Source organism: Ornithinibacillus contaminans (assembly GCF_001038425.2).
Lineage (GTDB): Bacteria > Bacillota > Bacilli > Bacillales > Amphibacillaceae > Ornithinibacillus > Ornithinibacillus contaminans.
Window position 1 is genome coordinate 1 of the sequence record NZ_LDPV02000017.1, and the last position, 57671, is coordinate 57671.

Genomic DNA, 57671 nt, shown 5'->3' on the forward strand with positions numbered 1-57671 from the left:
TAAAATGGTACCTGTAGTTAGGACACTTGAAAAAGAGTGTTTTATCTACAGGTATTTTTATATATAATTAAATTTCACAATACGGGGACTAGGAGATATCATGAGTAAAATAATATTTTCAGATAAAGAGATAAAAGCACTTCAAAAGAATCCAAATGTACAACGCGTTAGTGAGAAATCCATCACTTACACGGATGCTTTCAAGAATAGGTTTATGGATGAGTATCTAACTGGTAAACTCCCACGACAAATCTTTATGGAGAGTGGATTTGATGAAGAAGTAATTGGGATAAAACGCATTGAACAATCCGCATGCCGGTGGAAGAAAGCTTATGAAACGAAAGGGTTAATAGGGCTTACTGATACAAGGAAAACAGAATCTGGCAGAACCCTGAAACGGGAGCTTACACCTTCTGAAGTGATCGAGAGGCAAAATGCACGAATCAAGCTTTTGGAAGGACAGGTGGAGCTGTTAAAAAAGCTAGAAGTGATAGAAAGGAGGCTGCTAAACACAAGAGAAAATCTAAGCCCAAGTAAAGCATATCAATTGATTCAAGAGACAATTGAACAAAATGGTTTTAAAAGGATGACTAGATACTTTTGTGATCTTTTAGGTGTTTCACGTTCTGGATATTATAGTTGCTTGAAGGCATCTGTCGTTCGGGAGGCTAGAGAGCAGCTAGATTTAGAAGTGAAGGAAATCATCCTAGAAGCTTTTAACCGCAGAGGTTATAAGAAAGGTTCACGTTCCATTAAAATGATCCTAGAGAATGAGTATGATCTTATTCTTAGTCGTAAAAAGATACAGAGAATCATGAAGAAATACGGAATTGTCTGCCCTCACAGGAAAGCGAATCCTTATAAACAAATCGCAAAGGCGACAAAGGAGCACCAGGTTGTACCAAACAAATTAAACAGGGAATTTAAGCAAGGAGTCCCAGGAAAAGTATTATTGACGGATATCACCTACTTGCCATATAACGGTAATTGTATGGCTTATTTGTCAACCATAAAAGATGGTTCTACCAATGAACTCCTGGCTTACCATGTGTCTGACCGAATCACTTTGGATATCGCAATCCAGACGGTCCATAAATTGATGAACAATAAGAAGGTCCCTCTTGATTCAGATGCCTTCATTCACTCGGATCAGGGAAGCCATTACACAAGCCCACGATACCAAAAACTTTTAAAGAAGTATGGCTTAGGCCAGTCTATGTCACGAAGGGGTAACTGTTGGGACAACGCTCCTCAAGAATCATTTTTTGGTCACCTAAAGGATGAAGTAGATTATAAATCAGCCAAAACATTAAAGGAATTAAAATTGAAAATCAATCATTACATGACTTACTATAACAATTACCGTTATCAGTGGAATCTAAAAAAGATGACCCCTATTCAATATAGGAATCATCTATTATCTGCATAACCTCTTTTTTTATAAGTGTCCTTGACACGGGTGCCAGTGTATTTTAGGGGCTACTCTTATTTTACTTTCACCTATTTTTGCTTCAGCTGCTCAAGGTACATGGAGTTCTAGTTGGGGTTATGATGTGAATGGGGCCTCAAAAATTGGTGCAACAAGCGCGATGGAAGCTCCATATTACTTTCAATTTCAAGTATGGGGCGCAGGAAGTAAAATTTTGAGCAGTAGTTCTAAACAAATTGGTGCTCATCAAGAATACAGCACTACTCATTGGTCTGCACCTTTAAAGGATAAGCAAGGTCGTATTTCAGCATCACCTCAAGTATGGTTCACACCGTACTTCAACCATTAAGAAAAGAGGATACTATGTTAGATTTAAGAAATTTAACAAAATCTTTTGGTGATAAAATTGTTTTAAATGATATTAACCTACAATTAACTAATCCTTCTAGTCTTTATGTCTTAACTGGGGAAAGTGGTAGTGGCAAAACCACCTTATTTAATATACTATTCGGTTTAGATAATGACTATCAAGGTTCTTATAAATTATTTGAAAAAGATAGCAAAGCATACAAAAAGCAAGACTGGGATCATCTAAGGACCAATGAAATAAAAATGGTTTTTCAAGATTTTAAATTATTTGAACAATTAACCGTTTATGAAAATCTTTATCTATCAGGTGAGTATAAAGGGGATGAAATTTATTCTGTTCTAGAAAGTATGGACTTACTTGAGTTAAAAGATGAAGTTGTAAAAAATATTAGTGGGGGGCAAAAACAAAGAGTAGCAATCGGGCGTGCAGTCTTAGGTTCTCCAAGGATTATCTTACTTGATGAACCTACAGGAAATTTAGACGGAATGACAACCGAAAAAATCATGAGTTATATCAGTAAATTAAAAAATAAAGGAATATCATTCTTTGTCATTACACACGATGATTCAATTCTTGAGTATGCAGATATAGTTTTTAAGTTAGAAAATGGGAAAATTAATCAAACTTATTCAAAAAACGAACATGAATATAGTGAACCAAAACAAAAATCATATCAATTAGAAAAAACTAAACAAAAAAAACATGTTTTTCTCTATACATTTTTAAGTGTGTTTCGTAAAATGAAACGAATTTCTTTATTAGGAGTACCAATTGTAATTATTCTAATGCTGTTCATTTTAAGTTTTACTGCTTTTCAAGCGGCTTCATTAGAATCATTTACTAACTTTTTTTCAGGAGTGGATAATAAATCCATTGTCTTTAGTACTCAGAAATTAACCTCTGAAGCAGCAGAGGAATTAAAAGAGAATAATATTCTAGCAAGTCATAATGGGAAACGAATTGGGTTCTCAAATGAAGATATTAAAAAGGTCGAAAACATTCAACATATCGATAAAATTGAACTTACAATGGAAGGTATACAATCTTTTTATGATCATGAAGGAAATCGATTTGAATATAGATTAGACTATGAAAAGATACCTGCATTTTTAAGAAAAGATCTTGCCCAGATTCGAAATGGAGAATCCATAACCTTTACATTAACAGCACAGAGCGTTCCTTTTTCAGTCATTCATAATTACAACGTTAATAATATAAATATAATTTCAGGAGAGTTTCCTAAGGATGATTCAAAAGAAATATTAATTCCAGATCTATATGCTTTTATGATATCGGAATCAGAAAATTATAAAGATATAATTAATAGTACAATTGAATTAGATGTTACTTCTGCTAAAAATGACATGATTACCGAGGAATATAAAATTGTCGGTATTTATGATACGGGATATAGATATAATTTATCGCCATCTTATCCAATCTATGTGGGTTACTTTCATCAAAATGATATCCAAGATAAATTGAACGAAGAGGCTTATCAATTTCATGTACAAGCTTATAAAATAAATAAAGCAACAGAAGAATATTCCGAAAATATTATTAAAGATATCCAACATTTTAAACAAGCTATGGGAATAGGTTTTGATCAAATGATAATTGTGGTTGACAATGAAGAAAACTTTGGTAGTGTCTATAATGAATTAAAGAATGTTTTCCCTAAATATCAATTCATTTCACAATATGATTTAAAGAATGGAGATTTATCTTTTGTATACCACTCGTTAGTTCGGAATTTAGTTGTAGGTTCTATCATAATTGCTGTAATTATTGGTTTAGTTGTAATCTTCCTTAATAAAGGCTATATTTACGACCGCACCAAAGAATTCGCTATTTTATTTTGTCAAGGATATTCCAAAAAAGATATAATCAAAATAATATCTTTGGAAAATGGCGTAATTTTCACTGTTTATTTCTTAATTGCTTATTTATTAGCTTTCTTATCTGACTTTGTATTTTTAAATACTAGTAAGTATGGTCATCTTTTTGTAAATTTACTAGCATTTGAAAATATTGTTTCCTTATCTCTACTTGTTATTCTTATCGTATCACTTTCTATCATTTGGGGAGTTAAAGGAATTAAAAATAATAACTTAATAAAATTATTAAAAGATTAATTTAACTTTCGCAGAGTATTATCCTTTGTATAACTAGGTCCTTCTTATAAAAAATGAACAACAAAACAAAAACCTTGCATCAGCAAGGTTTTTGTTTTGTTAAGTAAAAGGTGAATATAGAAAACGATATTTTTAATCAACTATCTATTCAACCGGAAGAGGAAAGTTTTATCCAATATATTGATAATAGAGAAGTTGATAGAGGAAACTATGAAAAAGTTGAAAATGGTAAATATGTACTGGCTAGCGACAAACAACCTTTTACTATCAGCTTAGAAGAGGATAATTTGTTTTATTTGAAGCTAGAAAAACTAAATGATGGTAACCCATTCGTAATGGTAAACATCAGTGATACTCCTGGAGGTTTCCCTCAAAATTTTGATGATGTAGATGAATATAAAACATTATTAGATGATAGTAAATAAACAAAAGAAGGCTAATCTATTAATAGATAACCTTCTTATTTATTTGCTTTATACCATATTCTTCTTTAAAAACTACGTTCCTCTGGCCAAGCTCCTTGCAGTTTGCTTATAAGTACAATTTGCCCAATATGATATGCGTCGTGCATTGCTAGGCTCTTCAGTTCAAGAACTAATGAATTATCTTCTCCCGGAACCTCTCTATACAAATCTTCCTGATCTGCTGTTGCTAGAATTTGTCCAAGCTTTCGATGAACAGAAAAGTATTCTTGCTTTGTTTTCTCCCAATTTTCTATCGTCTCTGTTGGTAATCGAAATGTATCCGTATTATTTTTTGCCTGTGGTTCATTCGCTGTTTCACCAAGAAATCGCATCAGATATCTTTTTTCAAAGAACAGTAAATGACAAACTATTTCCCAAATGGAATTCATTGCCCCCTCATCTGGTTTCCAAAGTGCCTGTTCAAACGTAATTTTCTCTAGCACCCATTCAAGTGGTGGAAACCAATCTTCTTTATCTAAGCAGCTTGCCCATTGTTGTGACAAAAGTGTCCTTGCATCCATTTTCATTTCCCTCCAATGTAATCCTTTTGACTTCTGTTAGTACCGAAAATTCTGATAACATAATTTTATCATAAGTAGAGTTTACCGTGAAAGAATTAATGGCTATTGCTAGAATAGTAATCACCGACTTTCTTAACACATAACCCGCCAATTGTTGTATACTAAAATCACTGGATAGACTTTAGACGTCTAATTCGGTGTTTTTATTTTTGGGAAATTTGAGGTGAAAAAATGGTTGTAGCTATTATTTTATTAGTTGTTTTTGCCGTGCTAGTATTTCTAGTGTCTTTTCGAGTTCGAAAGTTTGATGCAGAGACAAGCTATGAGGAATTAAGTACCAGACAAACTGTGGAATATTATAATTTGAATAAGCGAATAAAAGTGTTAGAAGAAGAATTGATGGTGGAATACGAAGAATGAGAGATTTATTACGCGGAATATCATTAGGTGTTATATTAGCTACTGGACTACTAGCCTATGTCCACTACACGAATCCGGAAGAAGCCGTAACAAAGGAAAAGGAATACACCATAGACGGAGCAATTGCTTTCTTAGAAAAGCAAGAATACGAGATTACTAAAAAAGAAGCGGACAAGCCTAAGTCTTCAGCAGAGAAGCAACCGGAAGAAAACATGGATGATGTAGAGGAAAAAGAAGAAACCGTTGAAGAACCAGAAGAATCTACTGAAGCGAGCATAAAAGAATACGAGCTCGTGATTCAAAGTGGAATGTCCTCCATCGATGTATCCGATCTCCTATATGAAAACGGAATTGTCGATGACGCGACGGAGTTTAATCAATATTTAGAAACACAAGGGTATCAATCCATAATTGGCGTCGGTACATATCAAGTAACAGACCAAATGAGTTATGAACAGATCGCAACGATCATTACGAATTAAGGTATGTAATAGTAAGTAAATAACTATTATTCATAGAAAATCCGAACTAAAAATGGGAATTATTCTCATAAAGTTAGTTCGGTTTTTTTGAGAAGCAATATAGTTGCTAATTAAAACAGAATGATGCGGTATCTTAGCGGAGTATCTTTCCGAAGCGGACAATACGCAGAACAGGGTTAAACAGTACAAAAATTCCATTAATTTGTGATAAACCCTTTAAAAAAATCATAAAATGGTCTAGAATATAAACTAATTAAAAGTTTTAACATTTCACAATTTATGAAATGTAATCGGTTTCAAATATTTCAAATGAGGTGATTAGATGGACATGCAACGAATCCCGGCAAGAGAAGGTAACCACAACTTAAGCAACTATCAAGAACTAAGGGAAACCTTCCAATGGGAGGATTTAAATCAAGTCTTTACATGGAATGAAACAGGTAAAGTAAATATTGCATACGAAGCAATTGATCGTCATGCGGAAAATCCGGCTAAAAAAGATCAAATTGCACTACTCTATTCAGCACCTGGAAAAGAAGAATCCTTAACCTTTGAACAGCTAAGTAAGCGAAGTAATCAGTTCGCCAATGTCTTGAAGAAACATGACATTCAAAAGGGCGATCGTGTGTTTTTGTTCATGCCTAGAAGCCCAGAATTCTATGTTAGCTTTTTTGGAATATTAAAGGTTGGCGCAATTGCTGGACCATTATTTGAAGCATTTATGGAACAGGCAGTACGAGATCGCCTGCAGGATAGTGAAGCAACCATGCTGATCACAACACCAGAATTATTAGGACGTGTTCCACAAGAAGATTTACCTAAGTTAGAAAAAATTATCTTAATAGGCGATTTTGACGAAGAATCGGATAAATATATTGATTTTAACCATGAAATGGAAGCGGCAAGTGATTCCTTTGCAATCGAATGGGTTGATTTAGAGGACGGCATGCTCATCCATTATACATCTGGCTCAACAGGCAAACCAAAAGGTGTCTATCATGTGCATAATGCGATGATTCAGCATTATGCTACAGGGAAATGGGTATTGGATTTAAAAGAAGATGACGTGTATTGGTGTACGGCAGACCCGGGCTGGGTTACCGGAACAAGCTACGGAATATTTGCCCCTTGGCTAAATGGGGTTACCAATGTTATTCGTGGCGGACGCTTTAGCCCAGAGGATTGGTACCAAACACTAGAAAAGAATAAGGTTACCGTCTGGTATACGGCACCAACGGCGCTTAGAATGCTAGTGAGTGCTGGAGAAGAGCTGGTGAAACAGCATGATTTAAGCACGCTCCGCCATATTTTAAGTGTTGGGGAGCCATTAAATCCTGAGGTAATTACTTGGGGCGTGAAAGCATTTGATTTACGGATCCATGATACATGGTGGATGACCGAAACTGGCGCGCAGCTGATTGTAAACCTGCCATCGGAAGAAATTCGTCCTGGCTCCATGGGTAAACCAATTCCAGGAATTGAAGCATCGATTGTTGACCATGAAGGAAATGAAATACCACCAAATCAAATGGGTAATTTGGCAATAAAGGCTGGTTGGCCATCGATGATGCGTGCAATTTGGAAAAATCCAAGTAAGTATGACAGTTATTTTGTAAACGGCTGGTATGTATCTGGCGATAGTGCGTATCGCGATGAAGATGGTTACTTCTGGTTCCAAGGTCGTCTTGATGATGTGATCAATACATCGGGTGAACGTGTTGGACCGTTTGAGGTGGAAAGTAAGCTAATCGAACACCCTGCAGTTGCAGAAGCTGGTGTAATCGGAAAACCAGATCCAGAACGAGGCGAAATCATCAAAGCCTTTATTACCTTGAATCCAGGTGTTGAGGAAACGGATGAACTATTAGCGGATATCCGTCAATTTGTGAAAACGGGATTAAGTGCACATGCTGCACCAAGGGAAATCGAAGTACGTGAAACCATTCCAAAGACCCGAAGCGGTAAAATAATGCGTCGATTACTGAAGTCTTGGGAGCTTGGTCTTCCAACAGGGGATACGTCGACATTAGAGGAATAAGATAAATCCTCCAGCACGCATAAATTAAACGGTTCTGTTATAGCGTGCAAAATCGCAATAGCAAGGATTAATTAAAGATACTTATATAAGAGGTTTCGTCATAGAATTTGGCGGAGCCTTTTATTGTACTATTTGTTTAAAGATCCCTAACAAATAGTCTGAATACGATAAATATTATGGTAAGATGAATGTAGATTGTGAAGAGAAATTCTTAAACTAAAGGGGCGGTCACTAAAAAGAGGGGGGAAATCATTGAAACCAAAAAAAGCAAAAGTTCTTGTACTTGGAACATTTCACATGTCTGAGCATGAGGATTTATATTCTGAAAAAAGACAAGCTGAAATGGAGGAACTAGTATCAAAGTTAGCGGAATTTAAACCAACAAAGATTGCAGTTGAAATGGAACCAGAAGATAGTGAATTTGTTAATGAGAAATTCAATCAATTTAAATTGGGTACATACGAATTAGGGATGAATGAAATATTTCAAGTAGGCTTTCGGTTGGGTTTAAAGCTGGAGCACGAACAGATTTACCCGACTGATTGGATGGGCGATGCAGATATGGGTTATGGGGAAGTTGAGAGTTGGGCAGAGGAAAATCAACCAGAAATTTTAGATGAAATATACGAGGAGCTAGAGTTCCCTGTATTGTCTGAAGGCAAAAGCGTAATAGACTACTACAAAGAAATAAACGCTCCCACCATAGTTAACAAGTTGCATAAAATTCATTTGAATATTGCACGCATTGGTGATTTTAATAATTATGTTGCTATGAACTGGTTAAGTTGGTGGTATAAAAGGAATCTAATAATGTTTGCTAATTTAACCCGTCTTATTGATTCTGAAGATGAGCGTATTTTATTCATTGTAGGTGTGGGGCACTCTTCTATTGTTACAAAGTTTATTGAAGAGAGTGAAATTTGTGAGGTCGTTGAACCTCTTAGTTGTCTGTCCTAAAAATAGAACTTTTTAGACGGATATACCCAAATTGAGCACGATTGTTTAAAAGGCCTATTCAACTAACGGAGCAGGGTTGTGGAAAAAGGATTTACTGTATTTGTTCAAAGGTGGTGACAAAGAATGGAAAAAAGTAATACAAAAGAATTATTTAAAATAGCTGTTTTCACATTTATTATAAGTATTTTATTACTTTTTACCTTTATCTTGTTAAGTACAAATGGAATAAATGTACAAATAGGAACCCCACCAACTGGAATTAGTCATAATACAATTTCAAATTTGCTAATAATTTCGGCGATAGCGTCTTTGACTTATCTGTTTAAAGATAGAGTCATAAAAGCGGTCATAATTGTGGTAGGGATGTTTTCTATAATAATACCATCACTTCCGAATTTATTATCAGAGGCAGAATACACAACGTTTTCTTCTCCAGATAACCAAGAGGAATTTGTAGTGATCGAAAGAGGTTATGGTCGTCTGTACCAATTATCGAATTTAGGCTTCTATATGACTTATTTAACCGACATTAAAACAGACGATGGATATAAGCCTTTTTCGGAAGGTGCATATAAATTGGAATGGGAAGAACCAAATCTAATTATACATTATAGGTTTGATTATATGTCAGATTCTTTGAGTAAAGAAATCTCAATCAAATATAAAGCGAAATAAAGTGGCACGAACAGATGCGTTAGTACAATAACAACTATAAAACAAGCATGATGTTGCTTAAGGAATCCTTCCTCACGTGTTTTCCATTTTAAAAATCGTAATTTTCAATGTAAAAAGTGTAAAAACGTTGCTATAGCAAAAAGAGCAAGTGAATTAATTTGCTAATCCACTTGCTAAATTATGATGTTATTTTGTATTTCGCAGAACTGTTTACGCTTAAATGCTGGAGGATTTCTTTGTCTAGTTATGAACTTGACTTCGTAATATTAAAATTATCACGCAACAGCAACCAATTTTGCGGAAACGATAATCCAAGCTTCCAATAACTAATCCCACGTAAGCCTAATTCCTTAATCATGTCGTACTTTGCTTGGATGGAACGGGCATCCTCAAACCATACCTCATGCTGATTCCCTTCTGCATCCCAATAAGTAAAGAATGGAGCTTGTGCCGTAGTATCGTATTGAATTGGAACATTATGTTCGCGTGCTAAGGCAATTGCTTGTTGTGGGCTTACTGCTCGCGCATATTCCCCGCCAGCAACATATGGCAATGTCCAATCATAGCCATATAAATTTTGCCCTAATAAAATTTTATCAGCCGGTATTTCGGTTAAGGCATAGTCCACTACTCGGCGTACTTGATCAATAGGGGATACCGCCATCGCTGGTCCACCACTATAGCCCCATTCATACGTCATAAGCACAACAAAATCGGCAACGGTACCATGGGCACCATAATCATGTGCCTCGTACCAATCGCCTTCTTGTGTCGCACTTGTTTTTGGAGCAAGCGCGGTTGACATTAATAATCCTTCCTGTGATAAGCGATCCTTTGCTTTCCGTAAAAATGTGCTATATGCATCCCGGTCCTCTGGCGGTAAGAATTCAAAATCAAAATGCACATCGGTAAATCCTACTTGATGGGCCGTATTGACGATATTATCAAGCAAGGTGTTTTGGACGGCTTGCACCGTAACAATAATATGCCCCAGATCGGCACTAAATGCGCCCTCTTCTAAATTCGTCACTACCATCATCAGTGATGCATTATTGGCATCGGCAATGGCCTTGAAATCATTTAATGGTGGTGCAGTTAAGCTACCATCCCGATTAACCCGATAGTTAAAAGGTGCTAGGTAGGATAAATATGGTGCATTTCTTCTTGCGGAATTTTCTAATGCCTGTGATACAGTTCCACCCGTTGGTTCCACATAGGCATTGGCGGTAATATCTGGCTTGGGAAGCTCCGGTATATAAAGGCGTAGCCCGACATTGAGCGCAGCGTTTACGGGGATGTTATTAATACGTGCCAGTTCTTGATACGACATGCCAAAACGCTGGGCGATGCTATAGAGGCTGTCACCCGGCTGTACGAAATAAAATTGCCCAACAATCGGGATAACTAACGATTGCCCAATAACCAAATTGGCTGGTGCATCCAATTCATTTGCATTAATTAATGCCTCTATCGTAGTGCCATAGGTACTGGCAATCGAATATAGCGAATCTCCACCTGAAACTACATGAATTTGCATAAACTCCCTCCTCGATGTCTTGTGCTCATAAAAAAATGAACACACGTGATGTATCTATATAAAACTGTATGTAGGGAGTTAGCTGGTTATGTCTATTAGATTGGATCAATCGCTGCTTTCATAACAGAGTGCATGAGGTAAAGTGCATAATCATTTCCTTCCTTCTCCTCTGATGCCATACAATTTTTCGGAATATGCATCGTAAAGTGATACATGTAGGCATCCTTTGCCGTAAAAAGAATACAAATATCTCCAGCAATGCCCGCGAGTATTATATGCGTTTTTCCTAAGTCGGTTAAAAGTGAGTGGAGTGGTGTTTGGAAAAAAGCGGAATGCTGTGGTTTAATGAGAAAGAAATCATTTTCTTTGGGTTTTAAGGCTTCAATAATTGGCTCACTTGCTTCATTGGAGCAATAATCAATAATAAGCTCTGGTTCAGACTGCCAGAGACCATAGTGATCATTTACAAAGATGATTGGCACGTGATGCTTCTCTGCAAATTGCCGAAGCTTTAGTAAGTTTGGCAAAATCTCTTTTGTATGCGCAAGTAATTTATCACCGCCATGAAACTTAAAATCATTGATAATATCAATAAATAAAACAGCTGTTTTAGCTAATGAAAACGTCACGAGTGAACAACCTCCCAAGAAAGCGTGTGAATCATTAGTATTGATAATCTGAAAATAGATTATTCAGTTGTAAGAAGAGAGCTGACACTAGAATGAATGATGAATTCTATATGCAGCTTGCCATCGAGCAAGCGAAAAAAGCAGAGGAACAAAATGAAGTACCAATTGGCGCTATTATCGTGTACCAGGACAAAGTGGTTGGCACTGGGTATAATGTTCGGGAGTTAACCCAACAAACATTATCCCACGCGGAACTGGTTGCGATTCAAGAAGCTAATCAAACAATCGGTAGCTGGCGCTTAGAAGACTGTACATTATATGTCACACTGGAGCCTTGCCCAATGTGTGCAGGAGCGATTGTGCAGTCCCGAATTAAACGGGTCGTATTTGGTGCGTTTGATCCGAAAGCTGGATGTGCTGGCACCTTAATGAATTTACTTGATGAAAAACGGTTTAATCATCAAGTAGACGTGACAGCGGGTGTATTAGAAACGGAATGTAGTGACTTGTTAACATCGTTTTTTAAAGCATTACGAAAGCAGCGCAAATCATAAGATTACCAAATTATCTCACCGTGATCGTCATTGCAATTTCAACGCAACATGTTATAATGGATATTACCGTGCTAAGCGGGGAGGTAGCGGTGCCCTGTACTCGCAATCCGCTATAGCGAGGCCGAATTCCCATCACGAGGTGGGTGACCGTGTGGTCTGCCTTAAGGAATTGGTGTTGACGTTTAGGTCCTGCGCAACAGAAACCTACGAACCCTGTCAGGTCCGGAAGGAAGCAGCAGTAAGTAGTCATTTCTGTGTGCCGCAGGGTCACCTAGACTGAGCCATGAACTTAAGTAACGCATGTGGTCATTTCATCGACGGTGGGTGCACGGCATACATATGGACTAACAGCCTCTTGTTTATACAGGAGGCTTTGTCGTACCTCACCTTATTTATCGAATTTTTGAACCCCAAAGTGGCAACACTTATCTATTTTCCTTACAATAAATCTTCATTTCCAAATTCTTTTTCAAATTATGCTATCCTGGTTCACATTCAACCTTAAAATCGGTATAATTAGGTAGAAATCATAGAGGGGAATTAATTATGAGCTATCAAGCATTGTATCGCGTATGGCGCCCACGGACGTTTCAGGACGTTGTAGGCCAGAGCCATATCACCCGAACATTACAAAATGCCATTGTACAAGAGAAATTCTCGCATGCTTATTTGTTCTCAGGCCCACGTGGAACGGGAAAGACAAGTGCTGCGAAAATTTTTGCTAAAACAATCAATTGTGAGCATGCCCCAGTGAAAGAGCCGTGTAATGAATGTGCCGCATGTCGTGGTATTCAGGATGGTTCCATTTCGGACGTTATTGAAATTGATGCTGCATCCAATACAAGTGTTGATGATATTCGCGAAATTCGTGATAAAGTAAAATATGCGTCTAGTGTGGTGCCATATAAGGTATACATCATTGATGAGGTGCACATGATTTCGGTTAATGCGTTCAATGCGTTGTTAAAAACATTGGAAGAGCCACCGAAGCATGTTGTATTTATCTTGGCAACAACAGAACCGCATAAAATTCCATTGACGATTATTTCAAGATGTCAGCGGTTTGATTTTAAACCGATTACCAACCAAGCGATTGTGGAGCGGATGCAAACGATTTTGGATGCCGAAGAAGTTACCGTTGCCAAAGAAGCATTAGATGCTGTAGCACTAGCTGCTGATGGCGGAATGCGAGATGCGCTGAGTATTTTAGACCAATCCATTTCGTATAGCGAAGACCGGGTAGAGTTAGACGATGTTTTGGCTGTAACAGGCGGAGTATCGCAGAAAATCTTAACTGATATTGTATCGGCAATGCATCAGCAAGACATTCAGTCCGCCTTGAATATGGTCGATGAACTTATTCAGAATGGTAAGGATCCAGCGAGATTTGTGTATGACATTATTTACTTCTTGCGTGATCTCTTATTGTATAAAAGCGCTCCTAATTTAGAGGGCATTTTAGAAAGAGCAATCATTGATGAGGCGTTTCAAACGTTAGCAACGGCGGTTTCTGAAGCGTGGATCCAGCAAGCGATTATGCAATTAAATCAATGCCAGCAAGAAATGAAGTGGACGAATAATCCAAAGGTATTTATTGAAATTGCGGTCATTACGATTACGAATCGCTACCAGGAAAAAACAGAATCGTCCGATGTCGCGTCATCTGATGCGGTCATGCAATTAACATCGAAGCTGGCTCAGCTAGAAAAAGAAATAGCTACTTTAAAAGAGGCTCCTCCTGTACAAGGAACGGCCGCAACACCACAGCCAGAACGAAAACGGCAGCAGCGACAATCGAAAAACAGCTATAAGGTTCCGTTTGAACGAATTCGGAACGTATTAAAAGAAGCGGAAAAACCAGCATTAAAAGAAGTGCAATCACAATGGGCTGCGTTTTTAAATAAACTAAAGGCAGCAAGTGCTCCGGCACATGCGACGATTCAGGATTCAAAACCAGCGGCAGCATCGGATACCTCACTAGTAGTAGCCTTTAAATATGAAATTCACTGTGCACTTTTCTTGGATAACCGCGAGCTGGTCGAGTCTGTACTTGCAAGCGTACTGAATAAACAACTTACCATCATTCCAATTCCAGCGAATGATTGGCAAGAACTAAGAAATGATTATGTAAAGAGTCAAGAACAAGCGAATCCAGACCAACAAGCGGCTGAGGACCCAGTAGTGGAGGAAGCGAAAAAGCTATTTGGCGATGATTTAATCGAAATACATGACTAACATTTAAATTTAAAGGAGGCGTTTTTCCATGAAAGGTATGGGAAATATGGGCAATATGATGAAACAAATGCAGAAGATGCAAAAGAAAATGATGCAGGCACAGGACGAATTATACGAAATGACGTTTGAAGCGGCTGCTGGTGGTGGAATGGTTACCGTTAAAGCAAATGGTAAAAAAGAAATTACCGATGTCGTTATTAAAGAAGAAGTAGTTGATCCAGATGATATCGAAATGCTTCAAGATTTAATTATTGCGGCAACAAATGATGTGTTGAAACAAATCGATGACAAGACCAATGATACCATGGGTCAGTTTACGAAAGGGCTAAACATGCCAGGAATGTTCTAGGGGGAGACTCATGTATTATCCAGAACCGATTTCAAAGCTGATTGACAGCTTTACAAAATTGCCAGGTATTGGGCCGAAGACGGCAGTCCGTCTGGCTTTTTTTGTGTTAAATATGAAGGATGACGATGTCCTTGAATTTGCGAATTCCTTAGTCAATGCCAAGCGTGAGCTAACACATTGCTCGGTTTGCGGACATATTACCGATCAGGATCCGTGTGTCATTTGCTCGGATACATCACGGGATAATTCCATCATTTGTGTCGTTCAAGATCCAAAAGATGTGATAGCGATGGAAAAAATGAAGGAATTCCGCGGTAAGTATCATGTGCTTCATGGTGCCATATCACCAATGGATGGAATTGGTCCGGAAGACATAAATGTTCCAGATTTGTTAAATCGTTTAAAGGATGAAGAAGTGAATGAAATCATTTTGGCGACGAATCCTAACATTGAGGGAGAAGCAACCGCAATGTACATTTCACGATTGGTAAAACCATCTGGCATTCGCACGACGAGAATTGCCCATGGTTTACCGGTTGGCGGCGATTTGGAATATGCCGATGAAGTGACATTATCAAAAGCATTAGAGGGTAGGAGAGACTTATAGAAGTAAGGTGAAAACTTGTGGGAAGAAAGAAAAAGAGACGTAGGAAACGAGAGGTTGACGAGCTGTTATTAGATTCCATTTTCTCGATTGAACACGAATGGAAGCAAATTAAATCAATCGTCAGTAAAAGCATTGACTCATCAATCAATGGTAGAAGCACAGAAAAAATCGCACAAGCAAAGTATTTATTTTTATTGCGCGAAGCAAAGCACCGCAAGATAAGTGCAGTAAGGTATAGTAAATAAAAAAATAAATTCTACTCCAATCATAGGGGTAGAATTTTTTTTATGAAAAACTAGGTTAAAGTTTAATGTTGGTATTGACTACGACTAACATCATCTTACCGTCTGGTAAATGAGACCTATGGCTCCGGAATCAAAGGTCTTGTTTTCCATTAGTTTAAGATTAATCTTCTCCTTGAGACCTTGGAATAACGGCAATCCGCTGCCAATCAGGACTGGAGAAACCGTAATTTTATACGCATCTATTAAATCAAGCTGCATAAGGTAGTGTGCCAACCTAGGACTGCCGAGGATGACCATATCCTTGCCAGGCTGCTGTTTAAGGTTCTTGAGCTCTTCCTCGACATCTTCTTTCACCAATTTGGAATTGTTCCATTCAACTTTCTCTAGCGTTGTGGAAAAAACGATTTTGGTTGTCTTTTCGATCCACTCGGCATGATTCAGTTCATGCTGCGATGCTGATGGGTTTGATGGCACAGATGGCCAGTAGCTGTGCATCATCTGATAAGTCCCACGTCCCCAAATGACAGTGTCAACAGTACTCAGAATTTCTTTCGCGTGTTTCTCCAAATCTGCATCGTAGGAAACCCAGCCAATGTCCATTTCACCTTTTGGCCCTTCTACAAAACCGTCAAGCGATGCGTGCAGAAATAGAATCAGTTTTCTCATTTTCAAATCTCCTTTGTTCAAACCTTTCCACCAGAGCGTTAGTACTATTAGTCGAATATCAATAACTAACGTAACAAAGCCTTATGAAAAAGGGCCAATTGAATTATGGTTATTGATGTTTTCCCGTACTTGATTATTGTGTGCTTCCTTATATATCCGCTGAGAAGTAGTTTCGAATTTCTGCGCTTCATCTGGTTTAAAGCGAACATTTTTCTTTTTCGTGAAATAGTCGTAAATAAAAGCAAATAAAAACAGCACGGCTATAATGCTGAGTATTATTCCCAAGAATAACACGGGTAGTCACCCCCTTATATTTATTGTATACTAAATGTAAAAACTTTACACTGATTATTTAGAATTTTTGTTAAATATATAAAAAAACGGGAATTTTACAAGGGGGTATTAGCTATGAGTAAAAGCATTTTTCTAACGATTTTTCGAACATTATACTTCGTTATTACTGGAATAATCATAATCCCCCTTACCATTTTTTTCGCATCTGGGGGTATAGCGGAAAGATATGGTGGAGAAGAATTCCCAACTCCTCAATTTTTCTGGTTAATTGCGATCTGGGTAATAGGGTTAGTGCTCCACTTTAAGAAGTTATGGTTAGGAATTATAATAGCGATAATACCGGTGATATATTTTGGGGGACTAGTTATCAATGCAGCTTTACGTTAATTCCTGCATTGATGACTAACATATTCAACTTTTCTTTATAAGGAAACTAATGTATGGTTCCGAAAATCAAAAATTGATGATCGGATGTATTAGTCTCCTATTTTCCGCCGGCAGCTAAGGTCATCACTTTGGACATATCTGCTATGTTTTCGTGAGCCTGCAGGAATAGGTCCATCGCTTTTTCGAAATCGGAATCCGTTAATATTTGCGCTTCTTCCAGGAGTGCATAGCTTTCTTTCGCCCAGTCTTGAATTACCGGATAGTTTTCGGCGTACAAGAATATATCGTATAGCGTAAATAAGTCTTTTTCTATGATTGTAGGTAGATCGTTTTCTGAGATGAGTGTAGGTTCATAATCAATATCCTCAATTAATCCTATTACGACCCCTAAACGTTGTCCTTCTGTCGGTTCTTTGGGTCCATCTTCTTTATCCCATGTTCTACTTATTACTCTTTTGCTGTTCAGACTGAAATGGTATCCATTTTCATACTCTACTGTATTCAAATCGTCATTCGTTCTTGTAACTCCTGTTTTCGGCAGCTCGTATTCCTGGATGTAATTCACAACTTCCGAATACTTTTCCAATAACCTCTTGTTTTCTACTTGAATTTCGAAATCCTTTTTGTCATTTTCTACTAATAGGTTCTCTATTATTTCATCGGATTTTGTTTTAGCTTTTTCCGTTTCAGTATCCTGGTGCGGTTCAGTATATGCTTTTGGCTTCTCTTCTTTTGCGTTGTGAATTATTACAAAAACTGAAAGAGCCATTACTATAACGAATGCTGCCAATCCATAGCGTTTATTCATATATTTCTCCCTTCCCCCGAATATTCTACTTTTAGAATAACAATGTAAATTTCTGAATACAACCTATTAATCAGATTACTCCTTGTGTCACATCTATTTTTGTTCTTCCTCTGGATTAAAAGTAACAGTTGTAAGTTCAACGCTATTGGTACGGGTGCTTTTCCGTAAGATTTACATGGAAACGATAGTATTTTATAAAACCAATCAGTTCTATTTCCCACTCCCTCATCATATTTACTTATAAGGGACAAGTTAAAGGGAGTTGATGTCGGTTGAATTCTACTATTGTTATTTCAATCATGGTTGCTGTGATTGTATTATTACTTTTTGTTGGGTCGTCATTTAAGCCAATGCGTTTTCTGGTGAGTGGTGTGGTTAAACTAGGAATCGGTATTTTATTTTTGTTCTTTTTTAATGTAATTGGTGGCTCGTTTGGATTGCATATCCCCATCAATTTATTTACGGCTGTTATTTCAGGCTTCTTAGGGTTATTCGGTGTTGCTTCCCTTGCAGCTATCCATATGATTATTCTTTCGTAATGACCTATAAGTTTCAAAGTTTCAAAGTTTCAAAGTTTCAAAGTATAGCTTCCGTTAATGTTGGACAAACTAGTTATTAGTTTAACGGAGGTGGGGAAAATGGAAGAAAGAATAGTAGAATTAGAGTATTGTGGTATTTGTGAGGAAAAGAAGCATCGGGGTATACATGTATACAACATGTTTATTTGTACAGAATGTGAGTACAATATGATCCATACAGAACCTCGTGAGGAAAAGTATAACTATTATCTGCAAAAATTAAAAAATATTAATCAACCAACCTTATTTTTATGAAACTAAAAACATCCTAAGCTAAGTAGGCGATGCAATATGCAGGTAATGTCGCCCCACTAGCTTAGGATTATTTATTTTTTGGGCCGTTCTATAAATCTAGGTTCATAATTCGTTATTACTTCGAGAATTTCATCTCCAGTTGCATATAGATGGTGTTCAACGTTTGGGAATAATGTTTGGTTCGCGATAGGATTGTTGTCAAAAGCCTTAATGTAGTTCGAATTCAATACCTTAGCAAAATAAATTGCATTTTCATCTTTACGATTATTAGTGTTTATCATTTTACGATTATGCTTCCCAAGTGCACCTAATTCTGTACCGTACCGGAAACTCCACACAACATATTCTAATGAACAAACCTTTTGTGGATCGTCATATATAATATCCACTAAATTCCCTTCTAAATCCTGAAGTGTAATCTGGAAAAAATCGTTATGTCTCATTACCTCTACAAAATGAAGAGAATCTAGATGCTTTCCTTTTAGGCTTGTTACAGGCTGCCAAATTTCAACGATTTCATTTTCCTTTTGCTCCGTCAATATCGTTCACCACCTATCCCTAGTTTTAGTCGAGCGGTCCAGTGCTATCTGGACACCTTCTTTTTTTCTTATGATACTATTAAGGTATTAGTCATGGAAGGGAATTTTGTCATGAATCGTAATCAGCAGCAGATGCCATTAATGGAGCAATTAATCAGCTTTGCCAAAAAAGAACCACTTTCTTTTCATGTGCCGGGTCATAAGAATGGAGCGGTTTTTCCGGATGATATAAAGGCATATTTTGAATCGATATTGCCACTGGATGTAACCGAGCTAACGGGGCTTGATGATTTGCATGCACCACAGGGTGTTATTTCGGAAGCAGCGCAATTAGCGGCCGATTTTTTCGGTGCGGAGCATACGTTTTTCTTAGTTGGCGGTAGCACAGTAGGAAATTTGGCAATGATTTTAGCTGCTTGTGCACCAGGGGATAAAATCATTGTGCAACGGAATTGCCATAAGTCGGTCATGAATGGATTGGAACTAAGCGGGGCGAATCCGATCTTTATTAGTCCAGAATATGATCCATCCGTACAGCGCTATACGGCACCAAGCTATTCAACGGTTGAACAAGCAATTACAGAGCATCCAGATGCTAAGGCATTGGTGCTCACGTATCCTGATTATTTTGGCCAAACCTATCCTATTAAAGAAATGATTGAATTGGCACATCATCATCAAATTCCTGTTCTAGTTGATGAAGCGCATGGTGTACATTTTGCATTGGGTGAGCCATTTCCAACGTCAGCACTAGCGCTTGGAGCAGATATCGTCGTGCAATCGGCTCATAAGATGGCACCGGCCCTAACGATGGCGTCTTATTTGCATATAAAGTCTAACTTTTTATCAAAGGAGCTCGTCGGCCATTATTTGCAAATGCTCCAATCCAGTAGTCCGTCCTATTTAGTAATGGCTTCCTTGGATAGTGCAAGAGCCTATCTAGCAACACGAACAGAAAATGATAGAGAGAACATACTTACAAGTGCCCACCAAGTGAAGCGTATGTTTCAACATGGCGAACATTGGGAAGTGGTTACTAGTAACGATCCATTAAAAATCACGTTACAAATGAAAGATGGTCTATCTGGTTTCGCGGTAGCGGATGCGTTTGAAGCACATGGGATCTATCCGGAGCTGGCAACAGATAGGCAAGTGTTGTTCATTCATGGTCTAAAAGGCTTTGAGAAGTCCGAAAAACTACAAAAAACCATAAAAAGCCTAAATGAACAATTAAAAAAACAGCCAAACCATGCTACAATAGATACAAGCGATTTATTTACAGAAACGATTCAACAACTAGCCGTAACCTATCAACAAATGCATAGGCTACGAACAAAGACTGTTTTGATAGAGCATGCGAAGGACCAAGTAGCGGCAGAAGCGATTATTCCATATCCACCAGGAATACCTGTTATTTTAAAAGGTGAGCGGATTACCGAAGAACAAATCCGCCTAATCCAGCATTTAATACAACAAGGGGCTACCTTTCAGCATCATGCTATTGAACAAGGGATTCAAGTTTTTGAACGGTAACCGAAGGAGAAGAATTACGTGAGTGGTTATTTTATAACATTTGAAGGTGGCGAAGGAGCAGGTAAGACTTCTATTCTTCATTCATTAGAGAAAAAACTAAAGCACTTAGGGTATGATGTGATAACAACACGAGAGCCCGGTGGTATCGATATTGCAGAAAAAATTCGAAGCATCATTTTAAATACGGAACATACGGCAATGGACGGACGAACAGAGGCATTATTATATGCCGCTGCTAGAAGACAGCATCTTGTTGAAAAGGTTCTTCCGGCATTAGAACAGGGAAAAATTATTCTTTGTGATCGGTTTATCGATAGTAGTCTCGCGTATCAAGGCTATGCAAGAGGACTGGGCATTGATGAAGTTTTCGCGATTAACCAATTTGCCATCCAAGATTACATGCCAGATTTAACGTTATTTTTTGATATAGAACCCAAAAAAGGCTTGGCACGAATTGCGGCCAATAAGGACCGCGAAAGAAATCGATTGGACTTAGAAAATATTGATTTCCATGAAAAAGTGTATCAAGCATACAAGATGCTTATCGACCGTTTTCCAGAACGAATTCACGTCATTGATGCCGATCAAACGATGGAAAAGGTTGCGGAAGACAGTTTAACATTAATAACCCAATATTTAAGCAACAAAAAATAAGTTAGGGGGTTTAGTGTATGAAATTAGTAATGGCAGTCATTCAAGATAAGGACTCAAATCGGTTAACTAATGCACTTGGTAAAAACAATTACCAATCAACAAAGCTTGCCACAACAGGTGGATTTTTAAAAGAAGGTAATACGACGTTAATCATTGGTTGTGAAGATGAGTATGTTGATGACGTATTAGGAATTATTAAGGACAATTGCTCACAACGTGAACAAATGGTTGCACCAATTTCACCGATGGGCGGCAATGCCGATTCGTATATTCCACGGCCAGTAAAAGTGGAAGTAGGCGGAGCCACTGTCTTTGTATTACCGATTGAATCTTTTTTTCAATTTTAAACTAGCTAGAGAAAGGGGCTGAACTGATGAAGATAAGCCAGGAAATGTTAAAGCAAGTCGATACATCACAGAGAAGCATTCGTAGATCTGATTCTGGTAATCAATCCTTTGAAGCCATTGTTCAGTCCCAATCACAAAAAATGCAAAAGACTGAACTGCAACGATTAATGACCGATATTACACTACAAGGCGACCGATTAGCTCGGTTTCGTTCCTTTAAGGACTTAGTGAAATTCAAACGATTAATTAAACGATTTTTAGAAGAAGCGGTTTCCAATGGCTTGGACTTACAAAAGTCTCACAGCTTTAGCTTCACCGGAAGCAGCCGCAACCTAACACTCGTTAAACAAATAGATGAAAAACTTTTAGAGCTTACAGAAGAAATAATGAGTCAGGAAAAAAAGACAGTAGACCTACTCGGACTAATCGGTGAGATTAAAGGTTTATTGGTTAATTTATATACGTGATAAATCAGATGATCGGGGCAAGAGTTCATTATCAAAATTATGGTTGATGCATAACAAAATAATCAAACGAGCAAATTCAGCGTAGGAAATATACGAAGACTCCTGCGGGAGGAAGGGCCAAGGTGAGACCCCGCAGTGCATTAGCACGAGGAGGCTCACCAGCCCCCCGCGGAAAGCGAAGTATATTTCCGGAGCGGATCTATGCACCAACCATTATTTTTCATTTTTGGTTTTATAATTGAGTGGACAGGCAATAAGAGTAACTTATGGCGCTTGAACCTAGACAAGGAAGGTTTTTATGAATACGTGGTCTGATATTGCTGAAATGCAACCAATGGCAAGTAAAATTATCACCAATAGTATAAAAAAGGACCGCATTTCCCATGCCTATTTATTACACGGTGCTAGAGGAACTGGGAAAGAAGCTATCGCCATCCTGATAGCAAAAATCCTGTTTTGTACCCATAAAACAGGTGTAGATCCTTGTTTAACCTGTAACGAATGTAAGCGGATTGATTCCAGGAATCATCCCGATGTTCATTGGATAGAGCCAGATGGCCAGTCCATCAAGATAGAACAAATTAAAAATCTCCAAAAAGAATTTACCTATTCTGGTCTTGAATCAGATCAAAAGGTTTATATTATAAAAGGTGCTGATACCTTAACAGCAAATGCTGCCAATCGCATTTTGAAGTTTTTAGAAGAACCTAGTAAAAAGACAACCGCCATTATGCTGACGGAGAATAGTCAATCGATTTTACCAACGATTCGGTCAAGATGTCAGATTATCGATTTACAACCATTGAACCCGCGTCAGTTCCAACAAAAGCTTAACGATGCAGGATTAAATGACGCAAGTGCTAGATTATGGAGTGCGCTTACGAATAATCTTGATGAAGCAATTGCCTGGAACCAAGATGAGTGGTTTGCAGGGGCGCGAAGGTTAGTGGTACAATTAGTAGAAGCATTTACAGATAATTCAAATGATGTCTACTTATTTATACACAATCACTGGCTGCCGCATTTTAAAGAAAGAGCGCAGCTGGAGCAAGGACTTGATTTATTATTAGTAGCATTTAAAGATATTCTTTATTATCATATAGGCAATGAAGATGCGTTGGTAATCTTTACTCCAGACGAGCGACTAGAGCGTTTAGGGATGTATTTTTCACAGGAGAAGCTTATAACTGTTTTACATGATTTGCTTGGAGCAAAACAAAAATTGAAGCAGAATGTTCATCCTACTCTTGTGATGGAACAGGTTACACTTCAAATACAGAGGTGAGAAATGTGATAGAGGTAATCGGTGTCCGCTTTAAAAAAGCGGGTAAAATATATTATTTTGATCCAGCCAATCTACATATTGCATTGGATGACTATGTCATTGTAGAAACGGTTCGAGGAGTCGAATTTGGTAAAGTAGTTATTGCCAATAAACAAGTGGATGAGGAAGATGTTGTACTTCCGTTAAAGAAAGTCATCCGAGCTGCAAGCGACAAGGATAAGTTGACGGTTGTGGAAAACAAAGCATACGCAGATAAGGCATTTGCGGCGTGTTCGGAAAAAATCGAGGAACATCAATTAGATATGAATCTGGTAGATGTGGAATATACCTTTGACCGAAATAAAATCATTTTCTATTTCACCGCAGATGGTAGAGTTGATTTTCGTGAACTTGTAAAAGATCTGGCAGCCATGTTTAAAACTAGAATTGAGCTTAGACAAATTGGTGTGCGCGATGAAGCGAAAATGCTAGGGGGAATTGGACCTTGTGGTAGAATGCTATGTTGTTCTACATTTTTAGGAGATTTTGAACCAGTTTCTATTAAAATGGCAAAAGATCAAAGCCTGTCCCTTAATCCTGCAAAAATATCTGGATTATGTGGGCGATTAATGTGCTGTTTAAAATATGAAAATGATGAATATGAAGAAGCAAAACGCGAGCTTCCAGACCTAGGAGACCATGTAAAAACTCCTCATGGAGAAGGGCATGTCGTAGGGCTTAATATTCTTGATCGCTTAATTCAAATTGAAATTCCAGCAAAAGAACGTGTTATCGAATATACCTTGGATGAACTCATCGAAGAAGGAATTGTGACAGCTCAGGGCCAAGAATAATGGAGTGAGTCGGATTGAATAAAAGACAACTATTTGATCAAGTATCAGATATAGAAAAACAAATTGGACAAGTTTACGAACAGCTTGGAGACTTAAAGGGAAAACTAAGTGATTTACTAGAAGAAAATCATCGGCTCTCGATGGAAAACCTCCATTTACGGAAACGATTGGATGTACTAGATTCCGAACAAGATTCAACGAGCGAAGGTACCGAACTAAAAGACATGCCAAGTGAAGGCTATGATAATTTAGCAAGGTTATATGAAGAAGGCTTCCATATTTGTAATTTAGAATTTGGCAGTCCGAGACGAAATGAGGATTGCATGTTTTGCCTAGATTTTCTTAGCAAAACAAAATAGCGTATAATGTAGCTGTCTGGTTGAAGGTTATATCCAGGCAGCTTTTCTTTATTGTATTTTCCAAGTAAGAAAGGAATTTTATTAGATGGTTCAACTATTTGATGATGAAAGACTAGATTATTTAGTAGCAGATGAGAGTATGCAAATCATTCAAAGCCCTACGGCGTTTTCGTTTTCATTAGATGCGGTTTTATTAGCAAATTTTGCCTCGATTCCAATCCAAAAGGGTTCTATTTTAGATTTATGTAGTGGGAATGGCGCTATTCCGCTTTTATTATCGAGACATACGAAAGCACAAATTGTCGGCGTGGAGATTCAGGAGCGTATCGTGAGCATGGCGAAGCGAAGTGTTGAATTAAATCAGCTTACCGAACAGATTTCGATGCTACACGGTGATATTCGGGATTTAAAGGGGGCATTTGGCCATAGTAGCTTTGACGTTGTCACCTGTAACCCGCCATATTTTAAAACCCCGTCTAGCACGGAACACAATCAGCTGGAGTACTTAACCATTGCCAGACATGAAGTGTCTTGTACATTAGAAGATGCGGTTAAGGCATGTAAGCTACATGTTAGACCAGGCGGAAAAGTCGCGATGGTTCATCGTCCGGGCAGATTAGTGGATATATTAACCACGTTCCGGGCTTATAATCTAGAACCCAAACGATTTCGACTTGTCTATCCGAAAAAAGGCCGTGAAGCAAATATGCTGTTAGTAGAAGCAATCCGTGATGGAAAAGCAGACGTACATATTTTGCCACCATTATATATTTATGAGGAAGATGGCACGTATACGGAGGAAGCAAAGGAGATTATCTATGACTGAGATGGAGCATACGGTTTATATGTTAAGGTGTCGTGACAATAGCTTGTATACAGGCTACACCAATGATTTGGAACATCGGTTAAAAATGCATGAATCGGGAAAAGGTGCCAAGTATACGAGAGGACGAGGTCCGTTCCAGGTCGTGTTCCTTGAGAGGTTTTCGAGTAAAGAAGAAGCAATGAAACGAGAATATGAGATTAAACAATTAACACGTAAGGGAAAGGTTCTATTAATCCGGGATAAATTGAAAGAGGTGATGAACTATGCAAATACAAAAGAGCTTTGAGCCGCATGAAACAGGTACATTATATATAGTTCCAACACCAATCGGTAATTTAGAGGATATTACGTACCGTGCCCTTTCAATTTTAAAAACGGTCTCAATCATTGCAGCAGAGGATACGAGAAATACGAAAAAACTACTTAATCATTTTGAGATTACAACTCCATTGGTGAGTTATCATGAGCATAATAAATTAGAAAGAGAACAGCCGTTAATGGATCGACTGGTAAGTGGCGAGTCTATTGCCTTAGTGAGTGATGCGGGAATGCCGGCAATTTCTGATCCTGGCTATGAAATAGTTGGTGCAGCAATTGAACAGGATGTAGCGGTAGTTGTACTACCTGGTGCTAATGCCGCATTATGTGCGTTAGTCGGATCTGGATTGCCGAATCAGGAGTTTTTATTTTATGGCTTTTTACCGCGTAAGAAAAAAGAAAAGGAAGCAGAGCTTAAAAGGCTCGGTATGGCAAAAGCAACCCTGTTGTTCTATGAGTCACCATACCGAATAAAGGAGACATTAAAGGATATCGCCACACATCTGGGGGATAGAAATATTGCCATTGCGCGTGAACTGACGAAGCGCTTTGAGGAGTATGTTCGGGGTACTACCCAGGAGCTTGTGGAGTGGGCGGAAGCAAATGAGGCTCGAGGTGAATTTTGTATTGTGGTGGAAGGTACAACAGTCGAGCAGTTAGCCGATGAGGCTAATTGGTGGGATAACTTAGCGATTCCTGAGCATGTGGAGCACTATATTGCCCATGAAAATCTATCCAGTAAAGATGCGATTAAACAGGTGGCAATTGATCGTAAGCTTCCGAAAAGAGAAGTATACCAGGCATATCATATTGAATAAAAAAAGAGCTCCTACATGGTGTTACCTTTCAAGACGTATTGTCTTGTGGTTCCGACAAGTAGAGCTCTTTTTTAATTGGTAGAAGTTATCATGCAATGATGTTTTATGTAGCTTTTATTTAAAGCGGGATTGAATCTCCTCGATGAGAAGTTTAGCTCCTTCTGGGCTAAGAACAATTTTCCCGTTTGCCAATGACAGGTTATCATCTGTTGATTCCCCAGTAATTTGGCATGCCATGTTTGGCTGATACTTCTTCAGGATGACTTTGTCGTTGTCTACGTAGATCTCCAAAGGATCCTTAATGTTAATATCTAGTGTTCTGCGTAGCTCGATTGGGATAACAACCCTACCTAGCTCATCTACTTTTCTTACAATACCAGTAGATTTCATTTACTTCCCCTCCTCATTCTTGGCCCATTTCGTCAAAATTCGACACTATTCTTTGCTATATAGTAGCAATATTTCCTAAAAGTGTCAACGATTTTTCTTTCAATAACACAAATTATAGGAAAATTTTATGAATTTACATACTTTATTACCCTATAATATCATTAACTAAACAATTTTTTGCAAAAAAAGTTTTAAAATTTTCCTGAAAAAGTGAATTTTTTAGTTCTGGTAAATTGGAAAAACGCTCGCAGTGTAATTTGGGTTCATTTTGCTTATAATTCTACTTATAGTAGACTTTTCTATTGCTATAGGATGGAAATCTAGTTTAAAAATAGTTACAATAGAAGAATCATGATAGGAACGAGGAGGTAATTTCATGAATGACAAGAAAACATTTTATATCACAACACCAATCTATTATCCAAGTGGTAAATTACATATAGGACATGCGTATTCAACCGTTGCAGGGGATGCGATTTCCCGTTATAAGCGGATGCGTGGATATGATGTGATGTATTTAACAGGCACGGATGAACATGGCCAAAAAATTCAACGTAAAGCAGAAGAAAAAGGTGTTACACCACAGGAATATGTAGATGAGATTGTTAGCGGTATCCAAGACCTATGGAAAAAATTAGAGATTACCAATGATGATTTTATCCGTACGACAGAAGAGCGTCATAAAAAAGTCGTAGCGAAAATCTTTGACCAGTTGGTTAAACAAGGTGACATTTATTTAGATCAGTATGAGGGCTGGTATTGTACTTCCGATGAATCATTCTTTACGGAACGTCAATTAGTCGATGGTCATTGTCCTGATTGTGGTGGCAAAGTTGAGATGGTAAAAGAAGAATCGTACTTCTTTAAAATGAGTAAGTATGTTGATCGTCTTGTACAGTATTATGACGAACATCCAGCATTTATTCAACCAGAAAGTCGTAAAAATGAGATGTTAAATAATTTCATTAAGCCAGGACTAGAGGATTTAGCAGTTTCTCGGACAACCTTTGACTGGGGTGTTAAGGTTCCGGGTGATCCGAAGCATGTTATTTATGTGTGGATTGATGCATTAAGTAACTATATTACGGCCCTTGGCTATGGCACAGATGATGAAACGAAATTCAAGAAGTACTGGCCAGCTGATGTACATTTGATGAGTAAGGAAATCGTTCGCTTCCATACGATTTACTGGCCGATTATGCTAATGGCACTTGATTTACCACTGCCGAAAAAAGTATTTGCCCATGGCTGGATTTTGATGAAGGACGGTAAAATGTCTAAGTCTAAAGGGAATGTTGTTGATCCCGTTAGCTTAATCGATCGCTATGGTCTAGATGCCCTTCGTTATTATTTATTACGCGAAGTACCATTTGGTTCTGATGGCGTGTTTACACCAGAGGGATTTGTCGAGCGTACCAATTTTGACTTAGCAAACGACCTAGGAAATCTCTTAAATCGTACGGTTGCGATGATTGAAAAATATTTCGATGGCGAGCTTCCAGCCTATCACGTAGCTGAAACAGAAGTGGATGAATCACTAGAAGCGGCAATTAAAGAAACCATTACACAAGTGGAAGAATCGCTAGAGGATATGCAATTCTCTGTAACCCTATCATCGATTTGGCAATTAATAAGTAGAACGAATAAGTATATCGATGAAACAGCACCATGGGTACTAGCAAAAGACGAAGCCAACCAAGCAAGACTTGGCAATGTCATGGCCCATCTAGCCGATTCCCTGCGAATCATTGCGGTTATGCTACAGCCGTTCTTAACTAAGGCACCAGCGGAAATTTTCAAGCAATTAGGTGTTCAAGACGAATCCTTAAAAGCGTGGGATAGTGTGTATGAGCTTGGCCAAGTGAAAGCTGGAACAAAGGTTGAAAAAGGAGCCCCAATCTTCCCGCGTCTAGATGTGGAGGAAGAGGTTGCAGCCATTAAAGCAATGATGCAAGGACCACAGGTAGTGGAAGAGACGGAAGAAAAACTAGCCGATCAAAAGGCAGAAATCGTTTATGATGATTTTATGAAGCTAGACTTGCGCGTGGCGGAAGTTATTCATGCCGAAAAAATGAAAAAAGCAGATAAGCTGTTGAAGCTACAACTTGACTTAGGATCGGAAAAGCGTCAAGTAATCTCTGGGATTGCTAATTTCTATTCGCCAGAAGAGATGGTTGGTAAAAAGGTTATTTGTGTAACGAACCTAAAGCCAGTTAAATTACGCGGCGAATTGTCTGAAGGTATGATTCTTTCCGGAGAAGATGAAGACGGAAAGCTGTCCCTTGCGACAGTAGAAGCGTCGTTACCAAATGGTTCTGTTGTAAAATAAAAGGAGAATAGGTCAGCATGCTACGGATGTAGACGCTTGACCTTTTCTTTTGGAAAAAAGGAAGGATAGAAATGTTATTTGACACACATGTTCATGTGAATGCAAGACAATTCATGGAAGACCGTGATGAAGTGATTCAGCGCGCCTTTGATGCAGGGGTAACGTATATGGTCGTTGTCGGTTTTGACCGGGAGACGATTCCACTCGCGATTGATATTGCCGAGCAATATGAGACGATTTATGCAGCGGTTGGCTGGCATCCGGTTGATGCGATTGACATGACGGATGCGGATTTAGCGTGGATTGAGGAATTAGCCAGTCATCCGAAAGTCGTGGCTATTGGGGAAATGGGCTTGGATTACCATTGGGATAAATCGCCAAAGGATGTGCAGAAGGCTGTTTTCCGCAAGCAAATTCAATTAGCCAAAAAAGTGAACATGCCGATTATTATTCATAATCGCGAGGCAACAGAGGATATCATCACAATTTTGCAAGAGGAAGATGCCGCACAGGTTGGCGGGATTATGCATTGCTATAATGACTCGGCAGCATATGTGCAGACTTGTTTGGATATGAATTTTTATATTTCGTTAGGTGGTCCAGTAACGTTTAAGAATGCCCCTCTACCAAAGGAAGTAGCGGCAGTTGTTCCATTAGATCGTCTACTAGTAGAAACAGACGCACCATTTCTAGCACCACATCCAAATCGGGGCAAACGGAATGAACCTGCTTATGTAAAGTTAGTAGCGGAAAAAATAGCCGAAATACGAGATGTTTCACTAGAAGAATTAAGTGAAAAAACAACCGAAAATGCCTTTTCGTTATTTCGGATTAAGCCATAAAATAGTAAAATTTAACCAAAAACGCAACGATTTATTCATAAAATAGACCAAATTGACTAGAGAAATTCTAGTCTTTTTTTGTGCTTGTAACAAAGTCGATAAATCCTAGTAATAGCAAGGGTTTATTGCAGATTTCGGTTCTAGTTAAAACCCTATTTTCCGCTACTTTGTAATAAATTTGTAAAATAACCGTAATCCTATAAGCATTTACTTTGCATACTAGTGTTTATATAATCAATTCGAATAAGGAGGCAAGATGCATGCGAATTTTTTCAAAGCTATTGCCGGCCTCGAAACAGAAGCTGGTGATTTCAAGTATTGGCATAGTAGTGCTGTTAGCATTTGCTAGTTTCATACTATTTCAGGCAACGCAAGCCGAAGTGGTAGTAGCGGAAAATGGCAAAGATAGGACTATTGACACACATGCAGATACGGTAGAAGAACTGCTTGCAGAAGCAGGAATTACAATTGGAGAGCATGATGTTATTTCACATGACTTATCCGCTGCAATTACAGATGGAATGAGAATAGAATATCTAGCAGCTAACGAAGTAGTTGTTTCCATAGATGGCAACGAGGAAGTTTATTATACTGTTGCCGGTACCGTAGAAGAATTTTTAAACGAAAATGAACTTACTGTCTCAGAACATGATGAAGTATCACAAGCATTAGATGCTACTATTAAGGATGGCTTGAAGCTAACGATTAGTAAAGCATTCGAAGTAACGATTCAAGATGGCGGAGAAGAAGTCAAGGCTTGGTCCACAGGTGGTTCAGTTGCAGACGTATTAGCTGCTAATGACATTACACTTGCTGAGCTTGATCAGGTTAAGCCGGCTAAAGACGAAGCTGTAACAAAAGATACAGCCATCTCTATTGTTCGAATTGAAAAGAAAACAGAAGAAGTTACCGACACAATTGCTTTTAAAACGGAAACCCGTACCGATAGCTCGATGACCAAAGGGCAAGAGAAGGTTCTTGCTGCAGGTGTAGAGGGAGAGGTCGTAAAGCAATACGAGGTAACCTATGAAAATGGAAAAGAAGTAAAGCGTGAATTACTGGAAGAAGAAGTAATTAAAGAAAGTGAAAATCGTGTAGTTGTTGTTGGTACGAAGCAACAAAACCTTGTAACACTTTCTTCTGGCAGTGAGCCTGCTGGTGGAAAAGAATTTACGATGACAGCGAGCGCATTTACAGCGGAATGTTCCGGATGTTCTGGGTTTACGACAACCGGGATTAACCTAAATGCTAATCCAAACATGAAAGTAATTGCTGTTGATCCTAGTGTTATCCCACTTGGTACGAAAGTATGGGTACAGGGATATGGAGAAGCAATTGCTGGCGATACTGGTGGTCATATTAATGGGAATCGAATTGATGTCCATGTACCAACCAAAGCCGACGCCTATCAATGGGGCGTTCGAAAAGTAAAAGTTAAGATTATTGATTAGTGAAATCCATGCTCTTGCCATGTTATAGTGGTAAGAGCATATTTATTTTGGAAAAAAGGTGAAACACACGTTGCGAATTAAAGAGGTAATAGTCGTAGAAGGAAAAGACGATACGGTAAAAATTAAATTAGCAGTTGATGCAGATACAATTGAGACGAACGGATCAGCTATAAATCAGCGAACATTAGAGCAAATCAAGCATGCTAAGGAAAAGCGCGGGGTTATTATTTTTACCGATCCAGACTATCCTGGAGAGCGAATTAGACATATTATCGACCAAGCAGTACCAGGATGTAAGCATGCATTCCTAACAAAGGATAATGCACGGGCAAAACATCCGAAGAACAATAGTCTCGGAATTGAACATGCGTCTGTGGAAGCCATCCAGCGCGCATTAGCAGATGTCTATGAAGTGGCAGACATCCAACAAACAGATATCACAAAAGAGGATTTAATCCGTCATCAGCTTATCGGCGGAGCTGGTGCGAGCCAGAAGCGAGAAAGACTTGGGGAATTATTGCAAATCGGACATACTAATGGGAAGCAATTATTAAAACGCTTAACCGTTTTTCAAATATCAAAAGCGCAGTTTGAGGCAGCAATCGAGGAGCTTGAGCAGGAGGACATCCATGGATAAGAAATATATTGCAACACCGGCAAAAACAAAGGAAATTTTAAAAAAATATCAATTCACATTTAAAAAGAGCTTAGGGCAAAACTTTTTAATCGATGCGAATGTGCTTAAGAACATTATTGGTCATGCAGGGATTGATAAATCAACCGGTTCGATTGAAATCGGTCCTGGTATTGGGGCACTGACAGAACAGCTTGCCATCCATTCAGAGAAGGTAGTTGCTTTTGAAATCGATCAGCGCTTACTACCGATATTACAAGATACACTAGCAGATTATGATAATATCCACGTTGTTCATGAGGATATTTTAAAGGCAGATGTGCAAGAGGTAATTAAAGCGAACTTCAAGGACGGGCAGCCGATCCATATCGTTGCTAATTTACCGTATTACATAACAACCCCAATTTTGATGAAGCTTCTGCGGGAACGCCTTCCGGTCGAAAGTATTACCGTCATGATTCAAAAAGAGGTTGCCGATCGCATGGCAGCAGGGCCAAATACGAAAAGCTATGGTTCGTTAACCATTGCGGTGCAATATTATACCGAAGCAAAAGTGGTTATGAATGTACCAAAAACGGTATTCATGCCACAACCAAATGTTGATTCCAGCATCTTAAAGCTCGAAACGAGAGCAGAACCACCAGTACAGGTCTCAGATGAGGAATATTTCTTCACGATTGTGCAAGCATGCTTTGCACAACGAAGAAAAACATTACGTAACAATTTAACAAGTCATTTCAAAGGCACCATTGGTAAGGAACAAATCAATGAGGTGCTAGAGTCCATCGGAATCGATGGCATAAGACGCGGTGAATCATTAACAATGCAGGAGTTTAGTGTGTTGGCGAATGCGTTTTTTGCGTTAGAAAAGTAAGGAATTAGAGGTTGGAGCATAAGTTAAATGAGTAGATAAACAATCCGTGTTTGGATTTTATCTAGTCATATACACTTTTCTCCAGCCTCTTTTATGCTTTTTAGGTCACGAACGTACACAAGCTCCAATCTAACTCTGCCCATTAGCCTTTGAATTAGCACGTATATGACGCTTTACTCATAGTCTATAGGGGAGAATGCTTTTTAATAGCGAAAAGGCTGTGAGGTGGATATATGGAGCGTAGAACAGCAGGTGAATTAGTCACGCGAAAATCGTATCATCATGATTTGTTATTTCGGATTGCTTCTATTCAGGGTGAAAAAGCAATTTTACATGGAGAAGATATTCGCCTAGAAGCTGATGCACCTGTAGCCGATTTGGTAAAAGTAGAAGAGAGAGATTTAGAAAAGAGAAGACAAAAAGGCAAAGAACAAGAAGAATTTTCCTATCGATTATTCCGCCAAGATTACCAGCTTATGAAGGAGAAGCGGGATTATCAATCCACTGGCGGCTATCAATATACGGAGTATTTTCAATTGCCTGCACGTGTACTCCATTTAGACGGGGATCAAACCTATTTACGTAAATGTATTGAACTATATCAACGAATGGGATTACAAGTACATGGCATTCATTTAAACGAGAAAGAGATGCCATTTCAAATCCGGGAGCTTGTTGAAAAAATACAACCCGATATTATTGTTATTACTGGTCATGATTCATTTTCCAGAAGTAAGGGAACGAAGGATGATTTGCGTGCTTATCGGCACTCCAAGTATTTTGCAGAGACGGTACGAGAGGCCCGGAAAATAGTGCCAAATTTAGATCAGCTTGTTATTTTTGCTGGCGCGTGCCAATCACACTTCGAATCCCTCATTCGTGCTGGAGCCAATTTTGCCAGCTCGCCTAAAAGAATTAACATTCATGCGCTTGATCCCGTCTATATTGCTGCTAAAATAGCGTACACACCATTTATGGAAAAGGTTAGTGTATGGGATGCATTACGCAATACGATGACTGGAGAAAAAGGTATGGGCGGCGTCGAAACACGGGGTTTACTGCGAACGGGGCTACCGTATTTGCCCCAAGAAGATGACGAATCATTGGGGTCAACATCAACGGAGGAATAACCACGATACCAACTGGCTACCCCCGAGCAGTTAGGTATTCTTTTTTATCGACATGCATACTTCGATAAAAAAGATACATATTTTGTTAATAATTTGTAATAATAACAGCAATAGGCGGAATTTAGTTGTTGACAGCAAAAAAGATATATTGTTATAATATAATATTTTATTTGACTTTTAAACAAGCTTGTAGTATAGTTAAATAACAGTGAGGTGGAGTGTATTGGCTAAAACATTAATCGAAATTAAGCAAGGTCTTGAAGGTCAGATTGGAAAGCGATTAACTCTAAAAGCAAACGGAGGCAGACGGAAGACGATTGAAAGATCGGGAGTATTGGCAGAAACATATCCCTCTGTATTTATTGTGGAACTTGACCAAGATGAGAATGCTTTCGAACGTGTTTCATACAGCTATGCAGACGTACTAACGGAAACAGTAGAACTTAACTTCAACGATGAACATACTAAAGCAATGTTATTGGATCAGTAACCATCTTCGGATTACTGATCCTTGTTTTTGTGAAAAATTATTCGATTATTTAAATAACGGAGGAGGTACAGTAGTATGGATACATTGGTAACAAAATCTATTCATGAAATTTGGATACAAATTGAACAAGCATTAACAGAAAACAAAGCACCATACGCCACCACGACCGGTACATATGCCATTCATCTAGTAGACGCCCCTGTAACGTATCAATTATCCTTTGCAGATGGAACGGTAACGATAACAAATGAAACAAACGTAAAGGCAGACTGCACCTTGAAAATGGACAGCAAAACCTTCCGTAAATTTTTACAAGGAAATTTAATTAGTATGACAGCCTTTATGACGGGAAAATTAAAAGTAGACGGCAACATCGGACTAGCACTAAAGCTAGAAAAAATACTACAACAATATTCGTTTTAGGATACTTTAGTGGAGGCGGGATATCGTCCAAATCATTCCAGGTGGTATCCAATTGGTGAAAACACGCCTGATTAAAGTCACTTCCTCAATAGTACGTAACCACCCTGAACCCCAAGTTATCATGAGTGACATAGGCAGCTTGGCTCTGAAATCGGGATAAATTTCCTGTTATCCCTAGATATTACTCGGTTAGAACGCCCGAGTGATGTAGAAACTAGGGATGTCGTAACAAGTTTTAACAGGAAAGGGGTTGTTCTTTCGTGGGGAGACGTGGAGGCATTATGTCTGACCAACTGAAAGAAGAAATTGCAAAAGAGTTAGGCTTTTACGACACGGTGCAAAAAGAAGGTTGGGGCGGAATTAAGGCAAGGGATGCCGGGAATATGGTTAAACGTGCCATTGAAATAGCCGAGCAAAACATGCAGAGCAGATCCTAAACGGTCTGCTCTTTTCTTTGGGTGGCTTTTGGTTAATAAATTGTCCTGTTTGTTGCCTGTTATGTGGTAGTAGAAAATTGGAACATCAGTAGATATGGCGAGACATCAGCAGATATAGCCAAGTATCAGCAGGAATTAGAAAACATCAGTAGATATAGCCAAATATCAGCAGGAATTAGAAAACATCAGCAGATATGGCCAAGTATCAGCAGGAATTAGAGAACATCAGCAGATATAGCCAAATATCAGCAGGAATTAGAAAACATCAGCAGATATGGCCAAAATATCAGCAGGAATCCCACAGCAACATCACCACGCTCTCGTGTAACACCCCCCAATATCCATTCTCCTGTCGCTTCAACTTTTAATATATGTTACAATTTCCATACATGAATAAAGTAGGTGACGGAGATGACTCATTTTGAGAAGGCGCCTGCGAAAATCAACTTATCTCTGGATGTTTTACGGAAGCGTAATGATGGTTATCATGATGTGGAAATGATAATGACAACGGTTGATTTGGCAGACCGAATTGAGTTAAATACCTTACAAGAAGATCGGATAGAAGTTTCCTTGTGGAGTAGGTATGTACCGAATGATGAACGGAACTTAGCTTATAAAGCAGCTAAGGCATTTAAAACGAAATATAATATTTCCAAAGGGGTCCATATTAAAATTGAAAAGGTCATCCCAGTGTCAGCGGGTCTAGGTGGTGGAAGTACAGATGCTGCTGCTGTCTTACGGGGGCTTAATCAACTATGGAATGTTAATGCAACGATCGCTGAGCTTGCGGCATTAGGCGGGACGATTGGTTCGGATATTCCTTTTTGTGTATATGGATCGACTGGTATTGCTAGAGGTTTTGGGGAAATTATTGAAACATTACCCTCGCCACCCCCTTTTTGGGTTGTGTTAGCAAAACCAGATATTGGCGTCTCGTCGAAAACGATATTTCAAAAAGTGAATGTGGACGAGCTCATTCACCCGAATACCAATGCGATTATTGAATCCTTGTATGAAAAAGATTTCGCCAAGCTATGTGCGAATATCGGAAATTCCTTAGAATCGATTACGGTTTCCCTTCATCCTGAAGTACAACGAATTAAAGAGAAAATGGTACAGGCTGGTGCAGCTGGCGTACTCATGAGTGGAAGCGGTCCAACCGTATATGGTCTTGTGGAGCAACAAAGCAAAGCACAACGAATTTACAATAGTATGCGTGGGTTTTGCCAAGATGTCTATCTAGTTCGATTAATCGGTTGAACTACTCACCACTTAACACCCTTGCGGGTTGTTTGAAGATTGGACTTGTCCTGTTTGCCACAACCATCACGATAGAGATATAAATGCCAGCAAAAATATATCGCCCACCGACATTCATCTCCCCCTTATCATTGGGCTACGCCCTTCACCTGATGGAAGAGGGAGTCTTCTGTCGGGAAATGATAAAACTTGCTAAAGTCGTATGTTGATGGTATGTTTAGAGGAAATAATTCGGTTTTTGGGGTGAAAAGTATGAGGAGAAGTGCAAGATTAGTCGCCTTAACACAGCATTTTCTGGAAAATCCAAGAATTCACAAGAATTTACCATCATTTTCTGAGATGTATAATGCGTCGAAGGCATCGATTAGTGAGGACTTAGATATTATCGATCAAATGTTTCGAGCAGATGGAATAGGCTATCTAAAGAGAACGGCAGGATCTGCTGGTGGAGTTATGTTTATTCCCGAGTCCACGGTGGAAAAAGGGGTAGCATTTGTTGACCAGCTATGTGAGCGCTTAAAGGATCCCGTTCGAATACTTCCTGGTGGCTATTTATATATGAGTGACATCTTAGGAGAGCCGAATACAATTCGTGAAATTGGACGAATATTTGCATCTCGTTTTGCTAAGCTTGACATAGATGTCGTTGTAACGGTTGCAACAAAGGGGATTCCGCTTGCTTATGCAGTAGCATCGTTCCTAAATGTACCGGTTGTCATTGTAAGAAGGGATCCAAAAGTAACAGAAGGATCATCTGTTAGTATCAATTATGTTTCTGGCTCCTCCAAAAAAATCCAAACCATGGTGTTACCGAAGCGAAGTTTGGAAGAAGGCGCTAACGTCTGTATTATCGACGACTTTATGAAGGCTGGTGGAACCATTAACGGTATGGTGAGCTTGCTAGAAGAATTCAGTGCCAATGTCAAAGCAATAGGTGTTTTAGCAGAAGCGGATGACGACGAAGAAGAACGTTTAGTGGAAAATTACATGTCTTTAGTTAAAATCTCTAATGTTGACCTAAAAGAAAAAACGATCGCAGTCCAACGAGGCAACTTTGTAGAACGATCATAGACGAAATCACAACCTTTTCCCGGGAAAAGGTTTATTTTTTTACCTTTTTGTGTAAATAATTAAACTTTTTTCAATTTTAAGCAGGAATTCTAGAATATTTGTAGAATTAACATAAATAACTTACATACGAAAAGGTGGTGAATCAGCATGGAAGTAACTGACGTAAGATTACGCCGTGTCAACACGGAAGGTAGAATGCGCGCAATAGCTTCTATTACGTTAGATCAGGAATTTGTCGTTCATGATATCCGCGTTATTGACGGAAATAATGGATTATTTGTAGCAATGCCTTCAAAACGAACTCCTGATGGTGAATTCAGAGATATTGCACATCCGATTAATTCTAATACCCGATCTAAAATTCAAGACGCTGTATTAGAGGAATATCGCCGTGCAGGTGAAGAAGTGGAATATGAGGAAGCTGGGGCATCCTAAAATGAAACCCTTTACAACTAGAGGTCTAATCTCCAAAAAGATTAGCCTTCTTTTTTTGTTCCCCTGATAAAACACCCTATTTTCTATTTTACAGGGCTCTCTATCGGTTGAAATCAACCGTTTTTTAGGATATAGTCATAATGGATAAATTGATAATATAGTAGGTTTGTGTACTTACTATCTAACATATTCTAGTAGGAGGGTCCCCTCGTGTCAAAACGGTATGCAATTATACTTGCAGCAGGGCAAGGCACCAGAATGAAATCGAAGCTTTACAAAGTTCTTCATCCAGTATTAGGAAAACCAATGGTTGAGCATGTCCTAGAACAGGTGAAGGCAATTGGTCTAGAAGAAATTGTGACCATTGTTGGATTCGGCTCTGATCAAGTGAAAGAGCATCTTGGAGAAGAAAGTAAATTTGTGTTACAGGCTGAGCAATTAGGAACAGGTCATGCCGTGATGCAAGCTGAATCACTTTTAAAAGATAAAGAAGGCACGACGATTGTTGTTTGTGGTGATACACCATTAATTACGAAAGAAACCTTCCAAAAACTATTTGATCACCATGAAAAAGCGGGGTCAAAAGCAACGATATTAACAGCTAAAGCACCAAATCCAACTGGATATGGACGTGTGATTCGAAATGCGCAAAATGAAGTAGAACGCATTGTAGAGCAAAAGGATGCGAGTCCTGAAGAGCTATTAGTAGATGAGATTAACACGGGTACCTATTGCTTTGATAATCAAGCATTATTTGAAGCATTGCAAGAAGTATCCAATGACAATGCACAAGGTGAATATTATTTGCCAGATGTAATTGAAATCCTAAAGAACAAATCAGAAAAGGTTAGTGCATTTTTAACGCCTAATTTTGATGAGACGTTAGGTGTTAATGATCGTGTTGCATTAGCCCAGGCTGAGAAAACGATGAAATTACGGATTAATGAATATCATATGCGAAATGGTGTATCGATTATCGATCCGGATAATACGTATATTCAACCAGACGTTGTGATTGAACAAGACGTTGTCATTTATCCTGGCTCTATGATTTCAGGAACCTCTGTTATTAAAGAACGTGCCATTATTGGACCTAATAGTGAAATTACCAACTGTGAAATCGGTGAAGAAACGATCGTGAAGCAAAGCGTTGCAACCAATAGTAAGATTGGCAACCGTGTTAATATCGGTCCGTTTGCACACATTCGACCAGAGGCCAATATTGGTGACGAAGCGAAGATTGGAAACTTCGTAGAAATTAAAAAAGCCGAGTTAGGTCACGGAAGTAAAGTATCTCATTTAAGTTATATTGGAGATGCGCAAGTTGGAAGCAATGTGAATGTTGGTTGTGGTACAATTACAGTGAACTATGATGGAAAAAATAAATACTTAACAACAATTGAAGATGATGCATTTATCGGCTGTAATTCGAATTTGATTGCGCCAGTAACCATTGGAAAAGGATCCTATGTTGCTGCGGGTTCAACGATTACGAAGGATGTACCATCAGAAGCCCTATCAGTAGCTCGTGCACGACAATCGAATAAAGAAGGCTATGCAACAAGAATCAAGAACAGACAAAAGGATAAATAATAACGGAGGGTTTAGTTCATGTCTCATTACCAAAAATCAAATATGAAGGTATTCTCACTTAATTCTAATCGTAAACTTGCGGAAGAAATCGCAAGCCATATTGGAATCTCATTAGGAAAATGCACCGTAACAGCTTTTAGTGATGGTGAAATTCAAATTAATATTGAAGAAAGTGTTCGTGGTAGTGATGTTTATGTTGTTCAGCCTACCAGTACACCGGTAAACGAGCATATGATGGAACTATTAATCATGTTAGATGCTTTAAAGCGTGCTTCTGCAAAATCTATTACGGTTGTGATGCCTTATTATGGTTATGCTAGACAGGACAGAAAAGCAAGAGCGAGAGAACCGATTACGGCAAAACTAATAGCCAATCTATTAGAGACAGCTGGATCAAATCGTGTTATCACACTTGATTTACACGCACCACAAATCCAAGGCTTCTTTGATGGCCCAATTGATCACTTGCAAGGTGTTCCATTATTATCGGATTACTTCGAGGCGAAAAACTTTGATGATTTAATCATCGTTTCACCTGATCACGGTGGTGTAACGAGAGCTAGAAAAATGGCAGATCGATTAAAAGCGCCAATCGGTATCATTGATAAAAGAAGACCACGTCCTAATGTTGCAGAGGTAATGAACATTGTTGGTAATATCGAGGGAAAAACTGCCATCCTGATTGATGACATCATTGATACAGCTGGTACGATTACACTAGCAGCCAATGCATTAATTGAAAACGGAGCAAAAGAAGTATATGCATGTTGCACGCATCCGGTATTATCTGGGCCAGCAATTGAGCGCATTGAAAACTCTAAAATTAAAGAGTTAGTCGTTACCAATTCAATCCCACTTCCAGAAGAGAAGATGATTGATAAAATCACACAGTTATCTGTTGCACCATTAATTGGTGAAGCAATTATCCGAGTACATGAGGAACAATCCGTTAGTATTTTATTCGATTAATCACGTTTAAGTACGCTGCTTTAAGGGAACATACTATAATACGCACCAAGATTTAGAAAGAAAATTTCATACGAGAAAGTTTGTCACCAAGTCTTGATGATATCTAGTTTACTATTGGAAGGATGATATTAATGTCAGTAGCCTTAAATGCCAAGAAACGAGAAGATCATGCAAAGTCGACAACCAAACAACTTCGTAAAAATGGACAAGTGCCTGCCGTTGTATACGGAAAAGAAAAAGAATCTAAATCGATTGCTGTGAATAGTATGGAATTACTAAAGACAGTTCGAGATGAAGGGAAAAACGCCATTATTTCGTTACAAATTGAGGGAGAATCCCCGGTTAATGTCATGCTTCATGAATATCAAACCGATAATATAAAAGACCTATTAGTTCATGCGGACTTTTATATGGTGAACATGACAGAGGAGATGGATGCATCTGTACCGGTAAGAATAGTTGGCGAACCAGAAAACGGAGTCGTCCAACAGCCATTATATGAAGTACAAGTCCGGGCAGTTCCAACCGATATCCCAACCGAAATTTCAATAGATATTTCTTCTCATAGCATTGGTGATATTATTGCTGTAAAAGACTTACCATCAGCAAAAACATATCAAGTAACAGACGACCCTGACACCGTCATAGCAAGTGTATTAGCACCAAACACAAATGCAGACGTAGAATGTACAGAAGAAACAACCGAACAACCCGAACTAACAGGCGAAGCCCAAACCGAGGAAAACGCAGATTAATAACTAATAATCAACAATACAAAGACAAGAAGAGGCTGGGACATAAGTAAAATGAGAAGATACAAGGACGAACAATGCGCTGATTCAGCGCGAGGAGGCACAGCAGCCCCCGCGGAAAGCGAAGTATATTCCCGGAGCGGGTATCGTGCACCAACGTTCGGATTTTATCTAACCATTAACACTTATGTCCCAGCCCCATTATTATATAGTTACGCCATACATAAGAATAAAAAATAAAGGAAGAAATAAGTATGAAATGTATCGTTGGATTAGGAAATCCCGGCAAAAAATATCAATCTACTAGACATAACATTGGATTCATGGCAATCAACGCCCTACTTAGCCGAAACAACTGGGAACTAAACAAAACAAAATTCAAAGGCAATTATGCCATCGAAACAAAAAACGGCGAGAAGATTTTACTTCTCGAGCCACAAACCTATATGAACCTTTCCGGTGAATCCCTTCGCCCATTAATGGATTATTATGATATTGCCTTAGAAGATGTCCTAGTCATCTATGATGATCTCGACTTACCACCGGGAAAAATCCGCCTGCGCCAAAAAGGTGGCCACGGAGGTCATAATGGCATACGTTCCTTGATTGAACATCTTGGAACAAAGGATTTTAAACGAATTCGAATTGGCATAGGAAGACCTACTACACCAGTACCGGTAGTGGATTATGTGCTTGGGAATTTCCATGCAGAGGAGCAAGAAATGGTACTAGAAAGTATTGATAAAACGGTGGCTGCTTGTGAACGATGGTTAGAAATACCATTTGAAGAAGTCATGAATGAATTTAATGGGTAGAAGCATTACACAAAAGAACAAATTTCTGTTTGCTGTATAAATTAGAACGTTTCGGATAAACCTAGTAAAAATGAGAATTCGAGGTTTATTCGAGGAGGTTTTTCTATGTCTATTGTCTATAAATGTAGGCATTGTGGGCATGTGATAGGTGAATTACAGCAGCAGGTTGTTGATACATCCATGTTAGGATGGAATAAGCTTACAGATGAGGAAAAAAGAGAAATGATTCAGTACAAATCAAATGGAGATGTAGAGATCCAAGCTATTTGCGAAAATTGCGAGGAGTCACTTGGGCATCATCCAGAATATCATGAATTAGATTTTTTTATACAGTAGGATAGCAGGTTCACAAGCTTTGGTTCTTTAAACCAAGGCATTTTTGCGCTTACTAACAGTGGTAATAATGCCATTAAGAAAAAAGCTAGTAAGTTAGTAATGCGTACTTACTCGTAGGGAAAGTCACAATGGGGGTTATTATGTGAAGGGTTTCAATCAATATTTACAATCCAAGGAAGATGTACAATCAATAATTGATGGGATTGATAATGGCTTACAGGAGCAGTTAGTGGCGGGACTATCTGGTTCTGCTAGAAGTATGCTCGTTTCTGCCATCGAGGCAGCAACAAAGCGTCCCATCCTCTTCCTTACATACCAATTAGTACAAGCACAGCAATTATATGATGATTTAACCGTATTTTTAGATGAAGAGTATGTGCACCTCTATCCAGTAAACGAGCTCATTGCTTCTGAGATAGCGATCTCCAGTCCAGAGTTAAGAAGTCAACGGATTGAGTCATTAACAAAATGGTCCGAGATGAAATCTGGAATTTTAATCGCACCAGTCGCAGCGCTGAAGCGTATTTTACCACCACAAAGCTATTGGAGTAACTATCAGCTGCGATTTGTGGAAGGGGAAGAAATAGCGATAGATCGTTATTTAACGGCTTTAGTAGAGATGGGATATGAGCATGCCTCAATGGTTACCTCTCCTGGTGAATTTAGTCGTCGCGGGGGAATTATTGATATTTATTCGGTTACCGAGCCACATCCTATCCGGATTGAACTATTCGATGATGAGGTAGATTCCATTAGATATTTCGATGCAGAGACACAGCGGTCCTTAGACAAACTTCAGGAAGTGGCAGTTGGTCCCGCAACCGAATTGCTCCTAACGGAAGAGGATATTTTAGTTGGTGCAGAACGTTTAGAGGCAGCATTCGGCAAGACATTGAAAAAGATTAAAATAGATGCTGCAAAAGAAGTACTTGTTGAGACGATCGAGCCAGACATTACCCGCTTGAAAAATTTAGAACGTTATCAGGAAATGCAAAAATATATTGGGTTTTTCTATGATAATCCTGCTAGTTTATTAGATTATTTACCTGAAAATGGTCTTATCATGCTAGATGAAATGAGTAGAATCCAGGAGACCGCTACTAATTTAGATCATGAGGAAGCCCAATGGTATAGTAGCCTATTAGAAGCGAATAAAATGGTCACAGATAGCAGATTCTCCTTTGATTGGCATACCATTTGGAATAATATGCATGTGCAACGGGTCTATATGTCGGTGTTTTTACGCCATATTCCCAATACTAATCCACAAAATATCATTAATCTTTCATCCAGATCGATGCAAGAATTTCATGGTCAAATGCATCTATTTAAAAATGAATTACAGCGCTGGAAAAAAGGTGATTTCTCTGTTGTCATCATGGCACCAAACGAATCAAGAGCGGATAAAATTCATTCGATTTTACGAGATTATGATATTGAAGCGAATAATACAACTGAGCTGAATCTCCCAGTCGATATTCCAACGGTTGTCATTGGTAATCTAACAACTGGTATTGAATTACCGATGCATAAGCTAGCACTTATTACGGAAAATGAGTTATTCAAAAAGCGTTCCAAGCGAACACGGAAGAAGCAAAACATTTCCAATGCGGAGCGCATTCAAAACTACCAGGAATTAAAGATTGGCGATTATGTTGTTCATGCCAATCATGGGATTGGGCGTTATGTAGGCATTGAAACACTTGCTGTGAATGATAAGCACAAGGACTACATGCTCATCAAGTATTCTGGTGATGATAAATTATTTGTGCCAATTGATCAAATCGATTTGGTTCAGAAATATGTCGGTTCAGAAGGAAAGGAACCAAAGCTTTACAAGCTAGGTGGAAGTGAATGGACGAAGGTCAAGCGTAAGGTGCAAACCTCTGTTGAGGATATTGCAGATGATCTTATCAAGCTATATGCGGAGCGGGAATCGAGAAAGGGCTTTGCTTTTTCACCAGATGGCGAAATGCAGCGTGAATTCGATGCTGCTTTTCCGTATCAAGAGACAGAGGATCAATTACGTTGTATCGAGGAAATCAAGTCCGATATGGAAAAAGAAAGACCAATGGACCGCTTGCTTTGTGGGGATGTAGGATACGGAAAAACCGAAGTGGCAATCCGAGCGGCATTTAAAGCGGTAGCCGATGGTAAGCAAGTCGCAATCCTTGTTCCGACAACCATCCTGGCCCAGCAGCATTATGAAACCATTCGGGAGCGATTTCAAGATTACCCAATCAATATTGGGTTATTAAGTAGATTCCGAACACCAAAGCAACAAAAGGAAACGACAGATGGCTTGCGATGTGGGCTTGTGGATGTCGTGATCGGAACCCATCGCCTGCTTTCAAAGGATATTGAATACCATGATCTTGGTTTATTAATTGTCGATGAAGAGCAGCGTTTTGGTGTGAAGCATAAGGAAAAAGTGAAGCAATTAAAAACCAATATTGATGTGTTAACACTAACGGCAACACCAATTCCTCGTACATTGCATATGTCAATGCTTGGGGTTCGTGATTTGTCAGTTATTGAAACCCCACCTGAAAATCGTTTTCCAATTCAGACCTATGTATTGGAATATAATCCCGTGTTAATTCGAGAGGCCATTGAACGGGAAATGGCACGTGGTGGGCAAGTGTTCTTCTTATATAATCGGGTGGAAAGCATTGATAAGATGGCGCGTGATATTGGCATGCTCGTTCCAGATGCACGCGTTGCGATTGCACATGGGCAAATGAATGAAACAGAGCTTGAGAATGTCATGTTTGGCTTTTTAGAAGGGGAATTTGATGTATTAGTCAGTACGACTATTATTGAAACGGGTGTAGATATTCCTAATGTAAATACGCTAATCGTGTATGACGCAGACCGAATGGGACTCAGTCAGCTCTACCAGCTAAGAGGACGTGTTGGCCGTTCGAACCGTGTTGCCTATGCTTATTTTACCTATAAAAGAGATAAGGTATTGACCGAGGTTGCGGAGAAACGATTACAGGCAATCAAGGAATTCACGGAGCTAGGTTCCGGATTTAAGATTGCGATGCGAGATTTATCCATACGTGGTGCGGGTAATTTACTTGGTTCTCAGCAGCATGGTTTTATCGATTCTGTCGGATTTGATATGTACAATCAGATGCTACGTGAAGCAATCGAGGCACGAAAGCTAGGAAAAGACATTGAGGATATCAAGCCATTTGATCCAGAGTTGATCCTATCCGTGGATGCCTATATTCCTGATACGTACATTCAAGATGAAAAACAAAAAATCGATATGTATAAACAGTTCCAAACGATCACCTCTACCAATGATGTAAGTGATTTAAAGGATGAGCTGTTAGACCGCTTTGGTGATTTCCCAACAGAGGTAGAGAATCTATTTATCGTGTCAGAGCTCCGCTGGTTAGCAAAACAAGAACGAATCGAGTCCATCATGGAGAAAAACAATAAAATCGAATTACTCCTAGCAGAAGACCGTAGCCAGCAGGTCGATGGGGCCAAAATATTTGAATTAGCGAATGAATTTGGCCGTGACATCCAACTAGGAACCGAACAGAATAAGCTAAAAGTAATTTATCGCATTACCAAAGAAACAAAATTTAAACGATATGACATCCTAATGGACTTCATTCGAAAAATGGATAGAATCAATCGTTAAAACTATTCAACCTACAAAAAGGATTGAGGAATAACCCGCTAATTCCCAGAGTGGATCAGACGCTGGAACTTTAGTGGGCAAACAGTGGTTTCCCAGCTTCTGGAAAAGCAACAAAGTACGTTTTATTCTGTGATAAAATGGTATTTCATGTATAGTTCTTCCAAGATGATTAATACTATATTACACAACTGGAGTTTAGCGTCACCTGCCCCAAAAAAAGAAAACGAAGGTTGTGTTAAGCCAATAGTGGTTATGGACTGGTTATAGACCTAATCCAAACCAACAAACTCTATCACCATTAGTGCGACATAATAGGCTAAGCTTCGAAACAATTAGGCACCAAAAATCATCATAAGAAAGCGAGGCTTCATTCAATGAAGGCAACAGGAATTGTACGACGGATTGATGATTTAGGTAGAGTAGTCATCCCGAAAGAAATCAGAAGAACTTTACGAATTCGTGAAGGAGATCCATTAGAAATTTTTATTGATCGGGAGGGTGAAGTTATTTTAAAGAAATACTCACCGATCAATGAATTGGGAAATTTTGCAACTGAATATGCACAAGCACTGTTTGATTCCCTACACTTTCCAGTCCTCATATGTGATCGTGACGAAATCATAGCGGTAGCAGGCGAATCCAAAAAAGATTACTTAAATAAAGGCATCGGGTCAAAACTTGAAAAGGCAATTGAAAGCAGAACACAAACCATAGAACAAGAATCAAGCACGATTGAATTATTACCAGGCAAAGAAGAAACCATCAATTCATATTGTATTAGTCCAATTATCGCTAATGGAGATCCGATAGGCTGTGTCGTGATGTATGCAAGAGATGGAGAGAAGCTTAGTGAAGTCGAGCAAAAGGCATTAGAAACAGCTGCTAGCTTTTTGGCAAAGCAAATGGAATAACCGTAAGTGAAGGGCGAAAATTAGTACGGGCGATACTAATTTTCGCCTTTTCCTATGCATTCCGCTGGTACCATATTCGTTTAATCCTGTGCTATGCTATAATGAAGTGGATTTGAAGCAATTGTAAAAGGACGTCAATTTTATGGAAATGAATAAAGTTATGAAAGGCGCATTACTGCTTACAGTAGCTGGTGTCATCAGTAAACTATTGAGTGCAGGCTACCGTATACCATTACAAAATTTAACTGGTGACATTGGTTTTTATATGTATCAACAGGTGTACCCAATTCTAGGGATTGCACTTGTCTTAGCATTATATGGATTTCCAACGGCAATTTCCAAGCTGACGGCAGAGGAAGAGACAATTAGCTATAAAAATTTTATCCTGCCACTGTTGCTTGTGTTAGTCGGGATCTGTTGGAGTATTGCGGTAGTACTATATGTATTTGCTGATTCACTAGCTATGTGGATTGGGGACGACCAGCTTGCTCCTGCGTATAGAATGGCAAGTGCTGCCTTTTTGTTTATCCCGTTTACCGCCTTGTTAAGAGGTGTTTTCCAAGGGAAGGATATAATGAAACCGACTGCTTATTCGCAGCTCGGTGAACAGCTTGTGCGTGTTGCCATTATTATTACTATTGCGGTCTTTGTGGCCATGAATGATTGGGATAGTTATGTAATAGGGACGTTTGCTGGGGTTGCGGCAATCGCTGGTTCTCTAGTAGCGATTAGTATCCTCCTGATTTATTTTAGGAGGCTGACAGTAACTCCTAATGGGGAAAAGCCAATACATTGGAAATATTATCTTAAAAGTCTATTACTTGTAGGTATTGCAGCTTCGCTAAATCATATGCTACTACTTCTCCTGCAGTTTGCAGATGCTTTTACGATGGTGCCCGGACTCCTGGAGTATGGCTATCATCTCCCAGAGGCGATGGAAGCGAAGGGGGTATTTGATCGTGGGCAGCCGCTTATACAAATTGGAGCGGTGCTAGGTTCTGCCTTTGGACTGGCTATAATTCCGTCTTTATCGAAGGATAAACAAACAGAAGCGGAAAGCAGTCTACCAAATCAGGCTAGCCGAAGTGTGTGCCTAAGTATTTATCTAGCTGTTGGAGCGACACTTGGCTTAATGCTAATTTTCCCAGAGGCAAATCGCTTGCTCTATCAAGATAACCAAGGCGATACTAGTTTAACCATCCTTATGCTAGCACTCTTTTTGAGTGCTGTTGCCATTACAACAAGCGCAATTTTACAAGGATTAGGCTACATAAAACGAACAGCAGTCTTTATTGGAGCTGCATTTTTGCTGAAATGGATAGCGAATGGGCTATTGGTTCCGTTGTTTGGTATAACAGGTAGTGCACTCGCTACTAATGTAGCGCTGTTATTCCTGCTTGTCGCTTCCTTTCTGACGGTAAAAAAACAAATAGGAATTCAGTTTAAAAACAAGCTGAACCTAAAGGCATTAAGTCTAGCAAGTATATGTATGAGTGGTTTTTTGGTGGTTGTAAACGTCTTGATTGCGACAGAGGCATTTACGAGACTGGAATTATTCTTTTATATTAGTGTCGTCTCTGTTGTTGGGGGACTTATTTATATCAGTATACTCCATCGCTATCAGGTGTTCACAGAGGATAATGAGCGATGACATCATGGATAACAACAAAAAAATAGGAGGAATTTGGGATGAAGAATCGTATTGAAGTAATCGGGCTCGGTGCAGGCGATATGGACCAGCTTCCACTTGGGATTTACCGGAAATTAACCGATAGCACTAGTCCGATATTTGTGCGGACACTGGATCATCCAGTTATCGAGACATTAGCCGAAGAAGGCATAACGTTTTCTTCGTTTGATTATTTATATGAGCAACAAACAGAATTTGAGTCGGTCTATCACGAAATTGTTCAAGTGCTGCTTGAACAAGCAAAATCCACCGATTTAATCTACGCGGTACCGGGTCATCCAATGCTTGCGGAGAAAACGGTCCAGCTTTTAGTAGAGCAATCGGACGTAGACGTCGATATAATTGGTGGACAGAGCTATTTAGATGCCCTATTTGCTTCGTTGAAAATTGATCCTATTGATGGCTTCCAATTTGTTGATGGAACAGGCTTTAACCGTAGCCAGCTTGATTATCGCCACCATATTGTTTTTTGTCAGGTGTATGATCGGTTTATTGCTTCAGATGTGAAGTTAGCCTTGTTAGAGGATTTACCAGCTGACCACCCGGTAACGATTATTGATGCTGCCGGTAGTAAGGATGAAAAAGTAGTAACCATACCACTGGAGGAATTGGATCATTCGATGGAGGTTAGTAATCTGACGAGTGTGTATATTCCACCAGCGAGCGACAATGTGCTAAATCATACCTTTACCAGACTTCGGGAGGTCATCGCAACACTTCGCGGTCCAAATGGCTGTCCGTGGGATCAAAAACAAACCCATGAATCACTACGGGAATATGCGATAGAAGAAGTTTATGAGCTAATCGATGCGATTAATGAGCAAGATGACGACGGAATCATTGAGGAGCTTGGAGATGTTCTATTACAAATCATGCTCCATAGCCAAATCGGTGAGGATGCAGGCTATTTTACTGTTGACGATGTCATCCGATCAATCACCGATAAGATGATTTTCAGGCATCCGCATGTCTTTTCCGATGTAAACGTGGCATCCGTGGACGAGGTGCTTACCAATTGGGATACCTTGAAGAAACAGGAAAAAGGTGAGGTGCGGAAGTCACTACTTGATGGCGGTCCGAAAAGTCTTCCAGCACTGGCAAAGGCATATAAATTACAAAAGAAAGCTGCCAAAGTAGGCTTTGACTGGGAAGATGTGACAGATATTTGGAATAAGCTGGATGAAGAAATACGAGAAGTGAAGGAAGCCATTGCTGCAAATGATACCGATAATATGGAAAAGGAATTCGGCGATGTGCTTTTTGTACTGGCAAATCTAGCAAGGTTTTATCAACTAAATCCAGAAAATGCACTAAACCTTACCAATAAAAAGTTTATGAACCGCTTTACGTACATCGAAGAACAGCTAAAGCAAAACGGAAAAGACATTACCAAGACCAGTCTAAAAGAGATGGATTTTTACTGGGACCAAGCAAAGGAAAGAGAGTGAAGACAATTGCGTTTAGATAAATTTTTAAAAGTATCTCGATTAATTAAAAGACGTACCCTAGCAAAAGAGGTTGCTGACCAAGGTAGAATTTCAATTAATGGAAAAGAAGCAAAGGCATCATCGATTGTGGCGATAGGTGATACACTTGTCATCCGATTCGGACAAAAGCTGGTGACAGTGGAGGTAACCTCCTTAAAAGAGACTGTTCGAAAAGAAGAGGCAGGATTATTATACAAAATTATTAAAGAAGAAAAAATTGAGGTAGAGTAGTTCTATACTTGTCCCTCCCTTCATAAAGTAGTACGGATAAGGAGGAAGCGGATATGAACTATTATGAAAAAGACAATAGTACAAAGGTCGTTCAGCAGGATCACCAGTTAAAAATTAATAATCGCAGACTATTAGAAATTACTGGTGTGAAAGAAGTCGATAGTTTCGATAACGAAGAATTTTTACTAGAAACGGTCATGGGCTATCTCATCATCCGTGGCCAAAATCTTCAATTGAAAAATCTCGATGTAGGCGATGGTATAGTCTCTATTAAGGGTAAAGTGTATGAGATTTCCTATGTAGATGAGCATCAACAGGAGAAGGCTAAAGGGTTCTTTAGCAAGCTATTTCGATGACGCTTAGTGTCCAGTTCCTAACGATGGCTTCTATGGTAGCTGGAGGTTTTTATCTAGGCATTGTATTAGACACGTTCCGCCGATTTAGTAAGCACTGGAAAAACAAGATTCTGCTTGTATATATGATGGAAATTAGCTTTTGGCTTACCCAGGTATTCATCTTATATTATGTCTTATATTTGGTGAATGCCGGTGAGTTAAGGCTATACGTGTTTGCTGCGTGTTTACTTGGTTTTGCAACCTACCAAGTACTCGCTGCAACACTCTATAAGCGATTACTTGAGTGGATGATCGCTATTATTAAACGGATTCTTCAATTTTTTCATAGGCTCATCTCGACACTTGTTATTGCACCAATTCGCTATATCATCCGGTTGCTGCTTGCCTTTAGTATGTTCCTCTTGAATACGATTCTGGTTATCTGTGGCTTTATTCTAAAAATGGTCTACCTTCCACTTAAATGGATTGCCGGGGTACTCTATAAACTGCTACCAAAAAAAATCAAATTATTTTTACACCATTTAGCAGGATTTTATAGTAAAATACAGAATATATGTAGAAAGTACCTAAGGATTATCTCATCTAAGTGGAGGTGACGCTATGCAGCCGAAAAAAACAGTGACAAGACTTAACTCGAATTATATGGAGAAGTATGATGCTTACGTCGTTAGGCAAAAGCGCAAGAAACAACGCTTGATTCGACGGTTAGTATTATTTGCTACGCTTGTGGCACTTGTTGTTGGAAGCATGGCCGTTTACCATTTCAAGCAACGAGAGCTACATGCAGAGAAAACAGAAGAATATAGACTGTTAAAGGAAGAACTCGCAGACTTACAAAAGAAAGAAAAAAGCTATAAAGAAGAAATTGAGCTATTAAATGATGAAACGTATATTTTAGATATTGCTCGTACAAAATACTTTCTATCAAAAGAAGGCGAACTTATTTTTAAAACTCCCGATGATGACTCGTCTTATTGACACACTTTTAATCGCTTCGCTATAATATAGAAGTATAGTACATTTAATTTTTTAAGGAGGAGCATTTTTTTTATGTCAATTGAAGTAGGCAGCAAGCTGCAAGGAAAGGTAACCGGCATCACGAATTTTGGTGCGTTTGTAGAGCTTGGAGAAGGAACTACAGGGCTCGTTCATATTAGTGAGGTTGCCGACAACTATGTAAAAGACATTAACGAACACCTAACAGTAGGCGATCAAGTTGAGGTTAAAGTAATTAATGTCGAAAAGGATGGCAAAATCGGCCTATCCATCAAGAAAGCAAAGGAAAAGCCAGTTCGCCAGAATCCAAGAGAGCGTACTGAAACATTCGAAGCGAAAATGAATCGATTTCTTAAGGATTCTGAAGATCGTTTAGCCTCTTTGAAAAAGCATACCGAATCCAGACGTGGGGGTCGAGGTGCTAAAAGAGGATAGCTTTTGCTGTCTACCTTATAATGCTCTAAATTTTTATTCATATAACCTATAAAGAAAAACAGCTACCGATGTGGTAGCTGTTTTTCTATGGAAAAAAGTAGCGTTGCGCTGAATTATCCCGCAAAACACGGCAACTCTTTCGTTTTAAGCTGAAAAAATGAAAGCGCTCGCTGAACTCTGCCACGCACTCATTTGCCCACCCAACAGTTATCGCACAGGCTACGTAAAACAAAAAATCACCTGCTACCTAGCTAACTAGGATAACAGGTGATTCGAATGATAGCGGCGGAGGGGATCGAACCCCCGACCTCACGGGTATGAACCGTACGCTCTCGCCAGCTGAGCTACACCGCCATAATGTGCAACAAAAAATATATTACAGCATGCAGCGAATTGTGTCAATATGATTTTAAAAAGAGGATATTTTCCGACAAAGTAGAATTACATAAGTAGGAAGTTCCATGGTGCAAATTTTTTAAAAAGGAGGAGAACGATGAAGCAACGGCACGAAGTATTGTTTACCCAGCTTGAAACCTATCGAAGCGAAACAATAGGGTTAGTAGACGGTATGACTGATGAGCAAGCTGAAATCATACCGACTGGCTTTCGGAACAATGTCCGATGGAATCTTGGTCATATCTATCTCGACCAATATCTTTGGATCGAGGCGATTACGAAAGAACCGGTGGAACACACAGACCAGTTCAATCAATGGTTCGGATTTGGAACGAGTCCGACAAACTTCACGGAAGAAACACCACGTCTAGAAGAATTAAAAGAATTATTACAGCAACAGCCCAAGATAATTCGAAAGCACTATGGAGATCTGCTTGAAAAAGAATTTATGCCGACCGAAATGGGCATGCGAACAATTGAACAAGTGCTAACACGAACAATTTTTCACGAAGGTCTCCATGCAGGAGCAATTATCAGTTTAAAACGATTTATCTAGTTCAAAAGTCATCGAAGGATGGCTTTTTTTATTGGGGAAACGGTCCTTTTACCAGCTAAATGGAAATGGGGATTATGTAGAAATGTTCCTTGTCTACTAGATTTCAGTCGAACGATTTTTCAAAATCACTCTCTTGTTTTGACAAAAAATAAAACCCGTCTATGGTTTACTGATATGACAGAGTCTTGTCCATCTACATACTAGATTGTAAACGCCATCTACTTGTAGCGTAAATCATATCTGAAATAGCAATACAGTTATTTTCCGAGAAAGAGGAGTGGTTGAATGGAATCAGTATCAAATGTTCAGACGAAACCAATTCATGTAGCAAGCACATTTTTTGCAAATTTGCGGATGAAGATCTACACACAAGGGAAAAGGATTTTTCTTGACAAGGGATGGCTCTATGTAATCGTTGGCTTTTTATTGGGGCGGGCAATTATTTTATCCGTTGTCTCCCCATTTGCTGTCGCTTTTTTAGCGACACTCTGGTTTATGCAGAAGGAAAAAGCGCCGAAGGCCTTGCTCGCAACGATGCTAGGGGCATTTACGATTTCCCTATCACATGGTGTGTTTGTCGGTATTGCAATGTTTTTCTTTTTAATTGTCGCGTTCTTATTTAAAAACACGCAACATCAGCAAATGAAAATACCGATATTTGTATTTCTTGCGACAGTTGGACCAAGAATATTTTTATATACACTAGAAAACACACTTACTTCCTATGAATGGATGCTGTTAATCGTAGAGGGTGTGCTAGGAACGGTTCTAGTATTAATCTTTATGCAGAGTGTCCCACTTTTAGCACAAAAAAGATACCGGCCAACATTAAAAAATGAAGAAATTGTGTGCATGATCATTTTAATTGCCTCAATTTTAACCGGAACAGTTGGATGGGAAGTGTATGGTGCCTCAATGGAACAAGTGTTATCGCGCTATTTTGTCCTATTGTTTGCCTTCGTTGGTGGGGCTGCCATTGGCTCGACAGTCGGTGTGGTTGTTGGGCTGATCTTGTCACTGGCAAATGTCGCAAACCTCTATCAAATGAGCCTGCTTGCCTTCTCTGGTTTACTGGGTGGATTATTAAAGGATGGTAAGAAGGTGGGGGTTGGTGCTGGTTTATTAGTCGGTACGTTCTTAGTCGGAATCTATGGCGATTCCAGCTCTTTAATGCCCTCTTTAATAGAATCATCCTTTGCTATTTTATTATTTTTCATCACACCAGGTAGCTGGATTAAGCAGCTATCACGCTATATTCCAGGAACCGAAGAGCATACCAATGAACAGGAGCAATATTTACAAAAGGTGCGGAATGTTACAGCAAAGCGGGTGGAGCAATTCTCAGAGGTGTTTGAAGCATTATCGAAAAGCTTCATTACAGCGGAAAATTATTCCCAAGAAGAAGCTGAAGTAGCACGGGAAACCGATTATTTCTTAAGTAATGTAACGGAAAAAACCTGCCAAAACTGTTTTATGAAGGAGCGGTGCTGGCAGCAGCAGTTTGATACGACCTATTCGCTCATGGAATCACTAAAGCATGATATAGAAACCGGCAATCCTCCAGGTAGAAAACTGATGCGCGATTTTGAAAACCATTGTATTAAATCACGTAAAGTAGTCGATACGATGAAAGAGGAAATCTCGTACTTTGAGGCAAATCGTAAACTACGGAAGCAAGTGATGGAAAGCAAGCGCTTGGTTGCAGAGCAGTTACAAGGGGTTTCGGAAGTGATGGAGGACTTCGCCAAGGAGATTTTAAAAGAACGAGAGCATCATGAAAAACAAGAAATCGAAATTATACACGCCTTAAAATCGATAGGGATTGAGCTAGAGAAGTTAGATATTTACCGGTTAGATAAAGGAAGTATCGATATCGAAATGACGGCTTCGTTCTATGATTATCGTGGCGAGGGAGAAAAGCTAATTGCACCAGTACTTTCGGATATTTTAAAGGAAACAATCGTTGTAAAACAGGAGGATATTTCCCCATTTCCAAATGGCTACTCCTTTTTAGCATTCGGATCAGCCAAGGAATTTACTGTTGAGACGGGGGTTGCGAATGCAGCCATGGGTGGCGGTATTATTTCTGGTGACAGCTATACGATGATGGAGCTTGGTGCCGGCAAATATGCCATGGCGATTAGTGATGGGATGGGTAATGGTGTACGTGCTAGCGAGGAAAGCAAGGAAACGCTTCGCCTGTTACAGCAGATCCTGCAAACCGGTATCCCAGAGAAGGTCGCCATTAAATCAATCAACTCCATTCTAGCCTTACGTACAACCGATGAAATGTTTGCCACGCTTGATCTTGCCGTGATTAATTTACACAATGCCTTTGTCCGTTTCTTGAAAATCGGTTCCACACCGAGCTTTGTCAAACGGGGTGATAAATTAATTAAAATCGAAGCGAGTAATCTGCCGATGGGCATTATCCGTGAGTTTGACGTCGATATTGTTAATGAACAACTGATGTCAGATGATATTTTAATCATGATGAGTGATGGGATTTTTGATGGGCCAAAGCATGTGGAAAATACCGATATGTGGTTAAAGCGAAAAATTAGTGAAATGGAAACTAATAACCCACAGGAGATTGCAGATTTGCTATTAGAAGAAGTCATCCGCACGCGTTCTGGTGTGATTGAGGATGATATGACGGTATTAGTGGCGAAAATTCAGAAGAACATTCCACGGTGGGCGACGTTTCCAATCTACCAAACGAAAGCCCAGTGATGAAAAATTACTAGATTCCTTTTCCGATTTAGGTATACTTCCAGCCATTTTTGTCGATGCTGTTTAAGGAAAAAGTTGGAGGTGTTCGAATTGAAGAAGGGGACATTAAAGCAAATTTTGTTAATTACCGACGGGTGTTCGAATAAAGGAGAAGACCCGGCAGCAACAGCAGCATTGGCGTATCAGCAAGGGATTACGGTAAATGTCATTGGGATATTAGAGGATGATCAGTCTGAGGATCCTGAAGGTCTACAAGAAGTAGAGGAAATTGCCTTATCGGGCGGCGGTGTTAGTCAGTTAGTGTACAAGCAAGCATTATCGCAAACCGTTCAAATGGTCACCAAGCAGGCGATGACTCAAACCTTACAGGGCTTTGTTAATCTAGAGCTTAAGCAAATTCTCGGTAATGAACAGACCATGGAGGATTTAGAACCCCAAAAGCGCGGGGAAATCATGGAGGTAGTCGAGGAGCTCGGCGAAACCTGTGACCTAGAAGTACTGGTGTTAATTGATACGAGTGCTAGTATGCATGATAAGCTCCCAACCGTTAAAGAGGCACTAATTGATTTATCCATCAGTTTAAATGCGCGGGTAGGTAGAAATCGATTTTCCATTTATAGCTTCCCAGGCAAACGCAAGGACATTGATAAAGTGCTAGATTGGTCACCGAAGCTGGATTCTATTTCATCTGTTTTTCCAAAGCTGACAAGTGGCGGGATTACACCTACTGGCCCAGCAATCCGTGAGGCAATGTATCAATTCGGTAAGAAAAGCTTATTAAGGAGCTTTAGAAATAACGATGAACAACATATCGAAAACGCATAATTCGTGGCTGCGTCCAGGAATGACGATAACAGGAAAGTGGCATCAAAAAGCTTATGTTATCAAACGAAAACTTGGCAACGGTGCGATTGGAACGGTATATTTATGCGATGCAAATGGGAAGAAGGCGGCATTAAAAATCAGTGACAAGAGTGCGTCGATGACAATGGAGGTCAATGTTCTCAAATCACTAGCGAAGGTCCAAGGGAAACGTCTTGGGCCTTATTTGTTGGATGTGGATGATTGGGTTTCACCAACGGGAACCACGTATTCCTTTTATGTCATGGAATATATCCAAGGTAAGCGACTTGGTGAATTCATTGGGCAGCATGGGAAGGAATGGCTCGGGGTGTTTATGCTGCAGTTATTAGAGGATTTAGATGATCTTCATCAAGCAGGCTGGGTTTTCGGGGATTTAAAGGAAGAAAACCTACTGGTATCCACTGCCCCGACCCGTATACGCTGGGTTGATGTAGGCGGCACCACCCAAATTGGGCGCGCCATCAAGGAATATACCGAATTTTACGATCGCGGCTACTGGGGACAAGG

The 57671-nt window shown here is 39.2% G+C and carries 66 protein-coding genes, 1 tRNA gene and 1 other RNA gene (1 of these 68 running past the window's edge); 59 read left to right on the plus strand and 9 right to left on the minus strand.

Annotated features, from left to right (window positions below):
- Positions 1-100 precede the first annotated feature (100 nt).
- From JF53_RS02945 to JF53_RS02960, 4 genes are all read left to right on the plus strand, one after another.
- Positions 101-1429 (plus strand): IS3 family transposase, encoded by a 1329-nt coding sequence (locus JF53_RS02945; protein ID WP_047982140.1) that lies wholly within the window; start codon positions 101-103, stop codon positions 1427-1429.
- A gap of 124 nt (positions 1430-1553) precedes the next feature.
- Complete coding sequence (locus JF53_RS02950) at positions 1554-1778, plus strand: hypothetical protein (protein WP_047980673.1); 225 nt, start codon at positions 1554-1556, stop codon at positions 1776-1778.
- Positions 1779-1792: 14 nt separating this feature from the next.
- Entirely contained in the window at positions 1793-3934 is a 2142-nt protein-coding gene (locus JF53_RS02955; RefSeq protein ID WP_047980674.1) for an ABC transporter ATP-binding protein/permease, read from the plus strand.
- A gap of 110 nt (positions 3935-4044) precedes the next feature.
- A complete protein-coding gene (locus JF53_RS02960) occupies positions 4045-4359 on the plus strand; it encodes a hypothetical protein (RefSeq protein ID WP_047980675.1) in 315 nt (104 codons plus the stop codon).
- A gap of 65 nt (positions 4360-4424) precedes the next feature.
- Here JF53_RS02960 and JF53_RS02965 read toward each other — a convergent pair whose 3' ends face one another.
- Entirely contained in the window at positions 4425-4919 is a 495-nt protein-coding gene (locus JF53_RS02965) for a DinB family protein (RefSeq protein WP_047980676.1), read from the minus strand.
- 231 nt (positions 4920-5150) lie between these two features.
- Between JF53_RS02965 and JF53_RS02970 the strand changes: the two genes are divergently transcribed.
- The 5 genes from JF53_RS02970 (at position 5151) to JF53_RS02990 (ending at position 9491) form a co-directional block, all read left to right on the plus strand.
- On the plus strand, positions 5151-5339 hold the full coding sequence (locus tag JF53_RS02970) for a hypothetical protein (RefSeq protein WP_047980677.1): 189 nt from the start codon (positions 5151-5153) through the stop codon (positions 5337-5339).
- Positions 5336-5821, plus strand: coding sequence for an MltG/YceG/YrrL family protein (locus tag JF53_RS02975; protein ID WP_047980678.1), 486 nt, complete (start codon positions 5336-5338; stop codon positions 5819-5821). Before JF53_RS02970 ends, JF53_RS02975 begins: the two co-directional genes overlap by 4 nt.
- Before the next feature lie 322 nt (positions 5822-6143).
- Entirely contained in the window at positions 6144-7859 is a 1716-nt protein-coding gene (acsA, locus tag JF53_RS02980) for an acetate--CoA ligase (RefSeq protein ID WP_047980679.1), read from the plus strand.
- A gap of 252 nt (positions 7860-8111) precedes the next feature.
- Positions 8112-8816 carry a DUF5694 domain-containing protein gene (locus JF53_RS02985; protein ID WP_157052456.1) on the plus strand — a complete coding sequence of 235 codons (705 nt, stop codon included), beginning with the start codon at positions 8112-8114 and terminating at the stop codon, positions 8814-8816.
- A 123-nt stretch (positions 8817-8939) separates the two neighbouring features.
- On the plus strand, positions 8940-9491 hold the full coding sequence (locus JF53_RS02990) for a hypothetical protein (protein WP_047980680.1): 552 nt from the start codon (positions 8940-8942) through the stop codon (positions 9489-9491).
- Between the two features lie 244 nt (positions 9492-9735).
- Here the strand turns inward: JF53_RS02990 and JF53_RS02995 are convergent, their stop codons facing one another.
- Both JF53_RS02995 and JF53_RS03000 read right to left on the minus strand, forming a co-directional pair.
- Positions 9736-11028, minus strand: a complete 1293-nt coding sequence (locus tag JF53_RS02995; RefSeq protein WP_047980681.1) for a glycoside hydrolase family 18 protein — start codon at positions 11026-11028, stop codon at positions 9736-9738.
- A gap of 95 nt (positions 11029-11123) precedes the next feature.
- Positions 11124-11657: an isochorismatase family cysteine hydrolase gene (locus tag JF53_RS03000; protein ID WP_047980682.1), complete on the minus strand. Its 534-nt coding sequence runs from the start codon at positions 11655-11657 to the stop codon at positions 11124-11126.
- A gap of 92 nt (positions 11658-11749) precedes the next feature.
- On the opposite strand from JF53_RS03000, the gene tadA reads away from it, so the two are divergent.
- The 6 genes from tadA to JF53_RS03025 all read left to right on the plus strand — a co-directional run bounded on the left by tadA (position 11750) and on the right by JF53_RS03025 (position 15647).
- Positions 11750-12211, plus strand: coding sequence for a tRNA adenosine(34) deaminase TadA (tadA, locus tag JF53_RS03005; RefSeq protein ID WP_047980683.1), 462 nt, complete (start codon positions 11750-11752; stop codon positions 12209-12211).
- Positions 12212-12277: 66 nt separating this feature from the next.
- Positions 12278-12543, plus strand: an RNA gene (gene ffs / locus JF53_RS17050) — signal recognition particle sRNA large type.
- Positions 12544-12757: 214 nt separating this feature from the next.
- Positions 12758-14446, plus strand: coding sequence for a DNA polymerase III subunit gamma/tau (gene dnaX / locus JF53_RS03010; protein ID WP_047980684.1), 1689 nt, complete (start codon positions 12758-12760; stop codon positions 14444-14446).
- 28 nt (positions 14447-14474) lie between these two features.
- Positions 14475-14795: a YbaB/EbfC family nucleoid-associated protein gene (locus JF53_RS03015; RefSeq protein WP_047980685.1), complete on the plus strand. Its 321-nt coding sequence runs from the start codon at positions 14475-14477 to the stop codon at positions 14793-14795.
- Between the two features lie 10 nt (positions 14796-14805).
- The gene (recR, locus tag JF53_RS03020; RefSeq protein WP_047980686.1) at positions 14806-15402 is read left to right on the plus strand and encodes a recombination mediator RecR; all 597 of its coding nucleotides are present in this window, start codon (positions 14806-14808) and stop codon (positions 15400-15402) included.
- Positions 15403-15419: 17 nt separating this feature from the next.
- Positions 15420-15647, plus strand: coding sequence for a YaaL family protein (locus tag JF53_RS03025; RefSeq protein ID WP_047980687.1), 228 nt, complete (start codon positions 15420-15422; stop codon positions 15645-15647).
- A 90-nt stretch (positions 15648-15737) separates the two neighbouring features.
- On the opposite strand, the gene JF53_RS03030 is transcribed toward JF53_RS03025, so the two are convergent.
- Positions 15738-16313, minus strand: coding sequence for a dihydrofolate reductase family protein (locus JF53_RS03030; RefSeq protein ID WP_047980688.1), 576 nt, complete (start codon positions 16311-16313; stop codon positions 15738-15740).
- 81 nt (positions 16314-16394) lie between these two features.
- Positions 16395-16607 carry a hypothetical protein gene (locus tag JF53_RS03035; RefSeq protein WP_047980689.1) on the minus strand — a complete coding sequence of 71 codons (213 nt, stop codon included), beginning with the start codon at positions 16605-16607 and terminating at the stop codon, positions 16395-16397.
- Between the two features lie 114 nt (positions 16608-16721).
- On the opposite strand from JF53_RS03035, the gene JF53_RS03040 reads away from it, so the two are divergent.
- Positions 16722-16994 carry a hypothetical protein gene (locus JF53_RS03040; RefSeq protein ID WP_047980690.1) on the plus strand — a complete coding sequence of 91 codons (273 nt, stop codon included), beginning with the start codon at positions 16722-16724 and terminating at the stop codon, positions 16992-16994.
- A gap of 97 nt (positions 16995-17091) precedes the next feature.
- Here the strand turns inward: JF53_RS03040 and JF53_RS03045 are convergent, their stop codons facing one another.
- Entirely contained in the window at positions 17092-17802 is a 711-nt protein-coding gene (locus JF53_RS03045) for a hypothetical protein (protein WP_047980691.1), read from the minus strand.
- A gap of 272 nt (positions 17803-18074) precedes the next feature.
- Between JF53_RS03045 and JF53_RS03050 the strand changes: the two genes are divergently transcribed.
- Both JF53_RS03050 and JF53_RS03055 read left to right on the plus strand, forming a co-directional pair.
- On the plus strand, positions 18075-18341 hold the full coding sequence (locus tag JF53_RS03050; protein ID WP_047980692.1) for a pro-sigmaK processing inhibitor BofA family protein: 267 nt from the start codon (positions 18075-18077) through the stop codon (positions 18339-18341).
- 99 nt (positions 18342-18440) lie between these two features.
- Positions 18441-18635: a sigma factor G inhibitor Gin gene (locus JF53_RS03055; protein WP_047980693.1), complete on the plus strand. Its 195-nt coding sequence runs from the start codon at positions 18441-18443 to the stop codon at positions 18633-18635.
- Between the two features lie 71 nt (positions 18636-18706).
- Here JF53_RS03055 and JF53_RS03060 read toward each other — a convergent pair whose 3' ends face one another.
- The gene (locus JF53_RS03060) at positions 18707-19174 is read right to left on the minus strand and encodes a hypothetical protein (protein WP_047980694.1); all 468 of its coding nucleotides are present in this window, start codon (positions 19172-19174) and stop codon (positions 18707-18709) included.
- A gap of 111 nt (positions 19175-19285) precedes the next feature.
- Between JF53_RS03060 and JF53_RS03065 the strand changes: the two genes are divergently transcribed.
- The 10 genes from JF53_RS03065 to rsmI all read left to right on the plus strand — a co-directional run bounded on the left by JF53_RS03065 (position 19286) and on the right by rsmI (position 26614).
- A complete protein-coding gene (locus JF53_RS03065) occupies positions 19286-20707 on the plus strand; it encodes an aminotransferase class I/II-fold pyridoxal phosphate-dependent enzyme (RefSeq protein ID WP_047980695.1) in 1422 nt (473 codons plus the stop codon).
- An 18-nt stretch (positions 20708-20725) separates the two neighbouring features.
- Positions 20726-21361, plus strand: coding sequence for a dTMP kinase (gene tmk, locus JF53_RS03070; protein ID WP_047980696.1), 636 nt, complete (start codon positions 20726-20728; stop codon positions 21359-21361).
- Between the two features lie 17 nt (positions 21362-21378).
- Positions 21379-21708 carry a cyclic-di-AMP receptor gene (locus JF53_RS03075; protein WP_047980697.1) on the plus strand — a complete coding sequence of 110 codons (330 nt, stop codon included), beginning with the start codon at positions 21379-21381 and terminating at the stop codon, positions 21706-21708.
- A gap of 26 nt (positions 21709-21734) precedes the next feature.
- Complete coding sequence (locus JF53_RS03080; protein ID WP_047980698.1) at positions 21735-22175, plus strand: YaaR family protein; 441 nt, start codon at positions 21735-21737, stop codon at positions 22173-22175.
- A gap of 298 nt (positions 22176-22473) precedes the next feature.
- Positions 22474-23460: a DNA polymerase III subunit delta' gene (gene holB, locus JF53_RS03085; protein WP_047980699.1), complete on the plus strand. Its 987-nt coding sequence runs from the start codon at positions 22474-22476 to the stop codon at positions 23458-23460.
- A gap of 5 nt (positions 23461-23465) precedes the next feature.
- Entirely contained in the window at positions 23466-24293 is an 828-nt protein-coding gene (locus JF53_RS03090; protein ID WP_047980700.1) for a PSP1 domain-containing protein, read from the plus strand.
- Positions 24294-24307: 14 nt separating this feature from the next.
- Positions 24308-24652, plus strand: a complete 345-nt coding sequence (gene yabA, locus JF53_RS03095; RefSeq protein WP_047980701.1) for a DNA replication initiation control protein YabA — start codon at positions 24308-24310, stop codon at positions 24650-24652.
- 85 nt (positions 24653-24737) lie between these two features.
- Positions 24738-25478 (plus strand): tRNA1(Val) (adenine(37)-N6)-methyltransferase, encoded by a 741-nt coding sequence (locus tag JF53_RS03100; RefSeq protein WP_047980702.1) that lies wholly within the window; start codon positions 24738-24740, stop codon positions 25476-25478.
- A complete protein-coding gene (locus JF53_RS03105) occupies positions 25471-25764 on the plus strand; it encodes a GIY-YIG nuclease family protein (protein ID WP_201777888.1) in 294 nt (97 codons plus the stop codon). Before JF53_RS03100 ends, JF53_RS03105 begins: the two co-directional genes overlap by 8 nt.
- A complete protein-coding gene (gene rsmI, locus JF53_RS03110) occupies positions 25742-26614 on the plus strand; it encodes a 16S rRNA (cytidine(1402)-2'-O)-methyltransferase (protein ID WP_047980703.1) in 873 nt (290 codons plus the stop codon). The genes JF53_RS03105 and rsmI overlap by 23 nt, the downstream gene beginning before the upstream one ends.
- A gap of 114 nt (positions 26615-26728) precedes the next feature.
- On the opposite strand, the gene JF53_RS03115 is transcribed toward rsmI, so the two are convergent.
- Positions 26729-27004 carry an AbrB/MazE/SpoVT family DNA-binding domain-containing protein gene (locus JF53_RS03115; protein WP_047980704.1) on the minus strand — a complete coding sequence of 92 codons (276 nt, stop codon included), beginning with the start codon at positions 27002-27004 and terminating at the stop codon, positions 26729-26731.
- A 376-nt stretch (positions 27005-27380) separates the two neighbouring features.
- Between JF53_RS03115 and metG the strand changes: the two genes are divergently transcribed.
- From metG to JF53_RS03245, 27 genes are all read left to right on the plus strand, one after another.
- Positions 27381-29333: a methionine--tRNA ligase gene (gene metG / locus JF53_RS03120; protein ID WP_047980705.1), complete on the plus strand. Its 1953-nt coding sequence runs from the start codon at positions 27381-27383 to the stop codon at positions 29331-29333.
- Positions 29334-29404: 71 nt separating this feature from the next.
- Positions 29405-30175 (plus strand): TatD family hydrolase, encoded by a 771-nt coding sequence (locus tag JF53_RS03125; protein WP_047980706.1) that lies wholly within the window; start codon positions 29405-29407, stop codon positions 30173-30175.
- Positions 30176-30435: 260 nt separating this feature from the next.
- Positions 30436-31626, plus strand: a complete 1191-nt coding sequence (locus JF53_RS03130; protein WP_047980707.1) for a G5 and 3D domain-containing protein — start codon at positions 30436-30438, stop codon at positions 31624-31626.
- Positions 31627-31696: 70 nt separating this feature from the next.
- Positions 31697-32263 (plus strand): ribonuclease M5, encoded by a 567-nt coding sequence (gene rnmV, locus JF53_RS03135; RefSeq protein WP_047980708.1) that lies wholly within the window; start codon positions 31697-31699, stop codon positions 32261-32263.
- Positions 32256-33134, plus strand: a complete 879-nt coding sequence (gene rsmA / locus JF53_RS03140) for a 16S rRNA (adenine(1518)-N(6)/adenine(1519)-N(6))-dimethyltransferase RsmA (RefSeq protein ID WP_047980709.1) — start codon at positions 32256-32258, stop codon at positions 33132-33134. Before rnmV ends, rsmA begins: the two co-directional genes overlap by 8 nt.
- A gap of 233 nt (positions 33135-33367) precedes the next feature.
- Positions 33368-34264 carry a sporulation peptidase YabG gene (gene yabG, locus JF53_RS03145; RefSeq protein WP_047980710.1) on the plus strand — a complete coding sequence of 299 codons (897 nt, stop codon included), beginning with the start codon at positions 33368-33370 and terminating at the stop codon, positions 34262-34264.
- Between the two features lie 223 nt (positions 34265-34487).
- Positions 34488-34754: a biofilm formation stimulator Veg gene (gene veg / locus JF53_RS03150; protein WP_047980711.1), complete on the plus strand. Its 267-nt coding sequence runs from the start codon at positions 34488-34490 to the stop codon at positions 34752-34754.
- 75 nt (positions 34755-34829) lie between these two features.
- Positions 34830-35177 carry an SCP2 sterol-binding domain-containing protein gene (locus JF53_RS03155; protein WP_047980712.1) on the plus strand — a complete coding sequence of 116 codons (348 nt, stop codon included), beginning with the start codon at positions 34830-34832 and terminating at the stop codon, positions 35175-35177.
- A 260-nt stretch (positions 35178-35437) separates the two neighbouring features.
- Positions 35438-35614, plus strand: coding sequence for a small, acid-soluble spore protein, alpha/beta type (locus JF53_RS03160; protein WP_047980713.1), 177 nt, complete (start codon positions 35438-35440; stop codon positions 35612-35614).
- Between the two features lie 411 nt (positions 35615-36025).
- A complete protein-coding gene (gene ispE, locus JF53_RS03165) occupies positions 36026-36877 on the plus strand; it encodes a 4-(cytidine 5'-diphospho)-2-C-methyl-D-erythritol kinase (protein WP_047980714.1) in 852 nt (283 codons plus the stop codon).
- A 28-nt stretch (positions 36878-36905) separates the two neighbouring features.
- Positions 36906-37073, plus strand: a complete 168-nt coding sequence (locus tag JF53_RS18045; protein WP_157052457.1) for a zinc ribbon domain-containing protein — start codon at positions 36906-36908, stop codon at positions 37071-37073.
- 56 nt (positions 37074-37129) lie between these two features.
- Entirely contained in the window at positions 37130-37948 is an 819-nt protein-coding gene (gene purR / locus JF53_RS03170; RefSeq protein WP_047980715.1) for a pur operon repressor, read from the plus strand.
- A gap of 147 nt (positions 37949-38095) precedes the next feature.
- A complete protein-coding gene (gene spoVG, locus JF53_RS03175; RefSeq protein ID WP_047980716.1) occupies positions 38096-38383 on the plus strand; it encodes a septation regulator SpoVG in 288 nt (95 codons plus the stop codon).
- A 210-nt stretch (positions 38384-38593) separates the two neighbouring features.
- Entirely contained in the window at positions 38594-39976 is a 1383-nt protein-coding gene (gene glmU / locus JF53_RS03180; protein ID WP_047980717.1) for a bifunctional UDP-N-acetylglucosamine diphosphorylase/glucosamine-1-phosphate N-acetyltransferase GlmU, read from the plus strand.
- A gap of 18 nt (positions 39977-39994) precedes the next feature.
- Positions 39995-40945, plus strand: coding sequence for a ribose-phosphate diphosphokinase (locus JF53_RS03185; protein WP_047980718.1), 951 nt, complete (start codon positions 39995-39997; stop codon positions 40943-40945).
- A 131-nt stretch (positions 40946-41076) separates the two neighbouring features.
- A complete protein-coding gene (locus JF53_RS03190) occupies positions 41077-41700 on the plus strand; it encodes a 50S ribosomal protein L25/general stress protein Ctc (RefSeq protein ID WP_047980719.1) in 624 nt (207 codons plus the stop codon).
- Between the two features lie 251 nt (positions 41701-41951).
- Positions 41952-42512: an aminoacyl-tRNA hydrolase gene (gene pth, locus JF53_RS03195; protein ID WP_047980720.1), complete on the plus strand. Its 561-nt coding sequence runs from the start codon at positions 41952-41954 to the stop codon at positions 42510-42512.
- 105 nt (positions 42513-42617) lie between these two features.
- Positions 42618-42848, plus strand: a complete 231-nt coding sequence (locus JF53_RS03200) for an anti-sigma-F factor Fin family protein (protein WP_047980721.1) — start codon at positions 42618-42620, stop codon at positions 42846-42848.
- A gap of 142 nt (positions 42849-42990) precedes the next feature.
- Positions 42991-46509 (plus strand): transcription-repair coupling factor, encoded by a 3519-nt coding sequence (gene mfd / locus JF53_RS03205; protein WP_047980722.1) that lies wholly within the window; start codon positions 42991-42993, stop codon positions 46507-46509.
- A 374-nt stretch (positions 46510-46883) separates the two neighbouring features.
- A complete protein-coding gene (gene spoVT / locus JF53_RS03210; protein WP_047980723.1) occupies positions 46884-47420 on the plus strand; it encodes a stage V sporulation protein T in 537 nt (178 codons plus the stop codon).
- Between the two features lie 142 nt (positions 47421-47562).
- Positions 47563-49071: a putative polysaccharide biosynthesis protein gene (locus JF53_RS03215; protein ID WP_047980724.1), complete on the plus strand. Its 1509-nt coding sequence runs from the start codon at positions 47563-47565 to the stop codon at positions 49069-49071.
- Between the two features lie 38 nt (positions 49072-49109).
- Positions 49110-50558 carry a bifunctional methyltransferase/pyrophosphohydrolase YabN gene (gene yabN / locus JF53_RS03220; protein WP_047980725.1) on the plus strand — a complete coding sequence of 483 codons (1449 nt, stop codon included), beginning with the start codon at positions 49110-49112 and terminating at the stop codon, positions 50556-50558.
- A gap of 6 nt (positions 50559-50564) precedes the next feature.
- Positions 50565-50828 carry an RNA-binding S4 domain-containing protein gene (locus JF53_RS03225; RefSeq protein ID WP_047980726.1) on the plus strand — a complete coding sequence of 88 codons (264 nt, stop codon included), beginning with the start codon at positions 50565-50567 and terminating at the stop codon, positions 50826-50828.
- A gap of 53 nt (positions 50829-50881) precedes the next feature.
- Entirely contained in the window at positions 50882-51184 is a 303-nt protein-coding gene (yabP, locus tag JF53_RS03230) for a sporulation protein YabP (protein ID WP_047980727.1), read from the plus strand.
- Positions 51181-51780 (plus strand): spore cortex biosynthesis protein YabQ, encoded by a 600-nt coding sequence (yabQ, locus tag JF53_RS03235; protein ID WP_047980728.1) that lies wholly within the window; start codon positions 51181-51183, stop codon positions 51778-51780. Before yabP ends, yabQ begins: the two co-directional genes overlap by 4 nt.
- Before the next feature lie 4 nt (positions 51781-51784).
- Positions 51785-52162, plus strand: a complete 378-nt coding sequence (locus tag JF53_RS03240; RefSeq protein WP_047980729.1) for an FtsB family cell division protein — start codon at positions 51785-51787, stop codon at positions 52160-52162.
- Positions 52163-52234: 72 nt separating this feature from the next.
- Complete coding sequence (locus JF53_RS03245) at positions 52235-52615, plus strand: S1 domain-containing RNA-binding protein (protein WP_047980730.1); 381 nt, start codon at positions 52235-52237, stop codon at positions 52613-52615.
- A gap of 280 nt (positions 52616-52895) precedes the next feature.
- Here the strand turns inward: JF53_RS03245 and JF53_RS03250 are convergent.
- A tRNA-Met gene (locus JF53_RS03250) sits at positions 52896-52969 on the minus strand.
- Between the two features lie 139 nt (positions 52970-53108).
- Between JF53_RS03250 and JF53_RS03255 the strand changes: the two genes are divergently transcribed.
- The 4 genes from JF53_RS03255 to JF53_RS03270 form a co-directional block, all read left to right on the plus strand.
- Positions 53109-53567, plus strand: a complete 459-nt coding sequence (locus JF53_RS03255; protein WP_047980731.1) for a DinB family protein — start codon at positions 53109-53111, stop codon at positions 53565-53567.
- A 285-nt stretch (positions 53568-53852) separates the two neighbouring features.
- A complete protein-coding gene (gene spoIIE, locus JF53_RS03260; protein ID WP_083443532.1) occupies positions 53853-56300 on the plus strand; it encodes a stage II sporulation protein E in 2448 nt (815 codons plus the stop codon).
- A gap of 90 nt (positions 56301-56390) precedes the next feature.
- Positions 56391-57125: a VWA domain-containing protein gene (locus JF53_RS03265; protein WP_047980732.1), complete on the plus strand. Its 735-nt coding sequence runs from the start codon at positions 56391-56393 to the stop codon at positions 57123-57125.
- Positions 57100-57671, plus strand: the 5' portion of a protein-coding gene (locus tag JF53_RS03270) for a protein kinase domain-containing protein (RefSeq protein WP_047980733.1). It continues 355 nt past the right edge of the window; the window shows 572 of its 927 coding nt (coding positions 1-572); the start codon lies at positions 57100-57102; its stop codon lies beyond the right edge, outside the window. The genes JF53_RS03265 and JF53_RS03270 overlap by 26 nt, the downstream gene beginning before the upstream one ends.

Bases quoted from the DNA above. Each gene is read 5' to 3' on its own strand.
- JF53_RS03080 (WP_047980698.1), top strand. From the start codon at position 21,735: ATGAAGATAAGCCAGGAAATGTTAAAGCAAGTCGATACATCACAGAGA.
- JF53_RS03240 (WP_047980729.1), top strand. From the start codon at position 51,785: ATGCAGCCGAAAAAAACAGTGACAAGACTTAACTCGAATTATATGGAG.
- JF53_RS03245 (WP_047980730.1), top strand. From the start codon at position 52,235: ATGTCAATTGAAGTAGGCAGCAAGCTGCAAGGAAAGGTAACCGGCATC.
- acsA (WP_047980679.1), top strand. From the start codon at position 6,144: ATGGACATGCAACGAATCCCGGCAAGAGAAGGTAACCACAACTTAAGC.
- JF53_RS03015 (WP_047980685.1), top strand. From the start codon at position 14,475: ATGAAAGGTATGGGAAATATGGGCAATATGATGAAACAAATGCAGAAG.
- pth (WP_047980720.1), top strand. From the start codon at position 41,952: ATGAAATGTATCGTTGGATTAGGAAATCCCGGCAAAAAATATCAATCT.
- purR (WP_047980715.1), top strand. From the start codon at position 37,130: ATGAGGAGAAGTGCAAGATTAGTCGCCTTAACACAGCATTTTCTGGAA.
- yabQ (WP_047980728.1), top strand. From the start codon at position 51,181: ATGACGCTTAGTGTCCAGTTCCTAACGATGGCTTCTATGGTAGCTGGA.
- JF53_RS03125 (WP_047980706.1), top strand. From the start codon at position 29,405: ATGTTATTTGACACACATGTTCATGTGAATGCAAGACAATTCATGGAA.
- JF53_RS02965 (WP_047980676.1), bottom strand. From the start codon at position 4,919: ATGGATGCAAGGACACTTTTGTCACAACAATGGGCAAGCTGCTTAGAT.
- JF53_RS03115 (WP_047980704.1), bottom strand. From the start codon at position 27,004: ATGAAATCTACTGGTATTGTAAGAAAAGTAGATGAGCTAGGTAGGGTT.
- rsmA (WP_047980709.1), top strand. From the start codon at position 32,256: ATGGATAAGAAATATATTGCAACACCGGCAAAAACAAAGGAAATTTTA.
- holB (WP_047980699.1), top strand. From the start codon at position 22,474: ATGAATACGTGGTCTGATATTGCTGAAATGCAACCAATGGCAAGTAAA.
- JF53_RS02955 (WP_047980674.1), top strand. From the start codon at position 1,793: ATGTTAGATTTAAGAAATTTAACAAAATCTTTTGGTGATAAAATTGTT.
- yabP (WP_047980727.1), top strand. From the start codon at position 50,882: ATGAACTATTATGAAAAAGACAATAGTACAAAGGTCGTTCAGCAGGAT.
- JF53_RS02945 (WP_047982140.1), top strand. From the start codon at position 101: ATGAGTAAAATAATATTTTCAGATAAAGAGATAAAAGCACTTCAAAAG.
- JF53_RS02975 (WP_047980678.1), top strand. From the start codon at position 5,336: ATGAGAGATTTATTACGCGGAATATCATTAGGTGTTATATTAGCTACT.
- JF53_RS03040 (WP_047980690.1), top strand. From the start codon at position 16,722: ATGAGTAAAAGCATTTTTCTAACGATTTTTCGAACATTATACTTCGTT.
- JF53_RS03055 (WP_047980693.1), top strand. From the start codon at position 18,441: ATGGAAGAAAGAATAGTAGAATTAGAGTATTGTGGTATTTGTGAGGAA.
- JF53_RS03155 (WP_047980712.1), top strand. From the start codon at position 34,830: ATGGATACATTGGTAACAAAATCTATTCATGAAATTTGGATACAAATT.
- JF53_RS02995 (WP_047980681.1), bottom strand. From the start codon at position 11,028: ATGCAAATTCATGTAGTTTCAGGTGGAGATTCGCTATATTCGATTGCC.
- JF53_RS03190 (WP_047980719.1), top strand. From the start codon at position 41,077: ATGTCAGTAGCCTTAAATGCCAAGAAACGAGAAGATCATGCAAAGTCG.
- JF53_RS03185 (WP_047980718.1), top strand. From the start codon at position 39,995: ATGTCTCATTACCAAAAATCAAATATGAAGGTATTCTCACTTAATTCT.
- JF53_RS02990 (WP_047980680.1), top strand. From the start codon at position 8,940: ATGGAAAAAAGTAATACAAAAGAATTATTTAAAATAGCTGTTTTCACA.
- JF53_RS02970 (WP_047980677.1), top strand. From the start codon at position 5,151: ATGGTTGTAGCTATTATTTTATTAGTTGTTTTTGCCGTGCTAGTATTT.
- JF53_RS03130 (WP_047980707.1), top strand. From the start codon at position 30,436: ATGCGAATTTTTTCAAAGCTATTGCCGGCCTCGAAACAGAAGCTGGTG.
- rsmI (WP_047980703.1), top strand. From the start codon at position 25,742: ATGCAAATACAAAAGAGCTTTGAGCCGCATGAAACAGGTACATTATAT.
- JF53_RS03075 (WP_047980697.1), top strand. From the start codon at position 21,379: ATGAAATTAGTAATGGCAGTCATTCAAGATAAGGACTCAAATCGGTTA.
- spoVG (WP_047980716.1), top strand. From the start codon at position 38,096: ATGGAAGTAACTGACGTAAGATTACGCCGTGTCAACACGGAAGGTAGA.
- yabN (WP_047980725.1), top strand. From the start codon at position 49,110: ATGAAGAATCGTATTGAAGTAATCGGGCTCGGTGCAGGCGATATGGAC.
- yabG (WP_047980710.1), top strand. From the start codon at position 33,368: ATGGAGCGTAGAACAGCAGGTGAATTAGTCACGCGAAAATCGTATCAT.
- ispE (WP_047980714.1), top strand. From the start codon at position 36,026: ATGACTCATTTTGAGAAGGCGCCTGCGAAAATCAACTTATCTCTGGAT.
- spoVT (WP_047980723.1), top strand. From the start codon at position 46,884: ATGAAGGCAACAGGAATTGTACGACGGATTGATGATTTAGGTAGAGTA.
- spoIIE (WP_083443532.1), top strand. From the start codon at position 53,853: ATGGAATCAGTATCAAATGTTCAGACGAAACCAATTCATGTAGCAAGC.
- metG (WP_047980705.1), top strand. From the start codon at position 27,381: ATGAATGACAAGAAAACATTTTATATCACAACACCAATCTATTATCCA.
- JF53_RS03100 (WP_047980702.1), top strand. From the start codon at position 24,738: ATGGTTCAACTATTTGATGATGAAAGACTAGATTATTTAGTAGCAGAT.
- dnaX (WP_047980684.1), top strand. From the start codon at position 12,758: ATGAGCTATCAAGCATTGTATCGCGTATGGCGCCCACGGACGTTTCAG.
- JF53_RS03200 (WP_047980721.1), top strand. From the start codon at position 42,618: ATGTCTATTGTCTATAAATGTAGGCATTGTGGGCATGTGATAGGTGAA.
- JF53_RS03215 (WP_047980724.1), top strand. From the start codon at position 47,563: ATGGAAATGAATAAAGTTATGAAAGGCGCATTACTGCTTACAGTAGCT.
- JF53_RS03045 (WP_047980691.1), bottom strand. From the start codon at position 17,802: ATGAATAAACGCTATGGATTGGCAGCATTCGTTATAGTAATGGCTCTT.
- JF53_RS03105 (WP_201777888.1), top strand. From the start codon at position 25,471: ATGACTGAGATGGAGCATACGGTTTATATGTTAAGGTGTCGTGACAAT.
- recR (WP_047980686.1), top strand. From the start codon at position 14,806: ATGTATTATCCAGAACCGATTTCAAAGCTGATTGACAGCTTTACAAAA.
- JF53_RS03030 (WP_047980688.1), bottom strand. From the start codon at position 16,313: ATGAGAAAACTGATTCTATTTCTGCACGCATCGCTTGACGGTTTTGTA.
- JF53_RS03255 (WP_047980731.1), top strand. From the start codon at position 53,109: ATGAAGCAACGGCACGAAGTATTGTTTACCCAGCTTGAAACCTATCGA.
- tadA (WP_047980683.1), top strand. From the start codon at position 11,750: ATGAATGATGAATTCTATATGCAGCTTGCCATCGAGCAAGCGAAAAAA.
- JF53_RS03065 (WP_047980695.1), top strand. From the start codon at position 19,286: ATGAATCGTAATCAGCAGCAGATGCCATTAATGGAGCAATTAATCAGC.